Genomic DNA, 56,833 nt, shown 5'->3' on the forward strand with positions numbered 1-56,833 from the left:
TCCCCTGGCGGCGCATCGCCGTCCGCTGAGGCTGGCGGAGTGGCAACATCTGCCGCTGGCTTTGCTGAGTGGCGACTTCGCCACGCGGCAGTTTATCGATCGCTACTGCACACAGTTGGGATTTCGGCCGCAGGTGGCGGTGGAGGCCAATGCGCTGGGCGCCATCGTCGAGATCGTGCGGCGCGGGCAGCTTGCCACGCTGCTGCCAGCCGCCATTGCGCGCGAGAACCGGCAGTTGAAAAAAGTGGCGTTGGCCAACGCCATGCCGGTGCGACAGGCGGTATGGCTGCAGCGCAAAGGCGCTTACCGCAGCGCCGCCGCGCAGGCGTTTATCGCCGTTTTGCAGCAACAGGGCGTTACGCCAACGCACTCCAGCGCTGCGTCATCCCCAGCAGATGCACCAGCCCGAAGCCGAGGCAAATCAGCGAGCTGACGACGATGAAGCGTTGGCTGCGGCCAGTATCACGCAGGGCGAAAGGGCCGGCGACGCCGCGCAGCAGGTAGATAAAGGTGATGATAAACAGCGCGGGCCGCAGCAGCGGCAGCGGCACGATCAGGCCCGCGCCGGACAGCGCGTACAGCGCCCAAATAAACAGAACCAGCGCGATACCGGCGGTGACGACGGCCGGGAACTTTTTACCCGCTTCCGCCGCCTTAATGAAGCGATCGCCGGCGCCGCACAGCCGATAGCCGCGCGGCCCGGCGGCGATCACCCAAATATGCAGCAGGGCGGCGATGGTGCTCAGCGCGGCGCCGATCAGCAGTGCGGTGTTATAGAGGTGTGGCATGGTAAGGCTTCCCTGTCAGAAACGTGATTGGCATGAAGCGTAGACCAGAAAAGACGAATTAACCGAACGCAACAGGGAAGAGGAGCAAGTGATGAGAGTGGCGACAGGCATGCTGAGCGTATTGGCGCTGTGGAGCGGGCTGGCGATGGCGCAATCTGCAGCGCTGACGCTGCCGCGGGAGGATGGTTCGAGTATTCATTACTATCTGGACGCTGCGGTGCCCGGGCAATCGTCGGCGGCGCTGTTGGTGATCCTGCAAGGTTCGGATTGCAACAGCGTGCGGCATATCCGCCTGGTCACGCCGATGCGGCAGGTGTTACCCGCCGCAGATCTGCTGACGGTGGAGAAATACGGCATCGACGACACCTTGCCGTACCGCGAAGAGGTGCCGCGGCAGGATTGCCCGGACGCTTTCGTGCAGCATGATACGCCGCAGCGGCGGGTGAGCGATGTCACCCAGGTACTGCAGGCGGTGAGTGCGCGCAACGGCTATCAAAAGGTCGCGGTGCTGGGGGGCAGCGAAGGGGCGGTGATCGCCAATCTGGTGACGGCCTCCTCGGGCCTGGTTGACGCCACCCTGGCGTTCAGCGGCGGCGGACGCTGGTTTATTGACGATGTGCGCCACAGCGTGGCCGACGCGCCAAAAGAAGAGAAAGCCGGGCTGAACGCATTTTTACAGCAGGTGCTGACGGCGCCGCCGTTCCCCCTGAACGCCAGCGATCATGGCTATGCCTGGTGGCATGGCATGCTGAACATCGATCAGCTTGCCACCCTGCGCAGCATCAAGACGCCGGTGCTGATCGTGCAGGGTGACCAGGATCGCGCCGTTTCGCCGGGGGCGGTAGGGAAAATGATCGCCGAGCTGCGGGCCGACGGCAAAACGAATATCACTTACCTGAATTATCCGGCTTTAGACCATGTGATGCGGCGCGAAAATGGCGAGAGTGAAATGACGCGGGTGGTGGCGGATATGCGCGCGTGGCTGGAGAAGCAGCTGCGCTGAGCGTCGGTATTAGGACAAACTATGTAATAATTGACGCGAGTTTCTTTGGACTGAGTGATCTGCTGCTCAATTGAACACAATGTTATTTAATCAGGGCTTCCGTCGTGTATTTTTTTAACCGCAAACCTGAAAATGAAATACCCTAAGAAAATTCCAGCTATGGAGGTCGCAACCCACAGATACTTAAAACTATCGTCGGAATAAAACATGAACCAGACAATGGCTAACAGCGAGAGGGCCACAACGCCGCACCCAATGCCCTGAATAATTCTGGATAAAGCCGCCAGCATAAAGTTCTTCATACGTTAACCTTTGCAAAAAAGTACTGACAAATTTGGTTGAATTTCTTTCGATCTCTTTCCCAAACCGAGACGGCATCCTCGAATGGTCGGACTTTGTTTTCTAACAGAAAGTACAGCAGATCGAGGTTTCCCAGGCGTCTGAGTTGATCATACATCCGTGAGTTTCTTGCCCTCAAGTCGCGTGATGTATAGACAGAGCGCGATATGCTTGCCCCAGCGGTGAGAATTGAGCCAACGGCAACACCGGAGACAAGCCGTGGGATGATTTGTTTAGAGAATATATATCCCATGTTTGCGGTGGCTAACTGATTAAAGGCGAATTTGCCGATGAGTTTGCCTGATGTTCTTATGGTCATGTCCTTAACATCTTCAAACTTGACCTTACTGGCGAAGTTTTCGATGAAGATATGAGCCACTTTCTCGATGCTTGCTTTATTGGCCAGGCCTGACTTGATGAGTCTGATAAATCGCTCTTTATCTTGCGAGTTTAACCATCTGTTTTCAGTATCAATATAGTCGTAGCCCAGGTAGTAGAAATCGACCGGTACGCTGATAAAACCTTGTGCAAACCCGCGCACTAAATTGCTGTCAATGTTTACGGCATCCGCCATGTCGTTGGCTATCTGCTTTGCGCTTTTCATAGAAATCCTTTTCAATATGAACCGCCGAATCTAGCAGACTTTTTGTACGCAAGCCAATGCCCACCGGCAAACGGCACCAGCCTGACGCTCAAAATGTCACCGAAACTTCCCGCGATCTCTGCACCCCGTTGTGGCATAATGCGCGCCAAATCACATTCCCTATGTATAAAGAGCGAGCGCTGTGTTAAGCACTAACAACATCACCATGCAGTTCGGCAGTAAGCCGTTGTTTGAAAACATCTCTGTTAAATTCGGCGGCGGCAACCGTTACGGCCTGATCGGCGCCAACGGCTGCGGCAAGTCCACCTTTATGAAAATCCTCGGCGGCGATCTGGTGCCGAGCGGCGGCAACGTGTTCCTCGATCCGAACGAGCGCCTGGGTAAACTGCGTCAGGATCAGTTCGCCTTCGAGCAGTACAGCGTGCTGGACACCGTGATCATGGGTCACACCGAACTGTGGGCGGTGAAGGAAGAGCGCGACCGCATCTACGCATTGGCGGAGATGAGCGAAGAAGACGGCTATAAAGTAGCCGACCTGGAAGTGGCCTACGGCGAAATGGACGGTTATACCGCCGAAGCGCGTGCCGGCGAACTGCTGCTTGGCGTGGGCATTCCGGTGGAACAGCACTATGGCCCGATGAGCGAAATCGCGCCGGGCTTCAAGCTGCGCGTGTTGCTGGCGCAGGCGCTGTTCTCCGATCCGGAAATCCTGTTGCTCGACGAACCAACCAACAACCTGGACATCGACACCATTCGTTGGCTGGAGCAGGTGCTGAACGAACGCAATAGCACCATGATCATCATCTCGCACGACCGTCACTTCCTGAACATGGTCTGCACCCACATGGCGGATCTGGACTACGGCGAGCTGCGCGTCTACCCGGGCAACTACGACGAATACATGACCGCCGCCACCCAGGCGCGTGAGCGTCTGATGGCGGACAACGCCAAGAAGAAAGCGCAGATCAGCGAGCTGCAGTCGTTCGTCAGCCGCTTCAGCGCCAACGCCTCCAAATCCAAGCAGGCCACGTCGCGCGCCCGCCAGATTGACAAGATCCAGCTGGAAGAGGTGAAAGCCTCCAGCCGCCAGAACCCGTTCATCCGTTTCGAGCAGGACAAGAAGCTGTTCCGTAACGCATTGGAAGTGGAAGCGCTCACCAAGGGCTTCGACGAAGGCCCGCTGTTCAACAAGCTGAACCTGATGGTGGAAGTGGGCGAGAAGGTCGCGGTGCTGGGCGCCAACGGCATCGGTAAAACCACCCTGCTGAAAACGCTGGTGGGCGACGCGCAGCCGGACAGCGGCACCGTGAAGTGGTCGGAAAATGCCCGTATCGGTTATTACGCGCAGGATCACGAATACGAGTTCGACGACACCCTGACCGTGTTCGACTGGATGAGCCAGTGGAAGCAGGAAAAAGACGACGAGCAGGCGGTGCGCAGCGTGCTGGGCCGTTTGCTGTTTAGCCAGGACGACATCAAGAAGCGCGTGAAGGTGCTGTCCGGTGGCGAGAAGGGCCGCATGCTGTTCGGCAAGCTGATGATGCAGCGCCCGAATATTCTGGTGATGGACGAACCGACCAACCACCTGGATATGGAATCCATCGAATCGCTGAACATGGCGCTGGAGATGTACGAAGGCACGCTGATCTTCGTCTCCCACGACCGTGAGTTCGTCAGCTCGCTGGCGACCCGGATTCTGGAAATCACCCCGAACAAGGTGATCGACTTTACCGGCAACTACGAAGACTATCTGCGCAGCCAGGGCATCGTGTAACCCTCGCGGTAACGCATCAGGGCGGGAATTATCCCGCCCTTTTTTTATCCGTCACGCCCCGCCGCACACTTCGCAGTGCGGATCCTTCGGCAGCTTCATCTCGCGGAACTGCATGCTCATCGCATCGAACATCAACAGCTTGCCGCGCAGCGGCTGACCGTACATTTTTCATAGTAAGCTAAGTGTCTCGGCTTCCTTGGCGCTATACAAAGGGTTTGCGTAAGGCAATGTTTTACAAACTTTGCGCTTTTGCGATAAGACGCTCAGATGTAGCCTGCGCGTTCAAACAGCCGGCTAGATCAGCTCTTCTGAGATCAATATGCAATCGCCATAGCAATTAGAGTTATCGAAGTCCTGTAATCCAAGATAGGTGTTGAAACTTAATCCCTCCCCATTTTCGGCTACCTGTTGCGAGGTAATGCTGCAGGCCAGTGATAATGCCAGCATAGTTTCATTCCAGTATGGCCGCTTCATGCCATGCCGCGAAATATGCGACGCCGAACGAACACGCGACAAACGTTGAGGCCGCAAAATGCATGATTTATGCACTTCAACACTGTCCGAGTCGTCAACCAACAGAATCCGATAAACCTGTGTTTGAGATAACTGTTTGATGATGGCCGATGCAAAATCACTGAGGCCAATGATAATAAACGTATCCCCTTTTTCAGTTCGCCCAGGCAACTCCCGGATGATCTGAACATCGGTCAAGAGAGGGAAGTGATCCATCATCCGGTTGGCATAAGAGTTATTCTGTACCACCGCATAAACATTTCCTTCCTGACAGTTAATAATGCTGTCATCAATGCAATAAGCCATCAAGGCGGCATCATCTTTCTGATACTTAATTACCTCGACTCGATTAATCTTGTTAAATTCACCAAACTCACACGCTGTCGAGGCCGGTAATATCAGGGGTATGGATTGTCGGAGATATAATGGTAATGCCGCCAACGCGGCAAAACTAGAAAAATGACCGACAACCACGTCAGCACCCCATTCAATCAACTCAACAGCGGCGCGCTCCCCTCCTGCCGACGACTTTTCATCATTGACAATTTTCAACGTGTTTTGTTTTAATTCTGGGAAATGCTTGAGGCTATAATTAATAGCCTCAATAAAGGTTCGTGTATGGCTGTTGGCATCTTTCCCTAACGCTATCGCCAGTCCGATCTTTTTCATCGTGTCGTCACAATCACCTGCTGGCTGTAGTTCATCGCTTTCTGTTCTGTCTCCTGGCGACTGTCGCCCTTAACGCCCAGGAAACCGATAATATCGTTCCCCAACGGCGGCCGTTTGATGACGCTGCCGAGCGGTGAAATGATTTTCAGCATGAAGGTGTTCGGATCCTGCGTAATGTGTTCAGGGACGCTGATGGTGTCGATCCGCCCAGGCGAGGAGATCAGGCAAAGCGCAAACGTGTGTTTACCGGTTGGCGAATAACACTGGTAGTCCGGTTTCTGCCCAATCGCCATATCAATGACCGCTTTGATAGGGCAATAGCCGGCGGAGATGCGGGCCATAAAATCGAGGCCGCCGCCGCCAGGCCGGGCGGCAATCTCAACGATGTAGGGTTTACCCTGATGGAACCGGATCTCTGCGTGCATCACACTGCGCGTCAGTCCCTGCGCCACGGCACCGGCATGCACCGCGTCATGCACGCGTTGCAGATCCAGACCATCAAGAACGGTCGGCGTGTGATGGACATCATCATCAAACGAGTTCCCTTCCAGGGTGACACGATCGACGATGGAGCCCAGCACCGTGACGCCGTCCCAGGAATAGGCCTCGATCAGAAATTCACGTCCATCCAGATACGACTCGACCAGCAGCGAGTTGGGGCCCAGTACGTCCGTGATCCCTTCATTTTTGAATTGGCTCATTTCTGATATGCCGATCAGGGCTTTAGGGAAGAACTCTGCCATTTGTTTAGGCGTGTCGACGCGGTAGACGAATTGGCTGGCCGAACCCAGTGTGGGTTTGAGGATCACCGGATAACCGAGAGTCGCCGCCGCCTCAAGCGCTTCAGGCAGCGTCGGTGTCAGCCGAAATTCTGGGTGAGGTGCCTGACCGACACGGTGGGCTTCGCGCATGGCAAGCTTGTTGCGGCTTTTTACCGCCGCCTCAACCGGGATGCTCGGCAGCTGCAGGGCGTCGGCGATCATGGCCGTGGCGATCACGCTGTTCTCCGCGAAGGTGAACACCCCGTCAAAGTGAAAATCCCGATGCAGCTGTATGGCCAGCGTGGTCAAATCGTTGATGTCCATGCTGTCGGAAACAAAGAATCGCCCGGCATGCCAGTGATCGCTGTCAGCCACTCCGGACAAGACATACAGCTCAATACCGTGCTGCTCCACCTGTTGGTAGCGCGAATTGTAGTAATCACCAAATTGCCCGACTTCAATCGCCAATAATTTCATTTTGTTTTTCCTTTAAAGACCAGGGTTGATGCCAAAAGCGCCAGGAAGACCACTGCCAGCGCCAACGCCACATATCCGGCTAGGACAGTGGTGCTATCGACCAGCTCGCCAATGGCGTAGGTCAGTACGACGGCCGACGTCAGCCCAATTGCGTTGCTGAAGCCGAAGAAACGGCCGGTGTAATGGGAAGGAATGGTGTTGAACATCAGCGTGCGGCACGAGATACGCGCCAGGCCAAAACACACGGCACCAAGCGGGAAGAAGACCATCAGCCACGGCAACGTAAATTGCGGCTGCAGGGCAATAAATGCCGCATTCGCCACGTAGCCGAACATGACTATCGTCAGTAAGGAAAAGCGCTTCTGCAGGAATGGTGTCATGGCGGCGGCGATGGCCACCCCTACGCCGGCCAGTGCATCAACCACACCCAGAACGCCGGCGCCGGAGGCAAAATGTTTGGTGACCAACAGCACCAACAGCATATTGCTGACCGTCACGATGATGTTGCCGACTCCATACAGCAGCATCAGCCAGGGTTTTCTCACGGCGGGTAAGGTTGTGGCCGGCACTGGTTCAGAGGCGGTACCGCCTTCGGGCGCTTCATCTGATCCCTGTACACGCGGCGTCAGCATGAAAAACAGCGCCGCACTGGCGATGAAGGTGATGGTGTTCAGCACAAACACGAAATCCACACCAATCAGCTGGATCAGAAACCCACCGATCGCCACCGATGTCAAAGCACCAATTTGCACTGCCATTTCGAGTTTGGCATTGAATGCGGCCATTCTGCCCGACTCTACCGAGTCTTTGATGATGGCGTTATTGGCCGGGAAGAACATAGCCATGGTCATGGACAGCATAAAGCTGCAGACAAAGATGACCATCGAAGGATCGGTGAATGTATTGATGCCGGCCAAAACGCCAATGACGATGGCCGCGTTGACTACGTTGGTAATGATGCAGATCTTCTTTCTGTCGTAGGTATCGGATAACTTGCCGAACAACACCGAGAAAAAGGCTTGCGGTAGTGCGATCAGAATGAACAGCGTGCCCACGGCTTTCGCCGTTCCCATGCTCTGTGAAATGATCAGCGCGTTGGCGATGGTGAGTATTCCGCTCCCCAGAGTGGAAACCAGCGACGCGGCAAGGATTAGATTTTCGTTTCTTTTGCTGATCTGACGGGTTGTGACGTTCAGCAAAATGGTTTCATTACTCATTCGTTAACTCCGTGAATGACATACTGGCTGATCTGCTCGGACAGCGCCGGGGCGATCTTAAAAATAGAGGCATCGCACGCTTCAACGGCGATGCATCCGGTGACATCGTGCCGGCCCCAGTAAGCAGTGCCTTGCCGTTTTTCAGCCGGCAATTCAAAGTAGGGCGACACGACGACATCCACCTGGTCGTATTTAACGCGTAGTCGGTCAAGCAAATACCGCTTACACACCTGCAGGTCGTGACTGTCTGGCGGCATCGAGTAGGAAAATCGACTGGCGCTCACTTTAAGCACCCGACGTTCCGGCGACGGTACACACCATGATCGCTGTTCATCTCCCATCGTCAGCACCGGCTTTAACAAGCACGCACGGGCATCGTTGAGGTGCACGTCAAGGTGTACCTGATATTGCGGCGCCGGAGCGACGCCTGACCGGCCAATGTGTCGGGTGAGAGGACGGCTCGCCGTGCAAATCACCGCCGTGTAGCTTTTACGCTCACCGTTAACACTAAAATGCCTCCCCTCCCGAATGGTGCCGAGATCTACACGCGTATGCGGTTTCAACACGATGCTTCCCGTGTTTGCCAGCGCCTGGCACAAATGTGCATACACCTTTTGTGCATCGAGAAGAATGGCGTCATGGCCGACGAAGAGCCGTCGATTGGCACTGGGCATGCGCAACAGGCTGCTCTGTGTCGACAACACGGGATCCTGGATGTCATAACCTATCGCCAGCGCGTCATACAGCTGCACCAAACGACGACAATCGGCGTCATCCACCACACGAATGGATTGCGTCTGACAACCGGCTGTCTCGCTGCCGGCGTCGATGAGTTGGCGCCAGAAAGCAAGCGAGCGCGCAGCCAGCGGTTGCAACGCGGCATTGTTTTCGTGCGCGTGTTTCCACAAACGGCCATGTGCCCACGACAGATTGGCAGCGTTCGGAATGGCGGCGGCATCATACAGCTCAACGCTTGCGCCCTTACGGGCGCAAGCCAGCGCAGTCATGACGCCGGTAATGCCGGCCCCGATGATGGCGATGTTAGGACGCATATGACCCACTGTTGGTGAATGTGGCGATCGGCGGCAGTTCAGGCAAGGCCCATTGTTCACTGCCGTTCAGCGGATTGGCATTCACGATAGCGTGGTGGAGGTCAATCATGATCAACCCCAGGCCGTCGACGAGGACCCGTAACTGTTGATTAATTGCCTTCAGGCTGATATCGCTTTCTTCCGCAACCAGCTCCTGCAAGCGCCCAATATGGTGCAGGCACCAGTCAGCCAATCGGCTTTGGCTGAACGTCTCGAGACGACAGGGCAGAGCCAGGCGCTGACGCATGGTGTCCACCAGCAGAGGAGTATTGGCCTCATCGTCATTCTGGCGCAATTCCCAGCGTTGCGTGGCGTATGCACGGGCAAGCGCATTCCAGGCGGAAATCAGTCGTTCGTTAAGGATTTGACTGAGGGCATCCCGGCTGAAATTGTTCCGGTTGTGTTCCGGACTGGTCAGGCAAAGATAGAAACGGGCATAGTCGCGAGGCAGGTTTTTTACCAGATCGCTGGCCCAGATCAAATGGCCGCGGCTGGTCGAAAATTTGGCATTTTCCAGCTCGTAAAACTCATTGGGCACGATGGTGTCAGGCAACAGATACTTACCCTCATGCGCCATCAGCAAGGCAAGATGCGTCACTCCCCAAAAATAGGAGTTGTCGAAGCCGAGGAAATACGCCAGGCGATTGCCTGTTTCAGCACGCCAGGTTGCATCCGTCGGCGCCGCGTTGTTTTCGCCACAGGCGTTGCAGTACATCGATGCCGGCATCCCCTCCGCCCAGGCGTTGAGCACTTGCCCCTCCGTGCCGGGAAAATGCGATGGCAATCCCCAGGCAATGGGGTAAGTGATAGGGAAATCGATCAGCTCTCGGCTGAACAGCTCCGTCATTAGCTGAAGAATGTGCGGGCGCCAGCTGCCTTTTTTCGCGGCGTAATAACGCTCCAGCTCGGCCCTGTATGCCTCCACCGGGAACACCAGGATCTCCGTTTCTCTGTACTCCAGTGATTCGTAGGGGGGCAATGTCGCCACCGGGTTTTTTAATCCATCAAAGTTGTTGGGGTGTCCGCAACTTTCACACAATCCACCGCGGGACTGCGCTAGGCAGGTCGGGCATTCACCGGACACGAACGACTCCACCATAAACGTATTGCGGTGTGTCGAGTACGGCAGTTTGACGGTTTTGAGCCGGAACTTGCCCTGCTCATGTAGGGGAGACAAAAAGGCGTAGACCATTTCTTTATAGCCGTCATCGAACGGGGCATAGCCATCCAGCTCGACTCCCCAGTCATTCAGGCTTTGCCTGATGTCGTCGGCAGCCTGACGGCATAAATTTTCCGGGGATGTGCCCAGTTTGTAGGCGCTGGTGACAACATAGGTTTGGCTGTCATCAGTGCCGGTCGCGTAGTTGACGCGCTCTCCGGTCAGGCGCAGGTAGCGAGCGTAAATATCGCCGGCCAAGTAAGGCCCGGCCATGTGGCCAACGTGCAGATCGCCATTGGGCGTGGGCGGTGGGGCAATAACGAGTGTTTTAGACATGGTCTGACACCTGATTTTTTTGTTGATGACGTTGAGCAAAACGTGAGGACATCTCCTCATCCCACCAAATGCTGTACATTTCGAACGGCTCGGGGCTTTCATTGAGCACGCAATGCCGGGTGAATGGCGGGAATTGAACGGTGTCGCCGGCTTTAAAACGCGTTTTTTCACCTTCGCACACAATAAATGCCTCACCTTTAATGGCGACGAATATTTCGTATTCGTGGTGATCATGCGGTGTCGAAGACGTGCCAGGTGCAATAACGCACCATGAACTTTCAAACGGCGCGTTCAGTTCGGGCCACGGCATCAAACGCTGGGCGTGCAGATTGTTCTCGAATCGCATAGAGGTGCGATCAAGTGGTTTAAAAGAATGCATTTTTTTTCCCTAAAATCAGGCCGTGATATCGTCAATAATTTCTTTTGAACGGAAAGCCAGTACACTCAACAACGAATCCGCAATGCCATGCGTGTTTTCGTTAACTCCCTGCAGATGCAGAGAAACGCCGGGGGAATAGGGCAATACAGCACGGTAATTGCGGTCGACACAGATTTTTTCGATATCAAGATGATTTGACAGGCTGTCGAAGAGTGTCGGTGTTTTATTCTTATATCCTGTACCCAGCAACACTACGTCAAAACGCGCAGAGTGTGAGTGGCCTGACTTGTTATCTTTCCAGGTGATCAGTACGCCGCCGTCATCATCTACCGCATGTAAAATATCGCATTGCGTCAGCATTACCGCCCGATTTTCGCCACGCAACTCCTGCAAATAATGGAAACGGTAGAGCCCAGATAAAGTTGATGGCGCCACGCCGGAATAGTTGGTGGTATGCATCGCCGCCAGGGTCTTTTCACGAGTCTCATTGTCACAATTGAAATACGTGTTGATATAGTCATTCTGAAATAACGTATTGGTGAATTGACTGCCTTCATAATTCACCAGCCCGATGGAGCGCATGATCATGGTGATATTGGCCGTGGGGAAATGCTCAAGGCAGGATTGATACATTTCGGCACTGCTTTGCGCGCCGCCAATTACCGCGATACGGTTAACTCTACCGCACTTCATTTGTTCGAGAGCCGTCAGGAAATTGGCACTATGGATCACATTATCCGGTGAGACATGCTCAAACACAGCCGGGATATTGAGGTCGCGGCCAGCCCCAAAAATCAGACGGTGGGCGCGGTAACTGTCGCCATTTTCAACGGTTACGTGCCAGCCAGTAATTTGCCCTTCCGATGCAAGTTCCGGTCTGACTGCCACTACTTTGCTGTTGTAAATAACCTGTGTTTTCTCCAGGCCATCCGCTACCCACTGCAAATAATCCGAAATCTCTTTACGGTAGGGGTTAAACGTCTGCAGGTTGACAAAACTGTCCAGGCGTTTGGTTTTATGCAAAAAATTGAGAAAGCTGAACCGGCTGGTCGGATCACGCTGCGTGACCAGATCTTTCAGAAAGGAAACCTGAGACTGCGCTTCAGGAAATAACATTCCCCTATGCCAACAAACAGAAGTGTCTTTTTCCAGAATGAGAGAAGAGTTGATGTTGTGAACTTCAGCACATTCTTCAAGTGCGACACCTACAGCGAGGTTTGATGGGCCGCAGCCAATCATTAATAGATCGGTGTGTTGCATTAAATTTTTCCTAAATCCATTTTGTGTATAGCAAACTCCGCATTATTGATTGCGAATGATTGCCACCTGTCATTTCCCTGGGATAAAGATTTTGACGCTAATTATATTATTTATAACGACCACACTTTTGGTGCGCGGAAAGAAACTAGCACTCCGTAAAATGACAAACAATACACATAAAGCTACAAACGTTAACTTCAGAGTAACATTTTGGAATGTGCTTTAGCGGCAGGATGATCCGTATGTATGAACAGTATTTCTTAGGGTTGTTTAAAAACTAAGTAGTAGAATTAATTCATGGTGCTATAAATTTAATGAATGTTTACTATTTTTTTATAATTATAACTGATCATGTAGTGAAAGAGGTTTTGCTGTATAGTAATGCCTTAGAAGGAGTAACCCCACCATATCGACAGGCTTGATATACTAATCAGGTCATGATAGAGAAAAGAGATAATGAGGTGGTAAACCGTATGACAACAGTGATAGAAGTGCTCCAATACACGTTAAAACCCGGCACAGGCGCTGCATTTCACGATATTATGAAAGAACAGAGTGTACCTCTGCACCTGAAAATTGGGGTGAAAGTATTACGCTTTGGTAATTCACTCCATGATCCTGATAATTATTATCTGGTGCGGTCATTTCTAAACGAGTCAGAAATGGAAAGTCAGCTTACTCAATTTTATGCTGATGCCCGCTGGCGTGAAGGCCCACGCAGTGTGATCGTTAATATGATCAGCGGCAGCCATCGTGTGGTCATGCCGGCTGAACCGTTGATCAAATACGCACTCGGTGATAATGAGAGCGGCAACCCATTTCCATTCCGGTGAGCTTGTTGCCGAATCTAATATCTTTTCGTCTTATATTGCAATAAGGCTGGGTAGCTTCAATTTCTGCCAGAGGCATTTTACTTTCACAAACGTATTGGAAAATATATTGTGCCACGATTTTCCAACACCGACCTCTCAAGCTACTAATGACGAAGCCGTCACGCCCCGCCGCACACTTCGCAGTGCGGATCCTTCGGCAGCTTCATCTCGCGGAACTGCATGCTCATCGCATCGAACATCAACAGCTTGCCGCGCAGCGGCTGACCATAGTCGGCCAGCAGCTTGATGGCTTCCATCGCCTGCAGAGTGCCGATGGTGCCGACCAGCGGCGCCATCACGCCCGCTTCGACGCAGGTGAGGGCGCTGTCGCCGAACAGCCGGCTCAGGCAGCGGTAGCAGGGCTCGCCCGGCTGATAGGTGAATACGCTGAGCTGGCCTTCCATACGGATCGCCGCGCCGGAAACCAGCGGCTTGCGCTGTGCGTGGCACAGGCGATTCAGGGCGTCGCGCGCCGCCACGTTGTCGGTGCAGTCCAGCACCAGATCGCAGGCGGCGATCTCTGCCGCGATCGCGTCATCTTCCAGACGGCCGTCGATGGCGTCGATGCGAATATGCGGATTGATGGCGCTCAGTTCCTGCCTGGCGGAGGCGACTTTGCTCTGGCCGATGCGATCGTCGCGGTGCAGGATCTGGCGCTGCAGGTTGGAGAGCGAGACGGTGTCGAAATCCACCAGCACCAGATGGCCGACGCCGGCCGCCGCCAGATATGGCGCGGCGGCGCAGCCCAGCCCGCCCAGCCCGGCGATCAGCACGCGGGCGGCCTTCAGCTTCTCCTGGCCGTCGAAGTCAAAGCCGCGCAGCACGATCTGGCGGTTGTAGCGCAGCGCTTCGGCGTCGGTCAATTCCGGCAGCATGTTCAGCTCCTCAGCAGGGCGTTGAACGGCTCGATCTCCACCGTTTCGCCTACCGCCACCGAACCGCGTTCGCGCTCCAGCACGATGAAACAGTTGCCCTGGCTGTAGGAGCTGAAGACGTGCGAGCCCTGGTGGCCGGTAGTGCTGACCTCCAGTTCACCCGCGGCGTTGCTGCTGAACACCCCGCGCTGAAAATCGAGGCGGCCCGGCGATTTCTTCAGCGGGGTTAGCGCCCGTGCGCGCAGGCGCGGCGGCAGGCGCCAGTCACTGTGACCGGCCAGCTTCGCCAGCAGCGGTTGCACCAGTTGGTAGAAGGTCAGGGCGGCGGAAACCGGGTTGCCCGGCAGGCCGCAGAACCAGGCGTGGCCCAGTTTGCCAAAGGCGAACGGTTTGCCGGGTTTGATCGCCAGCTTCCAGAAGCTGACCTGGCCCAGCTCGTCCAGCATCTGTTTGGTGTAGTCGGCCTCGCCGACCGAGACGCCGCCGCTGCTGATCACTACGTCGGCCTGGCTGTCCGCCTGTGTGAAGGCGTCGCGCAGCGCATCGCGATCGTCGCGGATAATGCCGAGATCGAGCACTTCACAGCCCATCTGCTCCAGCATCAGGCGCACCGCGAAGCGGTTGGTATCATAGATTTGGCCCGCCTGCAGCGGCTGGCCGACCGGCTGCAGTTCGTCGCCGGTGGAGAACACCGCGACCTTCAGCTTACGCATTACCTGCACTTCGGCGACGCCGAGCGAAGCCAGCAGCGGCAGCTGCGCGGCGCCCAGCTTCACGCCGGCTGGCAACACGCTCGCGCCTTGGCGAATGTCTTCACCCGCCAAACGGATATTCTGGCCGGCTTCTACCGGGGCGGTAAAACGCACGCCCTGGTCGCTCACTTCGGCCTGTTCCTGCATGACCACCGCGTCCGCCCCGGCCGGGATCGGCGCGCCGGTCATGATGCGTACGCAGCTGTTGGCCGGCCATTGGCCGTCGAACGGCGCGCCGGCGAAGGCTTTCCCGGCGACCGGCAGCGGCGCATTGGCCACCAGATCGGCGAGGCGCACCGCATAGCCATCCATCGCCGAGTTGGCGAACGGCGGCACGTCGAGCGGCGAGACCACCGGCGCGGCGGTGATGCGGCCGGCGGCGGCGGTCAGGGCGACGGATTCGGTCTGCTGCAGCGGGGCGATCTGCCCGAGCATTTTTTCCAGCGCTTGCTCCAGGGAGATGAGATCGGAAGTATGGCAATGATCCATAAGGGGAACTCCGTAATCAGGGTGCGCATTGATAGCGACAAAGTGCGGGTATTATGGCAGAGAACGCCGGGGGGGAGAACGGGTTATGCCCGCCATCTTTCGCACTGCGCCGGAAGCGCGAACGGGTATAAACTGGGTAAAACAGAGGAGGATCATGATGCATAAACAGGTTATCGAGTTCTGGTTCGACGAGATCGAACCGGTGATGTGGTTCAAAAAGGACGACGATTTCGATCGTCTGCTGCACAGCCGTTTCGGCGAAATCTGGCGGGCGGCGGCGGCGGGGGAGCTGGCGCACTGGCGCGACACCATCGAAGGACGCCTGGCGGAGGTGATCGTGCTCGATCAGTTCAGCCGCAACCTGTTCCGCGGCACGCCGCAGTCGTTCGCCTGCGATGGCATGGCGCTGGTCCTGGCGCAGGAGGCGATCCGCAGCGGCGAGTGCGAACGGCTGAGCCGCGAGCAGCGAGGTTTTCTCTATCTACCGTTCATGCATTCGGAATCGCCGCTGATCCACCAGCAGGCGCTGGTGCTGTATACCGAGCTCAATAACGGTGACCAGTTGGAGTTCGAGCTGCGGCATAAGGCGATCATCGATCGTTTCGGCCGCTACCCGCATCGCAATGCGATATTGGGGCGCACCAGCACGCCGGAAGAAGAGGCCTTTTTACGGCAGCCCGGCTCGGGTTTTTAATCGTTGGATTATCTGCGCCCGGCCGGGTAAAAAACAGCAGGCCGGGCGCCGCAATAAGCGTGACTCAGCGCGAACGTTTATTTCATTACGCTCTACCGCTATTTCCTCTCGCGAAATTACCAATAATCCCAGCCGCACTACCAGCGGTTTACTGCTTTTTATAACCTGCTGTTTTTATTCCAATAAGCTATTTCAAGGTGCGAAATGGTCTAAGCGCGCTACGCTAAAAGCGGGACGTGGACGTTATGCTGTACTTCCACTGTAGGACTAAATAGAGTCGAAAAGACTGAATAATAATGATACCGCGCTCAGCTTATTCGCTGCGCAACGGCGGGATTAACACAGGGTGTCAGGCAAATGAGCAAACCAGTGATTGCCATTCATGGCGGCGCGGGCGCAATTACCCGGGCGGCGCTGAGTGCGGAAAAAGAACGGCAGTATATCCAGGCGCTGTCCGAGATCGTGGCCGCCGGGCAGGCGGTATTGGCACAGGGCGGTAGCGCGCTGGATGCGGTGACCGAAGCGGTGCGGCTGCTCGAAGAGTGCCCGCTGTTCAACGCCGGCAAAGGCTCGGTGTTTACCCATCAGGGCACCCACGAACTGGATGCCTGCGTGATGGACGGCCGCACCTGCGACGCCGGCGCTGTCGCCGGCGTCAGCCATATCCGCAACCCGGTGCTGGCGGCGCGCGCGGTGCTGGAAAACAGCGAACACGTGCTGTTTGCCGCCGAAGGCGCCGAGAAGTTTGCCGCCGCCCACGGCCTGGAAATGGTTACTCCCGACTTCTTCTTTACCCAAGAACGCTTTGATCAGCTGCACCGCGCCCAGGCGGAGCAGGGCCGGGTATTGCTCGATCACGACGGCGCGGCACGGGCCGGCGATCCGCTCGATCCCGATCGCAAATTCGGCACCGTCGGCGCGGTGGCGCTGGATGCGCTGGGCAACCTTGCCGCCGCCACCTCCACCGGCGGCATGACCAACAAGCAGGCAGGGCGAGTGGGCGACACGCCGATTATCGGCGCCGGTTGCTATGCCAACAACGCCACCGTGGCGGTCTCCAGCACCGGCACCGGCGAGATCTTCATGCGCGGCGTGGCGGCCTATGACGTCTCCGCCCTGATCGAATACGGCTGCCTCAGCCTGCAGGCGGCCAGCGATCGGGTGGTGATGGAGAAGCTGCCTGCACTGGGTGGCAGCGGCGGCATGATCGCCGTCGATCGCCACGGCAATATCGCGCTGCCGTTTAACTGCGAGGGGATGTATCGCGGTTTTGGTTATGTCGGCGATGCGCCGTCCGTCGGGATTTATCGCTAAGCGTTCACCGGGAGGGTGTATGACCGACGTTTCATTCCGGCCCGCCGGCGACGGGTTGTCATTGCCGCCGCAGCGGGTGCTGACGGTGCGCGATCTGAGCATCCGTTTTCCTCAAGCGGACGGCGCCGTGGAAGCGGTGCGCAACCTGTCGTTCGATCTCGATCGCGGCGAGACGCTGGCGATCGTCGGTGAGTCCGGCTCTGGCAAATCGGTGACTTCACTGGGACTGATGCGGCTGGTGGAGCAGGGCGGTGGGCGCATCGTCAGCGGCGCCATGACGCTGCGCCGGCGCGACGGCGCGTTGCTCGATCTGGCGCATGCCTCGCAGAGCACGCTGCGCACGGTGCGCGGCGCCGACATGGCGATGATCTTCCAGGAGCCGATGACCTCGCTCAACCCGGTATTTCCGGTCGGCGAGCAGATCGCCGAATCGCTGCGCCTGCATCAGGGCATGGACCACCGCAGCGCGCGTCAGGAGGCGCTGCGCATGCTCGATCTGGTGCGCATTCCTGAGGCCAAAGAGGTGCTGGGGCGCTACCCGCATCAGCTTTCCGGCGGCATGCGCCAGCGGGTGATGATCGCTATGGCGCTCTCTTGCAAGCCGGCGTTGCTGATTGCCGATGAACCCACTACCGCCCTCGACGTCACCATTCAGGCGCAGATCCTGCAGCTGATCCGCGTGCTGCAACAGGAGATGCAGATGGGGGTGATCTTCATCACTCACGACATGGGCGTGGTGGCAGAGATAGCCGACCGGGTGCTGGTGATGCGCCGCGGCGAGCAGGTGGAACAGAATCGAGTGCGTGAATTATTCGCCGCGCCGCAACAGGCCTATACCCGGGCGCTGCTGGCGGCGGTGCCGAAGCTGGGGGAGATGGCCGATCGGCCGCTGCCGGCGAAGTTTCCGCTGGCGGATGGCGAGGGGGATACGGCGCCGCAGGATACCGTGCCGCCAGACGCTGCGCCGATCCTGCGGGTGGAGCATCTGGTCACGCGTTTTGATCTGCGCGGCGGGTTGTTCAATCGGGTCACTCGCCGGGTGCACGCGGTAGAAAACGTCAGTTTCGATCTTTACCCTGGCGAGACGCTGGGGCTGGTGGGCGAGTCCGGCTGCGGCAAGTCCACCACCGGGCGCGCTTTGCTGAAGCTGGTGGACAGCCAGAGCGGCACCATCAACTTCGCCGGGCGGCGGATAGACCAATTGAAGGGGCCGGCGCTGCAGCACCTGCGGCGCGATATTCAGTTCATCTTTCAAGATCCTTACGCCTCGCTCGATCCGCGCCTGACGGTCGGTTTCTCCATCATGGAGCCGCTGTTAGTGCACAACGTGATGCGCGGCCGTGAGGCGGAACGGCGGGTGGCCTGGCTGCTGGAACGCGTCGGTCTGCAGCCGGAGCATGCGCGCCGCTATCCGCACGAATTTTCCGGCGGCCAGCGCCAACGCATCTGCATCGCGCGCGCGCTGGCGCTGAACCCGAAAGTGGTGATCGCCGATGAAGCGGTCTCGGCGCTGGACGTGTCGATTCAGGCGCAGATCGTCAATCTGCTGCTCGATCTGCAGCGTGAGTTCGGCATCGCTTTTCTGTTCATTTCACACGACATGGCGGTGGTGGAGCGTATCAGCCACCGGGTGGCGGTGATGTACCTCGGGCAAATTGTCGAGATCGGCCCGCGGCAGGCGGTATTCGACAATCCGCAGCACCCCTATACCCGCAAGTTGATGGCGGCGGTGCCGGTAGCCGATCCCGCTCATGCCCACAAACGGCAGCCGCTGCCGGCCGATGAGATCCCGAGCCCAGTGCGCGCACTGGGCGATGAACCCGTTACCGCACCGCTGGTGCAGGTTGGCGCCGGGCACTTTGTCGCCCGCCACCCGATCGCCGGTGCTTTTTAAAGACCTCAGGAGAGACAAGCGACATGAAGCACACATTCAAACGCAATGCGCTGTTGGCCGCCATACTGCTGGCGGCGGGAACCGGCCCGGTTTGGGCGGCGAAGGACGCGGTGATTGCCGTGGCGTCCAATTTCACCACTCTTGATCCTTACGACGCCAACGACACGCTGTCGCAGGCGGTGGCCAAGTCTTTCTATCAGGGGTTGTTCGGCTTCGACAAGGACATGAAGCTGGTGAACGTGCTGGCGGACAGCTATGAGGTCAGCAAAGACGGCCTGACCTATACCGTCAAACTGCGTCAGGGCATTAAATTCCACGACGGCACCGCGTTCAACGCCGAGGCGGTGAAGGCCAACCTCGATCGCGCCAGTAACCCGGACAGCCACCTCAAGCGCTACAACCTGTTCAAGATGATCGACAAAACCGAGGCGGTGGACGCCAATACGGTGAAGATCGTGCTGAAGGCGCCGTTCTCGGCGTTCGTCAACAATCTGGCGCACCCGGCGGCGGCGATCATCTCCCCGGCGGCGCTGAAGCAATACGGCAAAGAGATCGGTTTCCACCCGGTCGGCACCGGGCCGTATCAGTTCGTGACCTGGAACCAGACCGATTTCGTCAAGGTGAAGAAGTTCGACGGCTACTGGCAGCCGGGGCTGCCGAAGCTCGACAGCATCACCTGGCGCCCGGTGGTGGATAACAACACCCGCGCGGCGATGCTGCAGACCGGCGAGGCGACCTTCGCCTTCCCGATCCCTTACGAGCAGGCCAAGGTGCTGGAGGGCAACGCCAAGCTGGACGTGGTGGCTGCGCCGTCGATCCTGCAGCGTTACATCAGCATGAACGTCACTCAAAAGCCGTTCGACAACCCGAAGGTGCGCCAGGCGCTCAACTACGCGATTAACAAGGACGCGCTGATCAAGGTGGCGTTCGCCGGTTATGCGGTGCCGGCGGAAGGGCCGGTGCCCCCGGCCATCGATTTCGCCGCCCGCTACAAGCCGTGGCCGTACGATCCGGCCAAGGCGCGCGAGCTGTTGAAAGAGGCCGGCTACCCGAACGGCTTCACCACCACGCTGTGGTCGTCCCACAACCACAGCACCGCGCAGAAAGTGCTGCAGTTCACCCAACAGCAGCTGGCGCAGGTGGGGGTGAAAGTGACGGTGACGGCGATGGATGCCGGGCAGCGCGCGGCGCAGGTGGAGAGCGTCGGGGTGAAAGACACCGGCGTGCGGCTGTTCTACACCGGCTGGTCGGCCTCGACCGGGGAAGCGGACTGGGCGCTGTCGCCGCTGTTCTCCACCCAGGCGGCGCCGCCGAAGCAGTTCAACACCGCGTTCTACAGCAACCCGCAGGTGGACAAGGATCTGACCGACGCGCTGGCGACCACCGATCGCGCCGAGAAGCAGAAACTGTATCAGGATGCACAGGATCGCATCTGGGCCGACGCGCCCTGGATCTTCCTGGCAACCGAACGTCTGTTGTCGGCCAACAGCAAACAGCTGAGCGGCTTCTACGTGATGCCGGATACCTCGTTCAACTTTGATAACGCCGATCTGAAATAAGGCGCCCATCCCCGCCTGCGGCCAGACGGCGGCAGGTGGGGGAAGGAATGAGATGCTCAATTATTTTCTGAAACGACTGCTGGGCCTGATCCCGACGCTGCTGATCGTGGCGGTGCTGGTGTTCCTGTTCGTCCACCTGCTGCCGGGTGATCCGGCGCGGCTGGCGGCGGGGCCGGAGGCCGACGAGGCGGTGGTGCAGCTGGTGCGCAAGGATCTGGGGTTGGATAAGCCGCTGCCGCAGCAGTTCGCGCACTTTTTCGTCAACGCGCTGCGGGGCGACTTCGGCATCTCGATGGTGTCCAAGCGCCCGGTGAGCGAAGAGATCGCCTCGCGCTTTATGCCGACCTTCTGGCTGACCGTCGCCAGCATGCTGTGGGCGGTAGCGTTCGGCCTGGCGATCGGCGTGGTGTCGGCGGTGTGGCGTAACCGTTGGCCGGATCGTCTCGGCATGACGCTGGCGGTATCGGGGATCTCGTTCCCGGCCTTTGCGCTCGGCATGCTGCTGATGCAGGTGTTCTCGGTCGAGCTGGGGTGGCTGCCGACGGTGGGCGCCGACAGCTGGCGGCACTACATTCTGCCTTCTATCACCTTGGGGGCGGCGGTGGCGGCGGTGATGGCGCGTTTTACCCGCGCTTCGTTCGTCGAGGTGTTGCAGGAGGACTACATGCGCACCGCGCGCGCCAAGGGCGTGCGGGAAAGCGTGGTGGTGATGAAGCACGGCCTGCGCAACGCGATGATCCCGGTAGTGACCATGATGGGGCTGCAGTTCGGCTTCCTGCTCGGCGGTTCGATCGTGGTGGAGAAGGTGTTCAACTGGCCGGGGCTGGGGCGCTTGCTGGTGGACTCGGTGGAGATGCGCGATTACCCGGTGATCCAGGCCGAGGTGCTGCTGTTCTCGCTGGAGTTCATCCTGATCAACCTGCTGGTGGATATGTTGTACGCGGCGATCAACCCGGCGATTCGTTACCAATGAGGAGGCGGCATGATTAAGCATTGGCGGCGCAACGCCGCACTGAAGGCGATGCCGCTTATCGACCCCAACGCGGTACGCACGCCGTGGGGCGAGTTTTGGCGGCGTTTTCGCCGCCAGCGGGCGGCGCTGGTCGCCGGCCTGTTGGTGCTGCTGCTGATTGCGGCGGCGCTGCTGGCGCCTTATCTGGCGCCGTTCGATGCGGAAAACTATTTCGATTACGACCGGCTGAACGAAGGGCCTTCGCTGATGCACTGGCTGGGGGTGGATTCCCTCGGACGCGATATTTTCAGCCGCATCCTGATGGGCGCGCGCATTTCGCTGGCGGCCGGGGTGTTCTCGGTGCTGGCGGGCGGGGCGATCGGCACCCTGCTGGGGCTGCTTGCCGGTTACTATGAAGGCTGGTGGGATCGCCTCACCATGCGCGTCTGCGACGTGCTGTTCGCGTTTCCCGGCATTTTGCTGGCGATCGGCGTGGTGGCGATCATGGGCAGCGGCATGGCCAACGTGATCGTCGCGGTGGCGATCTTTAGCATTCCGGCCTTCGCCCGCCTGGTGCGCGGCAATACGCTGGTGCTGAAGCACCTGACCTATATCGAGTCGGCGCGCAGCATCGGCGCCTCGGACTGGACCATCATCCTGCGGCACATCCTGCCAGGCACCCTGTCTTCGATCGTGGTCTATTTCACCCTGCGCATCGGCACCTCGATCATCACCGCCGCCAGCCTGTCGTTTTTGGGCCTGGGCGCCCAGCCGCCGACGCCGGAGTGGGGGGCGATGCTCAACGAAGCGCGCGCCGATATGGTGATCGCGCCGCACGTGGCGATCTTCCCCAGCCTGGCGATATTCATCACCGTGCTGGCGTTCAACCTGTTGGGTGACGGATTGCGCGACGCGCTCGATCCCAAATTGAAGGGGTGAGGGCATCGCTGAATTGGCATACCCCTGTTTTACGAGTATAATTGATGAAAATTTGACCCGTGTATATTACAGGGATGAGGTATGGATATGGCAAATAGCAATGTGACGAAAAAGACAGTCAACGTAACCATCGATCGCGATCTTTTCCAGCGCGCAAAATCCCTGGGCGTCAATGTGTCATCCGTATTGACGGACGCATTGAGCGTCCGCGTCAGGGATATTGAGATTCAACAGTGGCGCGAGCAAAATCGCGCGGCCTTAGAAGAACTTAATCGTATCACTGAAGAAAATGGTTTGTTGTCTGATGAATATCGGACATTTTAAATATGCAATTTACCGTATATGACAATACGTATCCGGCATCAGCCTATCCCTACTTACTGGACGTTCAAAGCGATCTTATTGATGTCCTCTCGACCCGGTTAATGATCCCCCTTTATGCTTTGGATAACGTCAGGGTTAAAATTTCTGCACGTTTATGCCCGGAGATTGAGGTCAACGGCGAAAAGTTTCTTGTTATGACGCATGAGATGGCTGCCGTACGTATTTCGCAGATTGGGAAGGCCGTTGGTAATGTCAATGAGCACAGGAATCAAATTAAAGCCGCTATCGATTTTCTGATTGATGGCTTTTGAATAAATCCGGGCGGTTAAACCGCCCGGATTTTTATCAGCGGAACAGGTGCTCGGCGTGGAAGCGCAGGTGATCTTCCACGAAGGTGGCGATGGTGAAGTAGCTGTGATCGTACCCCGGCTGAATGCGCAGCGTCAGCGGCCAGTCGCGCTGGCGCGCCAGTTCGGCCAGCCGCGCCGGCTGCAGCTGATCGGCCAGGAACTGGTCGTCATCGCCCTGATCGATAAGGACCGGCATTTTTTCCGCGCCGCTGGCCAGCAGATGGCAGCTGTCGTACTGCAGCCACTGGCTCTCGTCGCTGCCCAGATAGGCGGTGAACGCCTTGCGGCCCCACGGCACCTGGCACGGGTTGACGATCGGCGCGAACGCCGATACCGAGCGGAAGCGCTGCGGATTGCGAAACGCCATCATCAGCGCGCCGTGGCCGCCCATCGAGTGGCCGAAGATCGACTGACGATCGCTGACGCTGAAGTGCTGTTCGATCAGCGCCGGCAGTTCGGCGCTGATGTAGTCGTACATGCGGAAGTGGCGATCCCACGGCGCCTGGGTGGCGTTCAGGTAGAACCCGGCGCCCTGGCCCAGATCGTAACCTTCGTCGTTCGGCACCTCGTCACCGCGCGGGCTGGTGTCCGGCATCACCAGCACCAGGCCCAGCTCGGCGGCGATGCGCTGCGCGCCGGCTTTCAACGTGAAGTTCTCGTCGTTGCAGGTCAGCCCCGACAGCCAGTACAGCACCGGCGGCGGGTTGTCATCGCGCGGCGGCGGCAGGTAGATGCTGAATGTCATGTTGCAATTCAGGCTCTGCGCCGCGTGGCGATAACGCTGTTGCCAGCCGCCGAACATGCGGTGCTCTTCGAGAAGTTCCAATGACAGCGTCATCTCTGCCTCCTGGCTTATTTGTCGAAGTGGATGACGGAACGGATCGATTTGCCTTCGTGCATCAAATCGAACGCTTCGTTGATCTGCTCCAGCCCCATGGTGTGGGTGATAAAGTCGTTCAGCGCGAATTCGCCGTCCAGATAGCGCTCGACGATGCCCGGCAGCTGCGAACGGCCCTTGACGCCGCCGAATGCCGAGCCGCGCCAGACGCGGCCGGTGACCAGCTGGAACGGCCGGGTCGAGATTTCTTCGCCGGCGCCCGCGACGCCGATGATCACCGATTCACCCCAGCCCTTGTGGCAGCACTCCAACGCGGAACGCATCACGTTGACGTTGCCGATGCACTCGAAGGAGAAGTCGACGCCGCCGTCGGTCAGCTCGACGATCACCTCCTGAATCGGTTTGTCATAGTCTTTCGGGTTGATCAGATCGGTAGCGCCCAGCTTGCGCGCCAGATCGAACTTGCTGGTGTTGATGTCGATGCCGATGATGCGGCCCGCGCCGGCCATCTGCGCGCCGATGATCGCCGACAGGCCGATGCCGCCCAGGCCGAAGATCGCCACGGTGTCGCCCGGCTGCACTTTGGCGGTGTTCATCACCGCGCCCATGCCGGTGGTGACGCCACAGCCCAGCAGGCACACTTCTTCCAGCGGCGCTTCCTTGTTGATTTTCGCCAGTGAAATCTCCGGCACCACGGTGTATTCGGAGAAGGTGGAAGTGCCCATGTAGTGGAAGATCGGCTTGCCGTCCTTGAAGAAGCGGGTGGTGCCGTCCGGCATCAGGCCTTTACCCTGGGTGGCGCGGATCGCCTGGCACAGGTTGGTCTTGCCGGATTTACAGAATTTGCACTCGCCGCACTCCGGGGTGTAGAGCGGGATCACGTGATCGCCGACCGCCACGCTGGTGACGCCTTCACCGACCGCTTCCACCACGCCGCCGCCCTCGTGGCCGAGGATCGCCGGGAACACGCCTTCCGGATCTTTGCCGGACAGGGTGTAGGCGTCGGTGTGACAAACGCCGGTGGCGACGATCCGCACCAGTACTTCGCCTTTTTGCGGTGGCATCAGCTCGACTTCTTCGATCTTCAGCGGCTGGTTCGGGCCCCAGGCAACGGCGGCGCGGGTTTTGATCATCTCCATCATAGTCTCCTCAGTGGTTTTCTTTTTAAATCAGGCAATATCGACAACGTCTGATAAATCGTTGGGGGTGCTTTCATCAACAGCGTCGGTTTCCGTCTGTTCAATAATCAACTCTTTCAGCGCGCGCACGTTCGGCCCGAACGCGTCGCGGCGCCACAGCAGCCAGGTGGCGGTGTCGGCCACGTCCGGCGGCAGGGTGTGAACTCGAACCCGCTCATGGCCCGGCAGCAGGCTGAGCACCGAATGCGGGATCATCGCCAGCCCGGCGCCGCTGGCGACGCAGGCCAGCATGGCGTGATAGGACTGGATCTCCATAATTTGCCCTGGCCGCGCGCCTTCGCGCTTGAACCAGGCCTCCAGCCGCAGGCGGTAGGAGCAGCTGGCGCGAAAGGCGAACAGCGTTTCGCCATTGGCGTCTTTGGCGCTGTGGATCGGCGCGTGATCGAGACAGGAGATCACTACCATATGTTCAGGATAGGCGATGCAGCCGTTCAGCTCGTCATAGGGCACCGGGCCGTCGACCAGCGCCGCCGCCAGCGTGCCGGCGCGCACCCGATCGGCGATTTCGCCGGAGGTGCCGGTGGTCAGCGACAGCGAAACCTGCGAGAAACGCTGGTGGTAAGCCGCCAGCAGCGAGGGCAGGCGGGTGGCGGCGGTGCTTTCCATCGAGCCGAGGGCGAAGTTGCCCGCCGGTTCACCGGCGTGGGTGATGCTCATCGCCTCGTCGCTCAGCGCCAGGATGCGGTTGGCGTAGCACAGAAAGTTATGGCCCATCGGCGACAGGCGCAGGCGCTGTTTTTCGCGGATAAACAGATCGGCGCCCAGCTCCTGCTCAAGCTGGCGCAGCCGGGTGGTCAGGTTCGACGGCACGCGGTGCAGCTGCTCGGCGGCGCGGGCGACCGAGCCGGTTTCCGCTACGCAGCAGAACATGCGAAGCTGGGTCAGATCCATAATATTCTCGTTTCGTGATGAACTTGATTAGTATTATTCAGTTTTTGTGAGTTTAATACTGCGGCATGATACTGGCAACTTTCTTTTAACCTTTTGGATGCCGATATGGCTTTACGTATTGCCTTGAGCGGGTTTGCCGCGCTGATCGTCGCGATGGGCATTGGCCGCTTCGCTTTCACCCCGCAGGTGCCGCTGATGATCGCGGAACATCAGTTCAGCCTCACCGGCGCCGGGCTGGTGGCGGCGATCAACTATTTGGGCTACCTGTGCGGCGCCTACGACGCGATGCGCGCCACGCGCCACGTCGAGCGGCGCCTGTGGCTGGGCGTATGGGGCGCGATGGCGCTGACGCTGCTGTCGGCGCTGGCGCAGGATGAATGGACGCACGGCGCGCTGCGCTTCGTCATCGGCTGGGCCAGCGGCTGGGCGATGGTGCTGGTGGCGGCCTGGACCAACGAGCGGTTGGCGCACTACGGCCGGCCGGCGCTGAGCGCGGCGGTATTCGCCGGGCCGGGCGCCGGCATCTTCCTTAGCGGCATGCTGGCGGTGGGCATCAACGCGCTGGGGCTGACGGCGGCGCAGGCCTGGCTGGTGTATGGCGGGCTGGCGCTGGTGCTGGTCGGGGGGATTAGCGCCTTTCTGCCGCGCAGCGGCGAGCTGCATCGCCCGGACGTGGCCCCGGAGCCGCTGCTGCTGACGCCGGCGCTCAAACGCCTGGTGTGGAGCTACAGCCTGGCCGGCTTCGGCTACATCCTGCCGGCGACCTTTTTGTCGCAGATGGCGGCGGCGCGCTTTCCCGCCAGCCTGTTCGCGCAGTTTGTCTGGCCGGTGTTCGGCGGTGCGGCGGTGCTGGGGATTGTCATCGGCATTCTGACCCGCCATCGGCTAACTACCCAGACCCGGTTGGCGATCACGCTGTGGATACAGGCGTTGGGCGTGCTGAGCGCCGAAGCGGTGCCGGGCGTAGCCGGCCTGGCGCTCGGGGCGGTGCTGACCGGCGGCGGCTTCCTCTGCGTGGTGCAGCTCGCCCTTCAGCACGGCCGTGAACTGGCGCCGCGCCATGCGCGCTACATGGCTGGATTGCTGACCACCGGTTATGCGATCGGCCAACTGGTCGGGCCGATGCTGTCGGCGCTGTCGACCGCCATGACTCATCGGCTGGAGCCGGCGCTGTACGTGGCGGTGGCGGCGCTGTTGGTGGCCGGTGCGCTGGTAGTGAATACCCCGGCGCGGCGATTGGCGCAAAAAACGGCGATGCGCTGATTAAAATCCATACAAAAAAAGCGGGATCCCGCAGCCGGCCTGATTGTGCTAAATGCGAATATTTCACCTGCGGATGAAGCACAATCACTGGATAATCGCCGCGCTCTCATCTACAGTGGGGCAAAATCTTGACCGGGTTCACGTTATCCATCACGAAAACTCTGCCGTCACGAGAGCAAGCAATTCGCCGGCCGCACGCCCTACCAGGCCGCCGGCGGGTTCCGTCCGCAGGAGAACAAATACATGACATCATTAAGTAAAGAAGCCGCGCTGGTGCATGCGGCACTGGAAGAGCGTGGTCTGGAGACACCGCTGCGCGGGGAAGTGCTGGATCGCGAAACGCGCAAGCGTCGCATCAAAGAGCACATGACTGAAATCATGCAGCTGCTGAATCTCGATCTGTCTGACGACAGCCTGGCGGAAACGCCGCATCGCATCGCCAAAATGTATGTCGACGAGATCTTCTCCGGGCTGGACTACGCCAACTTCCCGAAAATCACCGTCATCGAGAACAAGATGAAAGTGGATGAGATGGTGACGGTGCGCGATATCACGCTGACCAGCACCTGCGAGCACCACTTCGTCACCATCGACGGCAAGGCTACCGTGGCCTATATCCCGAAAGACTCGGTGATCGGTCTGTCGAAGATCAACCGCATCGTGCAGTTCTTCTCCCAGCGTCCGCAGGTGCAAGAGCGTCTGACCCAGCAGATCCTGGTCGCGCTGCAGACCCTGCTCGGTACCAATAACGTGGCGGTATCGATCGACGCGGTCCATTATTGTGTCAAGGCGCGCGGCATTCGCGACGCGACCAGCGCCACCACCACCACCTCGTTGGGGGGGCTGTTCAAGTCCAGCCAGAATACCCGCCAGGAGTTCCTGCGCGCGGTGCGTCATCACCAGGGGTGATGGCGTTGCGGGGCGACTCGCAATAGCATAACAGGCGCCTGCGGGCGCCTTTTTCATGAGCGGAAGACAGCGATAAAAAATGAACAGTCATCCTCTGCCGCGTATCGCTACGCTGGACTGCGTGCGCGGCATCGCCATCCTCGGCATCTTATTGCTGAACATCAGCGCCTTCGGCTTGCCGAAGGCCGCCTATCTCAACCCGGCCTATTTGGGGATGCCGTCGTCGCGCGATGCCTGGACCTGGGCGCTGCTGGATCTCTTCGCCCAGGCCAAGTTCCTGGCGATGTTCGCGCTGTTGTTCGGCGCCGGGTTGCACATGCTGCTGCGGCGCGGCAAAAGCTGGATCCGCGCGCGGCTGTCGTGGTTGGTGCTGTTCGGCCTCGCGCACGCCATCTTCCTGTGGGACGGCGATATTCTGCTGGCCTACGGGCTGATCGGCCTGGTGTGCTGGCGCATGATCCGCGAGGCCAAAGAAACTTTCCAGCTGCTGAAAACCGGCGTGGTGCTCTACCTGATCGGCGTGGCGGTGCTGCTGCTGCTCGGTTTTATCTCGCACGGTGAACCGGGCAGCTTCTGGCAGCCGGGCGTGGCGGAGTTGCAGTACGAGAAGTTCTGGAAGCTGCAGGGCGGTTTCGAAGCCTGGCGCAGCCGCGCCGATCTGCTCTCGTCCAGCCTGCTGGCCATCGGCGCGCAGTATGGCTGGGAGCTGGCGGGGCTGATGCTGTTCGGCGCTGGGCTGATGCGCAGCGGCTGGCTGCGCGGCAGCTACTCATCCGGCTATTACCTGAGGCAGGCGGCGTGGCTGCTGCCGCTTTCGGTGCTGATCCAGCTGCCGGCGGTGGCGCTGCAATGGCAGGTGCAGTGGGACTATCGCTGGAGCGGTTTCCTGCTGCAGGTGCCGCGTGAGCTGGGCGCCCCGCTGCAGGCGATGGGCTATCTGGCGCTGTGTTACGGTTTCTGGCCCGCACTGTCGCGCCTGCGCATCGCCCACTGGCTGAGCCAGGTGGGGCGCATGGCGCTGAGCAACTACCTGCTGCAAACGCTGATCTGCACCACGTTGTTTTATCGCTTCGGTCTCTATGAGCAGTTCGACCGGCTGCAGCTGTTGGCGTTCGTGCCGCTGGTCTGGCTGGCCAACCTGGCGTTTTCCGTACTGTGGCTGCGTTATTTCGCTCAGGGGCCGATGGAGTGGCTGTGGCGCAAGCTGACGCAGCTGGCCGCCGGCGAAGCGGAGCCCAAAACGCTGAAATGAGTGCCCATCGGCAGGTTAAAAAAATGTATGTAAACGTTTTCTTTCCTGTGACGTAATTCACGCGAGCAGCGGGCCAATCGGGGTAGGATAGCGCCACCGGCCACTACCCCGATTTCAGGATCCCGCATGCCTCCAGTTCATCCGATCACCATTCGCGACGTGGCGAAACGCGCCGGGGTCTCCGTGGCGACCGTCTCCCGCGTGTTGAACCACAGCGCGCTGACCAGCAAGGAGACGCGCGAGCAGGTGCTGCAGGCGGTGGCGGATCTGGGCTATCGCCCCAACGCCAACGCGCAGGCGCTGGCGACCCAAAGCAGCGATACCCTGGGCGTGGTGGTGATGGACGTCTCCGATCCGTTCTTCGGCGCGCTGGTGAAAGCGGTTGACACGGTGGCGCAGAAACACCACAAATACCTGCTGATCGGCAACAGCTATCATCAGGCGGACAAAGAGCGCCATGCGATCGAAGTGCTGATCCGTCAGCGCTGTAATGCCCTGATTGTTCACGCCAAAGCCCTGAGCGACGCCGAGCTGATCGGCTTTCTGGAGCAGGTGCCGGGCATGGTGCTGATCAATCGGATTATCCCCGGCTATGAGCCACGCTGCGTCGGGCTGGATAACGTCTGCGGCGCGGAAATGGCAATGCGTCTTTTGCTGTCGCAGGGCCATCGGCGCATCGGCTACCTGGGCTCCAATCACCCGATCGAAGACGGGCCGCTACGCCAGCGGGGCTATGCGCAGGCGATGGCCGCCGCCGGGCTGGCCACGCCGGACAACTGGCGCGCGTACGGTTCGCCGGATCTGCAGGGCGGCGAGGCGGCGATGGTGGAACTGCTGGGGCGTAATCTACAGCTGAGCGCGGTGTTCGCTTACAACGACGCCATGGCCGCCGGCGCCATGGCGGTGCTGAAAGAAAACGGTATCACGGTACCGCAGCATTTCTCGCTGATCGGCTTCGACGACATTCCCATCGCGCGTTACACCAGCCCCAAACTCACCACGGTGCGTTACCCGATCGTTTCGATGGCCACGCTGGCCACCGAGCTAGCATTGCAGGGCGCAGCAGGCCTGGCGGAGCCGCAGGCCGCTCATCTGTTCATGCCGACGCTGGTGCGGCGCCATTCTGTCGCCCCCTGGCAAAGTGAGGCGACGGTCACTCTCTGACGATTTAATCCTGTGTAACCGTTTTCAATCTGTGAGAAAATTCACAGAATATTAACATCACGCCGTCTATGCTCTAGGCGTTTTCCGGCGCAAAGGCCCTTGCCGCTGCAACCTTTATCTCGCGCTGACACAGCATTTCTCGGAAATAACAAGATCCACGGACGACAGGTGTTGAGTGGAAATCGCCTGGCCTGGGGTGTGCGCACTGCCGGTGACCATTGGCTCAAAGACGAGTAATACCCTACACAGAACCGGAGACTGACAATGAATAAGAAGGTTTTCACCCTGGCCGCCATGGCCGCAGCCATGATGTTTGGCGCCGCAGCCCATGCTGATACCCGTATTGGCGTCACGATTTACAAATACGACGACAACTTCATGTCGGTGGTGCGCAAGGCGATCGAGAAAGATGCCAAGGCTTCGCCGGACGTCACTCTGCTGATGAATGACTCGCAGAACGACCAGTCCAAACAGAACGATCAGATCGACGTGCTGCTGGCCAAGGGAGTGAAAGCGCTGGCGATCAACCTGGTCGACCCGGCCGCGGCACCGGTGGTTATCGATAAGGCGCGCGCAAACGATATCCCGGTGGTGTTCTACAACAAAGAACCTTCCCGCAAGGCGTTGGACAGCTATGACAAGGCATATTACGTCGGCACCGACTCCAAAGAGTCCGGCGTGATCCAGGGCGAGCTGATCGCCAAACACTGGCAAGCCAACCCGGCCTGGGATCTGAACAAAGACGGCCAGATCCAGTTCGTGCTGCTGAAGGGCGAACCGGGCCACCCGGATGCCGAAGCGCGCACTACCTACGTGGTGAAGACGCTGAACGAAAAAGGCATCAAGACCCAGCAGCTGCAGATGGATACCGCGATGTGGGATACCGCGCAGGCGAAAGACAAGATGGACGCCTGGCTCTCCGGCCCGAATGCCAACAAGATTGAAGTGGTGATCGCCAACAACGACGCCATGGCGATGGGCGCGGTGGAAGCGCTGAAAGCGCACAACAAGACCAGTATCCCGGTGTTCGGCGTCGATGCGCTGCCTGAAGCGCTGGCGCTGGTGAAATCCGGCGCGATGGCGGGCACGGTGCTGAACGACGCCGACAACCAGGCGAAAGCCACCTTCGAGCTGGCGAAAAACCTGGCGGCAGGCAAACCGGCCACCGAAGGCACCCAATATAAAGTCGAAAATAAAGTCGTGCGTATCCCTTACGTCGGCGTAGATAAAGACAACCTGTCTCAGTTCGTTAAATAAGAATTGAGATCCCGCTAAGACCCCGCCTGCGGCGCCAACACCAGGGATACCGCCGGCGGGGATGTTTACGACTGCAAGATCGTTAAGCCAGGTGTATTTATGGCCGATAGCTCACGCGAATTTTTGCTGGAAATGACGGATATCTGTAAGTCATTTCCCGGCGTCAAAGCTTTGGACAATGTCAATTTACGCGTCCGTCCGCACTCGATTCACGCCCTGATGGGGGAGAACGGGGCGGGGAAATCGACGTTGCTGAAATGCCTGTTCGGCATTTATAAAAAAGACAGCGGTAGCATTGTGTTTCAGGGCAGGGAAATCGATTTCAAGAGCTCGAAGGAAGCGTTGGAACACGGCGTTTCGATGGTACATCAGGAGCTGAACCTGGTGCTGCAACGCACCGTGATGGACAACATGTGGCTGGGGCGCTATCCGACCAAAGGCCTGTTCGTCGATCAGGACAAGATGTTCAAAGACACCCAGGCGATCTTTGACGAGCTGGATATCGACATCAACCCGCGCGAAAAGGTGGGCAACCTGTCGGTGTCGCAGATGCAGATGATCGAGATCGCCAAGGCGTTTTCCTACGACGCCAAGATCGTCATCATGGATGAACCGACCTCTTCGCTGACGGAGAAAGAGGTCAATCATCTGTTCACCATCATCCGCAAGCTGAAAGAACGCGGCTGCGGCATCGTCTATATCTCGCACAAGATGGAAGAGATCTTCCAGTTGTGCGACGAGATAACGGTGCTGCGCGACGGCCAGTGGATCGCCACCCAGCCGCTGGAAGGGCTGGATATGGACAAGATCATCGCCATGATGGTCGGCCGCTCGCTGAGCCAGCGCTTCCCGGACAGGCAGAACACGCCGGGTGAGGTGATTCTTGAGGTGAAGAACCTGACATCGCTGCGCCAGCCTTCGATCCGCGATGTTTCCTTCGATCTGCACCAGGGCGAGATCCTCGGCATCGCCGGGCTGGTGGGCGCCAAGCGCACCGACATCGTCGAGACGCTGTTCGGCATTCGTGAAAAGGTGGCGGGCACTATAAAGCTGCACGGCAAGGCGATCGACAACCACAGTGCCAACGAAGCGATCAACCACGGGTTTGCGTTGGTGACCGAAGAGCGCCGATCCACCGGGATTTACGCTTACCTCGATGTGGGTTTCAACTCGTTGATCTCCAATATCCGCAATTATAAAAACAAGCTCGGCCTGCTGGATAACGCGCGGATGAAGAGCGACACCCAGTGGGTGATCGACGCCATGCGGGTGAAAACGCCGGGGCATCACACCCATATCGGCTCGCTGTCCGGCGGCAACCAGCAGAAGGTGATCATCGGCCGCTGGCTGCTGACGCAGCCGGAGATCCTGATGCTGGATGAACCGACGCGCGGCATCGACGTGGGCGCCAAGTTCGAGATTTATCAGCTGATGACCGAACTGGCGAAGAAGGGCAAGGGGATCATTATCGTCTCGTCCGAAATGCCGGAGCTTTTGGGGATCACCGACCGTATTTTGGTGATGAGCAATGGTCAGGTTGCGGGCATCGTTAACACCAAACAGACCTCGCAAAATGAAATCTTACGTCTCGCCTCCCTGCACCTTTAAGGATCGGAATTATGAACGCGCTAAATAAAAAAAACTTATTTACCTATTTCAAGGAAGGCGGCATTTACGTGGTGTTGCTGGTGCTGTTGGCCATCATCATCATTCAGGATCCTACCTTCCTTAGCCTGATGAACCTGAGCAACATCCTGACGCAGTCTTCGGTGCGCATCATCATCGCGCTGGGCGTGGCGGGATTGATCGTGACTCAGGGCACCGACCTGTCCGCCGGGCGGCAGGTGGGGCTGGCGGCGGTGGTGGCGGCCACGCTGCTGCAGTCGATGGATAACGTCAACAAGGTATTCCCGCACATGGAAACCTGGTCGATTCCCCTGGTCATCTTGCTGGTGTGTGCGGTCGGCGCGGTGATCGGCCTGGTTAACGGCCTGATTATCGCCTATCTCAACGTGACGCCGTTCATCACCACCTTGGGCACCATGATCATCGTCTACGGCATCAACTCGCTGTATTACGATTCGGTCGGCGCGTCGCCGGTCGCGGGTTTCGATCCGAAGTTTTCCACCTTTGCCCAGGGCTTCTTGCGCTTCGGCGACTTTAAGCTGTCGTACATTACCTTCTATGCGCTGATCGCCATCATATTCGTCTGGATCCTGTGGACCAAGACCCGCTTCGGCAAGAACATCTTCGCCATCGGCGGCAACCCGGAAGCGGCCAAGGTCTCCGGCGTCAACGTGCCGCTGAACCTGATCATGATCTATGCGCTGTCCGGCGTGTTCTACGCCTTCGGCGGCTTGCTGGAAGCGGGGCGCATCGGCAGCGCCACCAACAACCTTGGCTTTATGTATGAGCTGGACGCCATCGCCGCCTGCGTGGTGGGGGGCGTCTCCTTCGCCGGCGGGGTGGGTACGGTGTGGGGCGTGGTGACCGGGGTGATCATCTTTACCGTCATCAACTACGGCCTGACTTATATCGGTATCAACCCGTACTGGCAGTACATCATCAAGGGCAGCATCATCATCTTCGCCGTGGCGCTGGACTCGTTGAAATACGCCAAGAAGAAGTAGATTTCCCGCAGCACAGACAACAAGGCCGGCCTATTTTGCCGGCCTTTCTTTTTGGGCGTTTTCTGCGTCAGGGCTGTTTGGCTTTCTGTTTCTCTTCTTTCAGCTTGTGCTCCAGCTCCACCAGCTGTTCCGGTGACACGGCGGGATAACCCTGGGCGTCTTCCGGCACGGTGTGCATGGCTGAGATCGGGATCAGCGGGCCAAGGAAGCGCGGCTCGCGCTTGAGGATGTACAGATCGGTCAGCGCGCCCAGACGGGCGAAAATCTCGCGGACCCGCACCGTCATCATGTCTTTCGGCGACGGCACCGCATAGCACTGCGCCTGAATGCCCATGTGCAGGGCGATGAACAGCGCCCGTTCGCAGTGGAAGCGCTGGGTGATGATGATGAAGTCGTTGGTGTCGAACACCTTGCGGGTGCGCACGATGGAATCCAGGGTGCGGAAGCCGGCGTAATCCAGCACGATATCGCTCGGCGCCACGCCGGCGGCGATCAGATCGCGGCGCATGGTCATCGGTTCGTTGTAGCTTTGCTGGGCGTTGTCGCCGCTCAGCAGCAGGTATTTCACCTTGCCGCTGTTATAGGCGTTAATCGCCCCCTGAATGCGGTAACGGTAGTACTGGTTGATCACCCCGGTGCGGTAATACTTGGCCGTGCCGAGCACCACGCCAACCTGGCGGTGCGGCAGCTCCTGCAGTTCGTCGTAGACGTAAGGCGCGGTTTTCCAGCTGATCCAGCGATCGAGCGCAATAGCCGAACCCATCAACACCGCAATGATGATGAACAGGCTGATGATCAGGCGTTTCCACATGTTGTTGCCTTACGCGCGCCGGGCTGAAAAAGATGGATCAAGGCTACTTTACCTGACCGATCGACGCAAGACGCGAACCGCCTGAAGCACGCGCAACGCCGCATTTTTAGGCGGTTTTGCCGCACAAAAAAGCCCGGCGGAGCCGGGCTGGGTCATTTCAGCGCGTCAATCAGAACGAGGTGCGCTTGTAGCTGCGGTACTGCGGTCGCCAGAAGTTGTGCTCGATGGCTTTCGACAGCGCGTCTTCGGAGGTGACGATTGCCACGCCCTGCAGCTGCGCCGCTTTACCCACTTCCATGGCGATGCACTTCGACACGCCCTGAATATCGTCGATATTCGGCAGCAGTGCGCCGTGACCGTCGGTGGCCAGCGGCGAACAGTCCGCCAGCGCGCGGCTGGCGGCCATCAGCATGGCGTCGGTGACGCGGGTGGCGCCGGAGGCCAGCACGCCGAGGCCAATCCCCGGGAAGATGTAGGAGTTGTTGCACTGGGCGATCGGATACAGCTGCTCTTTATAGCTCACCGGTGCGAACGGGCTGCCGGTCGCGACCAGGGCGGCGCCGTCGGTCCAGTTGATGATGTCTTCTGGGCGGGCTTCCACGCGCGAGGTCGGGTTGGACAGCGGCATCACGATAGGGCGTTCGCAGTGTTTGTGCATTTCGCGGATCAGCTCTTCGGTAAACAGCCCCGGCTGGCCGGAAACGCCGATCAGAATGGTCGGCTTGGCGTTGCGCACCACGTCCAGCAGCGAGATGGCGTCGCTGGCGGTTTCCCAACCGGTCAGGTTGTCGCTCTTCTGTACCAGCTTGCTCTGGAAATCGAGCAGGTTCGGCAGTTTGTCGGTCAGCAGGCCGAAGCGGTCGACCATGAATACGCGGGCGCGCGCTTCGTCTTCGCTCAACCCTTCGGACTTCATCTGCGCGATGATCTGCTCGGCGATGCCACAGCCGGCGGAACCGGCACCGAGGAAGGTGACGGTCTGATCGCGCAGCTGGCTGCCGGCGGCGCGGCTGGCGGCGATCAGGCTGCCGAGGGTCACCGCGGCAGTGCCCTGAATGTCATCGTTGAAGCAGCAGATCTCGTCGCGATAGCGGTTCAACAACGGGGTGGCGTTGTTCTGTGCGAAGTCTTCGAACTGCAGCAGCACGTTCGGCCAGCGGCGTTTGACCGCCTGAATAAACTCTTCGACGAAGGCGTGGTACTCCTCGCCGGAGATGCGCGGATGGCGCCAGCCCATGTACAGCGGATCGTTGAGGCGCTGCGGGTTGTTGGTGCCGACGTCCAGCACCACCGGCAGGGTATAGGCCGGGCTGATGCCGCCGCAGGCGGTGTACAGCGACAGCTTGCCGATGGGAATGCCCATGCCGCCGATGCCCTGGTCGCCCAGGCCGAGGATACGCTCGCCGTCGGTGACCACGATCACCTTGACGTTCTGCTTGGTGGCGTTTTGCAGCATGTCATCGATGCGATCGCGGTTCGGGTAGGAGATGAACAGCCCGCGCGCGCGGCGATAGATATCGGAGAAGTGTTCGCAGGCCTCGCCGACGGTCGGGGTGTAAATGATCGGCATCATCTCGCTCAGGTGCGAGTCCAGCAGGCGGTAGAACAGGGTTTCGTTGGTGTCCTGGATGTTGCGCAGGTAGATGTGCTTGTCGTTATCGTTCTTGAAATCCTGATACTGACGGTAGGCGCGTTCCACCTGTTCTTCGATGGTTTCCACCGCCTCCGGCAGCAGGCCGTGCAGGTTGAAGTGGCTACGTTCTTCCTCGGTGAAAGCGCTGCCTTTGTTCAGCAGCGGAAATTCCAGCAGAATCGGGCCGGCGTAAGGGATATAGAGCGGGCGTTTGCTTTCGTATTCTAGTTCCATCAGTTTTACTCTTCACGTATCAGATAACTTTATTGCCGACGATCCTAAGAGATAAAGAGAAGATGTACAGCATTTGTTGCCAGATGATGAACCAGGTTGGCGTAATTATCGACAATCAAATGATTTTTTAACTAAAGAAAGTGTTTCTTGCGGCGTCGGGGCATTGTATTTGGCGGGCGGGGCTGTTAACGGCGGAACCGGATGGCCCCGCCGTGGTGCGCTTAGAAAGTGGCGCGGCTGACGTTCTGGCAGCCTAGCGCCGCCAGGGTGGCGCGGGTGGCGTCCCACTGGCTGAGGATCGCCTCCTGCGGCTCGACCAGTACGGCGCGGCGAATGTTCAGGCAATCGTCGCCGGAGAGGTTCAGCAGGATCAGCGCGGCCTGCAGCGGCGGCAGGCTAGGGTTGAAGGCGGCGTTTTCCGCATAACGGCCGGCATAGATAATGCCGTCTGTCGTTTCCAGCGCCACGCCGCTGTGGGCGTTGCTGTACGGTGCGTGACTCTGATTGGCCGCCGCCAGTGCCGCCTGTGTCAGTGCGTCGTCCAGCGCCAGCTGGTGACCGTGATCGACCTTGTCCATCAGCAGCGAAGCGATATCCAGATCTTTCGGGCCGAAGGCGTCCGGCAGATAGTCCGCCAGCGTAGCCGGCGCGCGGCCCGGCAGACGGATCTGCAGTTCGCCGCCGCTGTTCAGCTCATTCATAAACTGGCGGCAATGACCGCACGGCGTGTAATTGACGGTGACCGAGGCCAGCGCCGATTCACCGCGCAGCCAGGCATGGGTAACCGCGCACTGTTCCGCATGCACGGTTTGCTGCAGCGGTGCGCCGCTGAATTCCATATTGGCGCCGAAATAGAGGTTGCCACTTTGCCCGCGCGCGATGGCGCCGACGTGGAAATGTGATATCGGGGTTAACGAGCAGGCCGCCGCCAGCGGCAGCAGCGCGAATGCCAGCGCATCATCGTCCAGCCCGCAACCTGTGCGGATCGCCGCCGCTTGCTCGGCCGTGAACATCGCCGGAAAGTCAGGCGCGTCCAGATAGGGCCGCAGGGCGGATTGCAGTGTCGCGGGCAGTGCGCTGAAAGCGGTGTGAAAACGCGGATGCATAGAAGGTCTCTCTACGAGTTAACGGGGTAACATTCTAGGCAGGCCAGAGACATTAAAGTGTGATTAATGTCTCTTAATTGGTGAAATTAATGCAATGAAATAAATAAATGCGAGATGTATCGCAAGTTTCGCCGTATTCAGCCGAACAGATGCAGCAGCACCGGGAACAGGAACGGCGCCAGCAGTGAGGTGATGATGCCGCAGATCACCAGCGCCAGCGAGCCGAATGCGCCTTCCTGGTAGTCCATCTCCGCGCAGCGTGCGGTGCCCAGCGCGTGGGATGCGGTGCCCATCGCCAGGCCGCGCGCAGAGTGGGTGGTGATTTTCAACAGGTTGAACAGCGTATGGCCGAACACGGCGCCGAGGATACCGACGAAAATGACGCAGACTGCGCTGATCGCCGGAATACCGCCGAGCGAGTCCGCGACGGCCATGGCGATTGGCGTAGTGACCGATTTCGGCAGGATAGAGGCGGCGATTTCCGGCGTGGCGCCCAGCCACAGGGCGATGGCGCCGCCGCTGATCATGGCGGTCAGGCTGCCGATGAAGCACACCGCGATAATCGACTTCCAGCGCGCGCGGATCTGGTGCAGCTGTTCATACAGCGGGAAGGCCAGCGCGACAACCGCCGGCTGCAGCAGATCGTTGAGGATTTTGCTGCCCTGAAAGTAGCGCTCATAGGGGATGCCGGTGAGCAGCAGCAGCGGGATGATCACCACCATGGACACCAGCAGCGGATTGAGCAGCGGCATGTTCAGCTTGCGCGCCAGCCAGCGCGCGGCGAAATAGACCGCCAGCGTCAGCGGCAGCGACCACCAGATTTCATGGATCATGGGTTGCCCTCCGTATCGTCGGGCTTACCGGCGATGCGGCGCTCGCGGTGAAAATAGTGTGAGGTATAGCCGACCACCACCAGCACCATCAGCGTGCTGATGAGGCAAGAGATGACCAGCGGGCCCAGATGCGCGACGATCTGGTCATAGTATTTCATCACCCCGACGCCGATCGGCACGAACAGCAGCACCATGTAGCGGATCAGCAAATGGCAGCCGGGTTTAACCCATTTGGCCGGCAGGATCTGGGTAGAGAGCAGGGCGAACAGCAGCAGCATGCCGAGGATGCTGCCGGGAATGGCGAACGGCAGCAGCGCCGCCACTGCATTGCCGACGAACAGACACAGGTAGATGAGGAGCAGGGCTCTCAGGTATTTCCAGCACAGTGTGAGCACGTTGGCCATTGTCTTTCCCCGTTTAATTGCTGCATTCATCATACAATTAAACTGTGAGCCATGCCACAGATCGCACCATGAATTATCGCTATGGGTGCCATACCCGATCGGCGGGTTGACAGCCTGCAATGGCTACCACGCGCGGGTTCAGCGCGTGTCTTCGGCCGCTGCCGCCGCGTGTTCTGCCAGCCGGTGGCCGAGGAAGAAAAACAGCAGGCTGAGCAGCGCGGCGACGATCAGCATCACGAACATCAGCGGCGGCGCGGCATAGCTGAGCAGCACCCCGCACAGTACCGGGTTGATGGCGCCGCCCAGCGCGCTGAGATTCTGTACTCCATAGTAGCTGCCTTTCAGGTGCGGGGGCGCGATAAAGTCGATGAACATGTATTCCACCGGGATCACGATGATTTCGCCGAGGGTAAACACCGCCATCGCCGCCAGCCACAGCCAGACCGCCTGGCCGGCCGCCATGAAACCGAGCAGCCCGACGATGAAAAACAGCGTGCCCAGCACCAGCCAGCGCAGCATGTTTTCCTGGCGCATACCGCGGCTGAGCAGGTATTGCAGGGCGATAACGATGCTGGCGTTGACGATCATCACCAGCCCGATGATTTTGTAGGCGAACTCGGCGCTGGAGACGGTGATCAGATACTGCGACAGATAGCCGGTGAACTGACCGAACACGACGGCGCCCAGGGTGCTGCCGAGGGTGAAGTAGATAAGCCGCCGATCGCTCCGCAGGATTGTCAGCGTCTGGCGGAAGTGGGGGAGCGCGGCCGGTGCGGCGGCTGGCGTTGCGCGCTGTTGCCGACCGCGCAAGCGCAGGCTTAGCGCCGCCACCGTCGCCAGCGCCAACCCGCCCGACAGGTAAAACGGCAGCAGCGGGCTAAGCCCGGCCACCAGAACGCCGAGCGCAGAACCGATCGCCCAGCCGACGTTGACCAGCGTGTAGTTGATTGAGAAAGCCTTGATGCGCTGCTCGACCGGCAACCCGTCGGCGAAGCAGGCCTTAATGGTGATGCTCAGCACCGAATAACAGGTATGCAAGATGGCCAGCACCACGATCACGCCGCCGGGGCGCGGGATCCAGGGAATGGCGAAGAAGCTCAGCGCAAACAATACAATCGACAACAGGATCAGGCGGTTCTTGCTGAATTTGTCCACTAGATAGCCGCCGTACAGGCTGGCAAGGATGCCGAGGGTCAGGCTGACGCCCAGGATCACGCCCACGCTCTTCGGCAGCAGATGGAAATGCTCGGTGAGGTAGATGGTAATGAACGGCAGCGTCACGCCGCGGCCGATGGTCAACACCAGCGAACTGGCCAGCAGCATGTTAATCAGCGAGGGGAATCCCTTCATTCGAAGCCTGTTTATGCATACAGTTATTGGGCGATGCAGATAACATAGCGTATTTTGGCGAGGACGGAAGGGGGAAGCCGAAAATTAGTTTAAAAACAGAGGCTGCGTCGGCAGCCTCGTCAAAAACAGCATTATTTACCGTGTTCGGCCTGCAGCGTGGCGAACCACGGTTGCACGAAGTCGCTGCTGCTGCCCCAGCCGGGGATGATCTTCGCCAGCCCGGCGACGTTGACCGGCCCCGGCTGCGCCAGCAGCAGCGCCTGCGGAATGACCGTCGCTTTGAACTGATAGCTGTCCGGCGTGCTTTCCCCGGCGATCTTGTTGGCCACCAGGCGCACGTTGACTGCGCCGATAAGCTTCGGATCCACCGCCACGCTGACCTGCCACGGGCTGCCGGCTTCGCGCATCAGCTGCAAGTCCTGGTTGGAGATATCGATGCTGTACAGCTTGATCTCGGTGCGGCCGTTCTCTTTCAACGCTTTGTAAGCGCCCTGAGTGAAGGCGTCCCAGGTGCCCCAGATGGCGTCGATCTTGCCTTTCGGGTATTTCGCCAGCACCGCGCCCACCTTGTTGGCGGTATCGCCCTGCACGTCGGATGAAACCGCGCCAATCGATTCCAGCTCGTGAATGCCCGGATGCTGTTTCAGCAGCTGCTGATAGGCGGCCTGGCGGCGTTCCATCGGTGGGAAGCCGGCTACCCAGAGTTTGATGATGTTGGCCTGGCCGTTGAAATCCTTCACTAACTGGCCGAAGGAGGCGTTGGCCAGCGAAGCGTCGTCCTGCTGCGAGACGGTGACGCCGGGAACGCTGCCACTGACGTCGGTATCGAACGCCGCGACGGCGATGCCGGCTGCCGCGATGCGTTTGACCAGCTCGGTGGAATAGGGGGCTCGCCCCTGTGAGAGAATGATGCCGTCATATTTCTGGCTGATAGCCTGGTTGACGAAGTCCTGGAAGCGCGCGTCGTCGCCGTTGCTGAGGAAGGTGTCCACCTTGAAGCCCAGCTTGCGTCCTTCCTGGATGGCACCCGCCAAAAATTGCGTGGTGTTGTCGTCGGAACCGAGGTTGCGGATCACCGCGATGCGCACCGGCCCCTGATGCTGAGCGATGGCAGCTGGCACGGCGGCGTTTTCCGCTGCCTGCAACGGCAGGGCAGCCAGCAGGCTGAGGGCGAGCAGCGAAGTCTTGACGTTTTTCATTATTATAGGCTCCAAAAAGCAGGGAAACGATCCCGGTGAAGGTCTGTTATAGCAGTCTTTCTGTCTGGACGTCTATTTGTTGTTGCGGAGCATCATAGCGAGATGCGGCAGGCGAGGGAATCAGAGCGGTTATGACTTTTTCTTACTGCTTATAACGTCGGGTTTGAGACATTAAAAAAGGGCCGAGCAAGCTCGACCCTCGATGTGACACGCCGGCGCAGTTATTTGACCTGCATACCAGGCTGCGCGCCGCTGTCCGGGCTCAGCAGGAAGATCTCTTTCCCGCCAGGGCCCGCCGCCATCACCATGCCTTCCGAAACGCCGAAACGCATTTTGCGCGGCGCCAGGTTGGCGACCATGATGGTCAGACGGCCTTCCAGCGCTTTCGGATCCGGGTAAGCGGAGCGAATGCCGGAGAAGATCTGGCGCAGTTCGCCGCCCAGATCCAGCTGTAGTTTCAGCAGCTTGTCGGAGCCTTCGACAAAGTCGGCGCTCTTGATCAGAGCGATGCGCATGTCTACCTTGGCAAAGTCGTCGAAGGTGATGGTTTCCTGAATAGGATCATCGGCCAATGGACCGGTCACCGGTTTGGCGGCGGCCATGTCTTCCTTCGAGGCGTTGACCATCTCGCTGACCTTATCCAGATCGATACGGTTGAACAGCGCTTTGAATGCGTTCACCTGGTGGCCCAGCAGCGGTTGCGGGATTGCGTCCCAGCTCAGCTCGGCGTTGAGGAACGCTTCGGCGCGTTCGGTCAGCGAAGGCAGCACCGGCTTCAGGTAAGTCATCAGCACGCGGAACAGGTTGATGCCCATCGAGCAGATGGCCTGCAGATCGGCATCGCGGCCTTCTTCCTTCGCCACCACCCAAGGTGCCTGCTCATCCACGTAACGGTTGGCCAGATCGGCCAGCGCCATGATTTCGCGGATCGCGCGGCTGAACTCGCGGCTGGCGTAAGCTTCGGCGATGCTCTGCGCCGCGTCGACGAAGGTCTGGTACAGCGCCGGATCGGCGAGGCTGTCGGCCAGCTTGCCGCCGAAGCGCTTGTTGATAAAGCCGGCGTTGCGCGAAGCGAGGTTCACCACCTTGTTGACAATGTCGGCGTTCACGCGCTGCACGAAGTCTTCCAGATTGAGATCGATGTCATCAATGCGTGAAGAGAGCTTGGCGGCGTAGTAATAGCGCAGGCAGTCGGCATCCAGATGCTGCAGGTAGGTGCCGGCCTTGATGAAGGTGCCGCGCGACTTGGACATCTTGGCGCCGTTCACCGTCACGTAACCGTGCACGAACAGGTTGGTCGGTTTGCGGAAGTTGCTGCCTTCCAGCATCGCCGGCCAGAACAGGCTGTGGAAGTAGACGATGTCCTTGCCGATGAAGTGATATAGCTCGGTGGTGGCGCCTTTGCGCCAGAACTCGTCGAAGTCCAGATCGCCGCGTTTGTCGCACAGGTTCTTGAAGGAACCCATGTAGCCGATCGGTGCGTCCAGCCAGACGTAGAAGTATTTGCCCGGCGCATCCGGGATTTCGAAGCCGAAGTAAGGCGCATCGCGGGAGATGTCCCACTGCTGCAGGCCGGATTCGAACCACTCCTGCATCTTGTTCGCCACTTGCTCTTGCAGCGCGCCGGAGCGCGTCCACGCCTGCAGCATTTCGCTGAAGGCCGGCAGATCGAAGAAGAAGTGCTCGGAGTCGCGCATTACCGGCGTCGCGCCGGAAACCACGGACTTCGGATCGATCAGTTCCGTCGGGCTGTAGGTGGCGCCACACACTTCGCAGTTGTCGCCGTATTGGTCCGGCGATTTGCATTTCGGGCAGGTGCCCTTCACGAAACGGTCCGGCAGGAACATGCCTTTCTCCGGATCGTACAGCTGAGAAATGGTGCGGTTCTTGATAAAACCGTTTTCTTTCAGGCGGCTGTAAATCAGGGTGGACAGCTCACGGTTTTCATCGCTATGGGTCGAGTGATAGTTGTCATAGCTGATGCCAAAGCCGGCGAAATCCTGTTGGTGCTCCTGGCTCATCTGCGCGATCATTTCTTCCGGTTTTACGCCCAGCTGCTGCGCTTTCAGCATGATCGGCGTGCCGTGCGCGTCGTCCGCGCAAATGAAATGCACTTCGTGGCCGCGCATTCGTTGGTAACGCACCCAGATATCCGCCTGGATGTGCTCGAGCATGTGGCCGAGATGGATGGAACCATTTGCGTACGGTAGCGCGCACGTCACCAATAATTTTTTCGCGACTTGAGCCATAGTGAGAACTTGCTTTCTGTAATGAATAAAAGGGCCTTCGATGTTAACCGATCGCGCTCTTCGCTGCTAGGGCGGTTTCTTGCAGGTTATACGCGCCAGCCGCCGGGCAGTTCTGATATGCTTAGCCGGAAGCTACCCATTCAAAATCAAGGAGCCGGGATGAACGCAAAATCCCCTGAGCAGACCAACCCCGAAGTTCTGCGCGCCCTGGTGACCGGTGTACTGGCCGCCTTTGAACACCCGACGTTGAAAAACAACCTGACCGCATTGAAGGCTATCCATCACTGCGCGTTGCTGGACGATGTGCTGCATATCGAACTGACGATGCCGTTTGCCTGGCTGAGCGGCTTTGAAGCGCTGCAGGCAAGCGTTGGCCCCGAGCTGCTGCGCGTGACCGGCGCCAGCGCCATCGATTGGAAGCTGAAACACGATATCACGACGCTGAAGCGTGCCAACGGCCAGGCCGGTATCAAAGGCGTGCGCAATATCATCGCCGTCAGCTCCGGTAAAGGCGGGGTGGGGAAATCCACCACCGCCGTCAACCTGGCGCTGGCGCTGGTCGCCGAAGGGGCCAAGGTCGGCATTCTGGACGCCGACATATACGGCCCGTCGATCCCCAATATGCTGGGCACCGAACACGAGCGGCCGACTTCGCCGGACGGTCAACATATGGCACCAATCATGGCGCACGGCCTGGCGACCAACTCTATTGGCTATCTGGTGACCGACGACAATGCTATGGTGTGGCGCGGACCGATGGCCAGTAAGGCGCTGATGCAGCTGTTGCAGGATACGCTGTGGCCGGATCTGGATTATCTGGTGCTGGACATGCCGCCGGGTACCGGCGACATTCAGCTGACGCTGTCGCAGAACATTCCGGTGACCGGCGCACTGGTGGTTACCACCCCGCAGGATATCGCTTTGCTGGATGCCGCCAAGGGCATCGTGATGTTCGAGAAAGTGCATGTGCCGGTGCTGGGCATCGTGGAGAACATGAGCGTGCATATCTGCAGCAACTGCGGTCACCATGAGCCGATTTTTGGCACCGGTGGCGCCGAGAAGCTGGTGCAGAAATACAACAGTCGTCTGCTGGGGCAGATGCCGTTGCATATTTCGCTGCGCGAAGATCTGGATCGCGGTACGCCGACGGTGATCAGCCGACCGGACAGCGAATTCGCCGACATGTATCGTCAATTGGCCGGCCGTGTGGCTGCGCAGATGTATTGGCAGGGCGAGGCGATCCCGACAGAGATTGCGTTCCGCGCGCTGTAATCAGCCTATCGCAATGCAAGAACCCGGCTTAAACGCCGGGTTTTTTTATAGGATGCGGGCAGGGTTGTGCAAATCTGCCCGGGTATAAGGACGTTCGATCTGTGCCAGCGTTTTGGCGATATGCTCCAGCAATCCCTGGGTGGGAGCCGGCTGCCGCTGTCCCATCAGCGCCAATGGCAAGGCCAGCGCGATGGCGAAGTGCGGCCAAGAGAGATGCGGGCGCGTTTTGCTCCGCTGCAACCACAGGAACAGTGCGCTGGCCAGGTAGCCTAAAATCAGCCCGCTGATCACCTCAGATACCGAGTGCACGCGAATTTCCAGCCGCGAAACGCCGATGGCGAAAGGTAATATCCACCCGGTCAGTAAAGCGATGCTACGTATGGGGTGGGAAAAGCGACCGGTCAACGTCCAAAGCAATGGCGGCCAGATGCTTGCCGCGAGGGCTGAATGGCCGCTGAATCCGGTGAAGTCATAACTTGCGCTACCAATGCCCCAGCCCATAAAGGCCAGTTTGGACAGGCAGACCAGCCCGCCGGTGAAACCGAAGATCAGCGCCCATTGCCAGCCTGCCGCGCGAGTGGCGGGAGACGCGATCAGCAACAAAAACAGAATCAGCGCGCAGGGCAGCAGCAGCATGCTGTCGCCGAAAAAAGTCAGAAAATACCAATCCAGCACATCAATCTCCGATGAAAGGGGACGGGGAGCAAAAGTCAGCGCCGTGGAGTGTAACCCGTTACGGCGCGTTGCCCTAGGCGTGAGATTCTTAAAATGCCGCTTGCCCGTGGCGTGACAGCCCGAATTCGCCCGCCGTTGCGCAATATACAGTGGCGCAAACCCCGGCGACTCCCTATAATTGTCGCGTTTTAGTTCCCCCCTTCACACTATGAAATCAGGTCTTTAATTTTATGACTGACAATCCGCATCAGTGCGTCATTATTGGTATAGCTGGCGCATCTGCCTCCGGAAAAAGCCTTATCGCCAGCACGTTGTACCGCGAACTCCGCGAGCAGGTCGGCGATGAGCACATCGGCGTTATTCCAGAAGACAGTTACTATAAAGACCAGACTCACCTGACCATGGAAGAACGGGTCAAAACCAACTACGACCACCCGAGCGCCATGGATCACAACCTGCTGTTCCAGCATCTGCAGATGCTGAAGGCCGGTAAGGCGATCGAGCTGCCGCTGTACAGCTACACCGAACACACGCGCAAGAAAGAAACTGTCCACCTGGAACCTAAAAAAGTCATTATTCTGGAAGGGATCTTGCTGCTGACGGATATCCGCCTGCGCCAGGAAATGAACTTCTCGATCTTTGTCGACACGCCATTGGATATCTGCCTGATGCGCCGCATGAAGCGCGACGTCAACGAGCGCGGCCGCTCGATGGATTCGGTGATGGCGCAATACCAGAAGACCGTGCGCCCGATGTTCCTGCAATTTATCGAACCTTCCAAACAATACGCCGATATCATCGTCCCGCGCGGTGGCAAAAACCGCATCGCGATCGATATTCTGAAAGCCAAAATCAGCCAATTCTTTGAATAATGCCCCTTAATGGCCGGAAATGTGCATTTCCGGCCGGCGGCCAACTATTTGCACCCCGGCGTAGACCTTTCGCCCGTTGTGTGGCAATTTTTGTTTAGTTATGCGTTTTGATGGAGAAGAGAGACATGAGACTGTGTGACCGCGATATAGAAGCCTGGCTGGATAGCGAGAAACTGGTGATTTCCCCGCGCCCGCCGCTCGAACGCATCAACGGGGCCACAGTAGATGTCCGCTTGGGCAATCAGTTCCGCGTGTTCAGTGGCCATACCGCGCCTTTTATCGATCTTAGCGGACCGAAAGACGAAGTCAGCGCCGCGTTGGATCGCGTGATGAGCGACGAGATTGTCCTGCCGGAAGGCGAGGCGTTCTTCCTTCATCCCGGCGAGCTGGCCCTGGCGGTGACGTTCGAATCCGTGACGTTGCCGGACGATCTCGTGGGGTGGCTCGACGGCCGTTCTTCTCTGGCGCGCCTGGGGCTGATGGTACACGTCACTGCGCACCGTATCGATCCGGGCTGGCATGGGCGCATCGTGCTGGAGTTTTACAACTCCGGCAAGCTGCCGCTGGCGCTGCGGCCGGGGATGCTGATTGGCGCCTTGAGCTTTGAGCCGTTGTCCGGCCCGGCGGCCCGGCCTTATAACAGCCGGCAGGACGCAAAATATCGCGATCAGCAGGGCGCAGTAGCCAGTCGAATCGACAAGGACTAACGGCGCGGGATGCACCGTCGGTGTGGCGCTGACAAGAGGGTGGCATGAGAAGATTACTGACGACATTGGCGATTTTATTGGTGGTCGTGGTGGCGGGGATGTCCGCGCTGGTACTGCTGGTCAATCCGAATGATTTTCGCGGTTACATGGTCAAAAAGGTCGAACAGAAGAGCGGCTACCAACTGACGCTCGAAGGCGACCTACGTTGGCATATCTGGCCACAGCTCAGCATTCTGGCCGGGCGCATGACGCTGACCGCGCCGGGTGCCAAGGCGCCGGTAGTGAGCGCGGAAAACATGCGCCTCGATGTCAAACTATTGCCTCTATTGTCGCATCAGCTGTTTGTTAAACAGGTGATGCTGAAAAATGCCGTCATTCGCCTCACGCCCGACAGTGAAGAGCACTCTCAGGTGGACGCCCCGATCGCACCCGCCGGTAGCGGTACTGACGCGGCAGACGCGGCCTGGAAGTTCGATATCGACAACCTACGGGTCGTGGACAGCCTGCTGGTTTGGCAGCGCGCCGACAACGAGCAAATCAATGTCCGGGATATCAATCTCACTCTGCAACAAACGGAGAAACGGCAGGCGCAGCTGGAACTTTCCAGTCGGGTTAACCGCGATCAGCGTGACCTGACCTTCAGCATGGCGGCCGATGTCGATCTACAGCAGTTCCCACGCCAGATCGGCGCCAAAGTGACTCAGTTCAATTACCAACTGGTGGGCGCGGATATTCTTAATGGCGGTATTCAGGGAGAGGGCAATGCACAGGTGGTCTATCAGCAGACGCCAGCGCAGATTGCCATCAGCCAACTGAACGTCAGTGCCAATAACAGCCAATTGGCCGGCGATATCAGCGCCAGCCTCGGGACGGTGCCTGGCTATGTGGTGAATCTGAATTCGGCTAATCTCGATCTCGACGCGCTTTCCGGTTGGAAATCTAGCACTAATACCGCCGAGCAGTCCGCCGTGACCGCCGCGCCGGTGATCGCCAGCCAGGTTGACGATCGGCAGCAGAACCTGGAAGCGCTGCGCAATTTCAATGCACAGTTGAATCTGCAGGCGGCGCAGTTGACCTACCGCGGTATGAACGTTACCCAGTTAGCCGTCGCGGCGGATAATCAACGCGGCCTACTGACGCTGCATAAACTTGTCGGGCAATTGGCCGGCGGTGATTTCTCCTTGCCGGGCTCGCTGGACGCGCGCGGTAATAAACCGGTGATCAGCGTGCAGCCGACGTTGAACCAGGTTGAACTCGGCACGGTGCTCAAAGCCTTCGACATGCCGCAGATGCTGACCGGCAAATTCAGCATGAAAGGGGATCTGACCGGCGATCGTCTTTCTTCACAGTCATTTGAGCACCGCTGGCGCGGTACGGCGCAGCTGGCGATGCAGGATGCGCAGTTGCACGGCCTGAACATTCAGCAACTGATCCAACAGGCGGTGGCGCGCAACGATAACAGCGTGCGCGGGCAAGACAGCTATCAGCGCTATACCGAGGTCAAAAGCGTCTCTGCGCAGGCCAGCCTGAATCAAGGCACGGTCAAGCTCAGCGGTCTGACGGCGGATTCTCCTTTGCTGGCGCTGACCGGCGCCGGCAGCATCGATATGCCGGGCAAGCAGTGCGATATGGCGCTTAACGTGCGCGTCACCGGCGGATGGCAAGGGCGCGGCGAGCTGATCGAACAACTGCAAAAAACGCCGATTCCGCTGCGGGTTTACGGGCCTTGGCAACAGCTGAATTATCAACTGCAAGTCGATAAAGTGCTGCGAAAAACGCTGCAGGATCGGGCCAAGGATGCGTTGAACAAGTGGGCTGAAAAGAACAAGGATTCGCGCGAAGGCCAGGATCTGAAGAAGCTGCTCGACAAACTGTAATCCCTACGACGCGGGCCACATTGTGGCCCGCGTCAATATCGAGATTCCCGCGGTAATTTCTCTCCGTTACCTTGATGAAGGTCATGAAGGCTCGCGCGCAGTTTGTGCAGAGTAAGGGCTGTTCTGCTATGACTATGCGCCTGAGCGCGAAAACATGACGAGTTGAGGAAACATGATAGAGCTTCTTATTGGCGCCGCAGTCGCGGCGGGCGTGGGCCGTTACATCATCAAGGGATATTCCGCTACCGGCGTTTTGTTGGTGGGGGGGCTGCTGCTGCTCGGCATCAGTGCCCTGATGGGGAAAACGCTGTTGCCGTCCGGCGCCACCTCAACCGGCTGGCGCGCGACCGACATGATCGAATACGTCAAGATTTTGCTGATGAGCCGTGGCGGCGATCTGGGCATGATGATCATGATGCTGTGCGGCTTTGCCGCGTACATGACGCATATCGGCGCTAACGACGTGGTGGTCAAGCTGGCCTCGCGCCCGTTGCAGATGATCAACTCGCCTTATCTGCTGATGGTGGCGGCCTATTTTGTCGCTTGCCTGATGTCATTGGCGGTCTCTTCCGCCACCGGCCTCGGCGTATTGCTGATGGCGACGCTGTTCCCATTGATGGTGAACGTCGGCATTAGCCGCGGGGCGGCGGCGGCCATTTGTGCTTCGCCGGCGGCGATTATTCTGGCACCGACCTCCGGTGACGTGGTGCTGGCAGCCAAGGCGGCGGAGATGCCGCTGGTGGACTTTGCATTCAAAACCACGCTGCCTATCTCGATTGCCGCCATCGTCTGTATGGCCGTGGCGCACTTTTTCTGGCAGCGCTACCTCGACAAAAAGAACAATGAACAGCATCACATCATGGACGTCAGCGAAATCAAAACGCATGCGCCGGGGTTCTACGCGATATTGCCGTTTACGCCGATCCTTGGCGTGCTGATCTTCGACGGAAAATGGGGGCCGGAGCTGCACATCATTACCGTGCTGGTAGGGTGCATGCTGCTGGCGGCCGTGATCGAGTTTGCGCGCAGCTTCAGCGCCAAACAAGTGTTCAGCGGCCTGGAGGTAGCCTATCGCGGCATGGCGGATGCTTTTGCCAGCGTGGTGATGTTGCTGGTGGCCGCGGGTGTCTTCGCGCAGGGGCTGAGCACCGTCGGCTTTATCAGCGGGCTGATTGGCCTTGCGCAGTCGTTTGGCACCGGCGGTTTGATCATGATGCTGGTGCTGGTGGTGATCACCATGCTGGCGGCCATGACCACCGGTTCCGGCAATGCGCCGTTCTATGCGTTTGTCGAACTGATCCCGAAACTGGCGGCGCAGATGGGCGTGAATCCGGCCTATCTGGTGATCCCGATGCTGCAGGCGTCTAACCTCGGCCGCACGCTGTCACCGGTCTCCGGTGTGGTGGTAGCGGTTTCCGGCATGGCGAAAATCTCGCCGTTCGACGTGGTAAAACGCACGTCGGTGCCAGTGATTGTCGGGCTGGTGGTGGTGATCGTGGCGACGGAGCTGCTGGTTCCCCAGTAAAAGAAAGGCCGGGGGATGCCCGGCCTCAATGTTAAACCTCGTAGTCCTCCGGTGGAGGCGGCGGGGTGATCTTCACCTTCAGGATACGGTGGCTGTTGACCTCCAACGGTTCGAACAGGTAGTCACCGATTCTGATTTGCTCGCCTTCTTGCGGCACACGCTGGCTGTGCTCCATCAGCAGCCCCGCCAGCGTGTGGTATTCGCGCTTTTCTTCCAGCGGCATCGGCAGGTACAGCACCAGATCTTCCAGCGGCATATAGCCGTTGGCGATCCAGCTGCCGTCCTCGTTTTGCTGAATGTCGTGGCGTGCGTCCACCTCTTCGCCGGCCTCCGGCAGGTTACCGGCGATGGTTTCCATCACGTCCGTCAGGGTGACGATGCCTTCGACGGAGCCGAACTCATCAACCACAAAGGCAAAGTGCGTCTGCGCCTGACGGAATTGTTCCAGGGCGCTTAACAGCGTGAGCTGCTCCGGGAAGATCAGCGGTTGGCGTATCAGCGCGCGCAGATCCAGCGGCGCCTGCGCCAATTGCTGTTTGAGGACGTCGATAGTATGGATAACGCCCAGCGGTTCGTCGCTGGCGCTGCTTTCCACCACCACGATGCGCGTATGCTGATTACGTTCCAGCAACTGCGTCAGCTTCTCCTGCGGATCGTTCAGTTCAAGGTATTCGACGTCGTGACGCGAAGTCATAATGCTGCTGACCGTGCGCTGCGCCATGCCGAGTACGCGTTCGATCATGCGCCGTTCCTGCTGATTGAAGATCTCGCCGCTTTCGCTGTCGCTATCGGCCAGCAGGTTGGCGGAGTGGCTGTCGACCTCTGCTTCTTCATGTTTGCCGCTCAGCATACGCAACACCGCCTCGGCGGTGCGTTCGCGCAGTGGCCGCACCTTTGACAGGAAGCGACGGCGGTTGAACTGCGCCAGCTGGTTCAGCGCCTCGATCATTACCGAGAAGCCGATCGCTGCGTAGAGGTAGCCTTTCGGAATATGATAGCCGAAGCCCTCCGCCACCAGGCTAAAGCCAATCATCAGCAGGAAGCTCAGGCACAGGATAACGATAGTCGGGTGAGCGTTGACGAAGCGCGTCAACGGCTTGCTGGCCAGCAGCATCAGGCCGATGGCGATGCAGACCGCGATCATCATCACCGCCAGATGATCGACCATGCCGACCGCGGTGATCACCGAGTCGAGCGAGAAGACGGCGTCCAGCACCACGATCTGCGCCACGACCGGCCAGAAACGTGCGCCTTTGCGCGCGCCATGCTGCTCTTCATCCTTGCCTTCCAGCCGCTCATTGAGCTCCATGGTGGCCTTGAACAGCAGGAATATCCCGCCGACCAGCATGATCAGATCGCGGCCGCTGAAGGGGTGCTCCGCGACGATGAACATCGGTTTGGTCAGCGTCGCCAGCCACGAGATGGAGGCGAGCAGAGCCAGACGCATGACCAGCGCCAGCAACAGACCGACGACACGGGCCTTATCTCGTTGTTGTTTCGGTAGTTTGTCCGCCAGAATGGCGATGAAGACAAGGTTGTCTATACCCAGCACGATTTCCAGCACGACCAAAGTGGCCAGGCCGGCCCAAATTGTTGGATCAGCGATCCATTCCATACGCCCAATTTCACCTGTAAGTTCTACGGCTTATGCCGCACGGGAATGATGGGCGCTGAGGCGGCAAAATTCAACTTTAATCGGGAGGACGTGGATCAGCACAGGCGTATTACCGTAAACATCGATCGGCACCGAGTGGCCCAAGGAATCAAGGGCCGAGGGAGCAAATATCTGCCGGGATGCCATGCGCTCAGAAAAGAAACGTCTTATTAAATATATTTAAATCAAAATATTAAAACAATTTTCTTCAACTATGATTCTTATCGGTATGTGGCATGAGTAGTCTTATTCTGAAAACGGCTGACTGGGGGGATCTAAGGCTTGTATCACTTAGGCATTAGTATAAGAATCTTAGTCATATAACGGCAGTAACTAGCATCGTTTGGTTATAAAGGCACCGATTTTTTTATTTTTTTGTGAACAGCATGACAGTTCAAACGAAGAATGAGTGCCGTTTTGCATAAAAATTACTGGCTCATACAATGACGTGGTTGGATGCGTCAATACAGTACTTTGGTAGCTGCAAGCCAAGGGCGGTAGCGTGCCTGATTGAATCCCCTTGTTCACGCTGCACAGGTGAGTGCAGCGCTACGATGAATTGGAATGAAAATGCAAACAAGACTTAAGGCAGTGATCCCCGTTGCGGGCTTGGGAACCCGTATGTTGCCAGCGACCAAGGCTATTCCTAAAGAAATGTTGCCCGTGGTCGATAAGCCCTTAATCCAGTACATTGTTGCTGAATGCGTCGCGGCGGGGATTAAAGATATCGTATTGGTCACGCATTCATCGAAAAACGCGATTGAAAACCATTTTGACACTTCTTTTGAGCTGGAGGCCATGCTCGAAGCGCGCGTAAAGCGTCAGCTCCTGAGTGAAGTGCAAAGTATTTGTCCGCCGGATGTTACCGTGATGCAGGTGCGTCAGGGACAGGCGAAAGGGTTGGGGCATGCGGTGCTTTGCGCCAAACCAATGGTGGGTGATTCTCCTTTCGTTGTGCTGTTACCCGATGTTTTATTGGATGATTCTACGGCGGATTTGCGTAAAGAAAATCTGGCTAAAATGATTCAACGTTTTGATGATACGGGTTATAGCCAAATCATGGTTGAACCGGTGCCGGAACAAGATGTGTCCAAATATGGTGTGGTAGATTGCGCAGGCGCGACGATAGCTGCTGGAGAAAGCGCACCGATGACGGCGGTGGTTGAGAAGCCGGCCCGTGAGGATGCACCTTCCAATTTAGCGGTTGTCGGCCGGTATGTACTTTCAGCAGAAATTTGGCCGCTGCTTGAAAAGACCGCTCCTGGCGCAGGCGACGAGATTCAACTGACCGACGCGATCGCGATGTTGATGAAAGAGCAAACGGTGGAAGCGTTCCATATGAGCGGTAAATCCCATGATTGCGGTGACAAGCTTGGTTATATGAAGGCGTTTGTGCAATATGGTCTGCGTCACGGTTCGGAAGGTGAGAATTTCAGCCACTGGTTGAAGCAGACGTTGGGAAAGTAACAGGTTGTCGCCACCGCGGCTGAGAGCGAACACGAGAATGAATGAGGTTTACCATGACGAAGTTGAAAGCGGTTATTCCCGTTGCCGGATTGGGCATGCGCATGCTGCCGGCGACCAAAGCGATTCCGAAAGAGATGTTGCCAATCGTTGATAAACCGTTGATTCAATACATTGTCAACGAATGCGTCGCGGCAGGGATCAAAGAGATCATCCTGGTGACGCATTCTTCCAAGAATGCCATCGAAAACCATTTCGATACCTCATTCGAGCTGGAGGCGATGCTGGAGGCCCGTGTGAAGCGGCAGCTGTTGGATGAAGTGCAGTCGATAACGCCAAAAGGCGTGACGCTGATGCACATTCGCCAGGGGCAACCAAAAGGACTGGGACATGCCGTTCTCTGCGCTAAACCGTTGGTCGGTGATTCGCCGTTTGTTGTTCTGTTGCCGGACATCTTACTGGATGACGCGAAAGCGGATTTGAAGACAGACAATCTGCCGCACATGATTGCGCGCTTTGAGCAGACTGGATTGAGTCAGGTTTTGGTGCAAAAGGCAGACGAACACGTACTGCATGATTATTCCGTGGTTGAGTGTGAGGCCAGCAACCTGAAACCAGGCGCAAGTGCTCGTATCACATCGATTGTTGAAAAACCGGCGCCGGAAACCAAGTTGGAATCCAACTATTCTGCTGTAGGGCGCTATGTCTTGTCCGGCGATATTTGGCCGTTGCTGGAAACCACGGAACCGGGAGCCTGGGGACGTATTCAACTGACCGATGCGATTGCAGAATTGTTGAAACGCAAACCGGTAGAGGCGACAGAACTGGTGGGGGAGTCGTTCAACTGCGGTGAAAAAATGGATTACCTTCGCGCTTTTGTCACTTATGGGTTGCGTCATCCGACCCAAGGCAAAGCTTTCCGGGAATGGGCTGAACAATTGACTCTTTAAAAATCTTATCGTGTATGTATACCGCTGATAGCTGCCTAAGTGGTACCTGTTGAATCTTGGGTAATATCGTTATTCCCGTTTTTAGATTACTATACATGCGATAACAAGTTATTCTACCTACGATGCGTGTAAGCCCATTTTTTGACTGGTAGATCTTGTGCAGCATTAGAACGTGAGGTGGTTTACTCATGACTTTTCATTCTGCCTGCGAGGTATGGGACACAGAGCAACTGCTTTGTCTCATTATAATATCTATGCAAGAGTCAATGGCATGTAAACGATATAAGCATAGCAACAGGTACCTTACCGTTATGTGGTAGGAATGCAGTATACCGACGTATTTTGGCAAGGTTAAAGATATGCAGCCACTGTTGCTTGGCATAGTAGCTCTGTAGCTACATTTACTTCGAAAGTGATGATAATTTGATGGCAAAACGACAATTGAAAATGATATCGCTGTTGATATCAATCAGCGTAATCAGCGGATGTACCGTGTTTCCGGGAACTCATCTATCAACTAGCGGTAAAGATGTTGTAAAACAAGATGATGCAGATTACGATATCGATAAATTGGTTAATGTCTATCCTATGACTCCAAAGTTGTTGGATTCACTACGACCAGAGAAAATAGTCGCGCAACCTAACAGTCAATTGGACGGGATGTTGCGTACTTACGAATATCGGATTGGTGTGGGTGATGTACTAAACGTTACTGTATGGGATCACCCTGAATTAACTACTCCGGCCGGCCAGTATCGTAGTGCAAGTGATACGGGGAACTGGGTGCACTCTGATGGGAGCATTTTTTATCCCTACATCGGTAAGGTAAATGTAGTTGGTAAAACAGTAACCCAGATCCGTGATCAGATTTCCAATCGTTTGGCGCAATACATTGAAAGTCCTCAAGTAGATGTCAGTATCGCAGCTTTCCGCTCGCAAAAGGCATATGTAACCGGCGAGGTAGCCAAATCGGGACAGCAAGCGATTACTAACGTTCCGCTGACTGTTATGGATGCGATCAACGCGGCTGGAGGGTTAACTGAGCAGGCTGACTGGCGCAATATCGTACTCACTCATAACGGTAAAGAGCAGCTAATTTCGTTGCAGAAATTGATGCAAAACGGTGACTTGACGCAAAATCGTCTACTCTACCCTGGCGATATCCTCTATATTCCACGCAATGATGAATTGAAAGTCTTTGTGATGGGGGAAGTAAAAGCGCCTGCTACAT

At 58.2% G+C, this 56,833-nt stretch carries 52 protein-coding genes and 1 pseudogene (2 of these 53 only partly in view); 27 read left to right on the forward strand and 26 right to left on the reverse strand.

All coding sequences use genetic code 11. From position 1 onward, the window contains the following. On the forward strand, positions 1-433 hold the final stretch of the coding sequence (cynR, locus tag FOT55_RS01440; RefSeq protein WP_043143408.1) for a transcriptional regulator CynR. Its footprint begins 518 nt before the window's first position; the window shows 433 of its 951 coding nt (coding positions 519-951); its start codon lies beyond the left edge, outside the window; the stop codon is at positions 431-433. Here the strand turns inward: cynR and FOT55_RS01445 are convergent. Further along, entirely contained in the window at positions 357-788 is a 432-nt protein-coding gene (locus FOT55_RS01445; protein WP_147822982.1) for a hypothetical protein, read from the reverse strand. The genes cynR and FOT55_RS01445 overlap by 77 nt on opposite strands. A gap of 91 nt (positions 789-879) precedes the next feature. On the opposite strand from FOT55_RS01445, the gene FOT55_RS01450 reads away from it, so the two are divergent. Beyond that, positions 880-1,791: an alpha/beta hydrolase family protein gene (locus FOT55_RS01450; protein ID WP_072269809.1), complete on the forward strand. Its 912-nt coding sequence runs from the start codon at positions 880-882 to the stop codon at positions 1,789-1,791. An 86-nt stretch (positions 1,792-1,877) separates the two neighbouring features. On the opposite strand, the gene FOT55_RS01455 is transcribed toward FOT55_RS01450, so the two are convergent. Both FOT55_RS01455 and FOT55_RS01460 read right to left on the reverse strand, forming a co-directional pair. After that, the gene (locus tag FOT55_RS01455; protein WP_025302132.1) at positions 1,878-2,093 is read right to left on the reverse strand and encodes a hypothetical protein; all 216 of its coding nucleotides are present in this window, start codon (positions 2,091-2,093) and stop codon (positions 1,878-1,880) included. After that, the gene (locus tag FOT55_RS01460) at positions 2,090-2,734 is read right to left on the reverse strand and encodes a hypothetical protein (RefSeq protein WP_065424615.1); all 645 of its coding nucleotides are present in this window, start codon (positions 2,732-2,734) and stop codon (positions 2,090-2,092) included. Before FOT55_RS01460 ends, FOT55_RS01455 begins: the two co-directional genes overlap by 4 nt. 181 nt (positions 2,735-2,915) lie before the next feature. On the opposite strand from FOT55_RS01460, the gene FOT55_RS01465 reads away from it, so the two are divergent. Then, the gene (locus tag FOT55_RS01465; RefSeq protein ID WP_025302134.1) at positions 2,916-4,508 is read left to right on the forward strand and encodes an ABC-F family ATPase; all 1,593 of its coding nucleotides are present in this window, start codon (positions 2,916-2,918) and stop codon (positions 4,506-4,508) included. 51 nt (positions 4,509-4,559) lie between these two features. Here the strand turns inward: FOT55_RS01465 and FOT55_RS01470 are convergent. The 8 genes and pseudogenes from FOT55_RS01470 to FOT55_RS01505 form a co-directional block, all read right to left on the reverse strand. Next, positions 4,560-4,670, reverse strand: a pseudogene (locus FOT55_RS01470) (molybdopterin-synthase adenylyltransferase MoeB); the annotation flags it as partial. Positions 4,671-4,802: 132 nt separating this feature from the next. After that, positions 4,803-5,690, reverse strand: a complete 888-nt coding sequence (locus FOT55_RS01475) for a hypothetical protein (RefSeq protein WP_147822983.1) — start codon at positions 5,688-5,690, stop codon at positions 4,803-4,805. Beyond that, entirely contained in the window at positions 5,687-6,928 is a 1,242-nt protein-coding gene (locus FOT55_RS01480) for an ATP-grasp domain-containing protein (protein ID WP_147822984.1), read from the reverse strand. Before FOT55_RS01480 ends, FOT55_RS01475 begins: the two co-directional genes overlap by 4 nt. Beyond that, complete coding sequence (locus tag FOT55_RS01485; protein WP_147822985.1) at positions 6,925-8,145, reverse strand: MFS transporter; 1,221 nt, start codon at positions 8,143-8,145, stop codon at positions 6,925-6,927. Before FOT55_RS01485 ends, FOT55_RS01480 begins: the two co-directional genes overlap by 4 nt. Continuing rightward, a complete protein-coding gene (locus FOT55_RS01490) occupies positions 8,142-9,197 on the reverse strand; it encodes an NAD(P)/FAD-dependent oxidoreductase (protein WP_147822986.1) in 1,056 nt (351 codons plus the stop codon). Before FOT55_RS01490 ends, FOT55_RS01485 begins: the two co-directional genes overlap by 4 nt. Continuing rightward, a complete protein-coding gene (locus FOT55_RS01495; protein ID WP_147822987.1) occupies positions 9,187-10,731 on the reverse strand; it encodes a class I tRNA ligase family protein in 1,545 nt (514 codons plus the stop codon). The genes FOT55_RS01490 and FOT55_RS01495 overlap by 11 nt, the downstream gene beginning before the upstream one ends. Beyond that, positions 10,724-11,110 carry a cupin domain-containing protein gene (locus tag FOT55_RS01500; protein ID WP_082996920.1) on the reverse strand — a complete coding sequence of 129 codons (387 nt, stop codon included), beginning with the start codon at positions 11,108-11,110 and terminating at the stop codon, positions 10,724-10,726. Before FOT55_RS01500 ends, FOT55_RS01495 begins: the two co-directional genes overlap by 8 nt. A gap of 15 nt (positions 11,111-11,125) precedes the next feature. Beyond that, the gene (locus FOT55_RS01505; RefSeq protein ID WP_147822988.1) at positions 11,126-12,370 is read right to left on the reverse strand and encodes a SidA/IucD/PvdA family monooxygenase; all 1,245 of its coding nucleotides are present in this window, start codon (positions 12,368-12,370) and stop codon (positions 11,126-11,128) included. A gap of 473 nt (positions 12,371-12,843) precedes the next feature. On the opposite strand from FOT55_RS01505, the gene FOT55_RS01510 reads away from it, so the two are divergent. Then, positions 12,844-13,203, forward strand: a complete 360-nt coding sequence (locus tag FOT55_RS01510; protein ID WP_197790524.1) for an NIPSNAP family protein — start codon at positions 12,844-12,846, stop codon at positions 13,201-13,203. A gap of 158 nt (positions 13,204-13,361) precedes the next feature. Here the strand turns inward: FOT55_RS01510 and moeB are convergent, their stop codons facing one another. Continuing rightward, a complete protein-coding gene (gene moeB, locus FOT55_RS01515) occupies positions 13,362-14,117 on the reverse strand; it encodes a molybdopterin-synthase adenylyltransferase MoeB (RefSeq protein ID WP_049295269.1) in 756 nt (251 codons plus the stop codon). Positions 14,118-14,119: 2 nt separating this feature from the next. Further along, positions 14,120-15,358 (reverse strand): molybdopterin molybdotransferase MoeA, encoded by a 1,239-nt coding sequence (gene moeA, locus FOT55_RS01520; protein WP_147822989.1) that lies wholly within the window; start codon positions 15,356-15,358, stop codon positions 14,120-14,122. A gap of 157 nt (positions 15,359-15,515) precedes the next feature. On the opposite strand from moeA, the gene FOT55_RS01525 reads away from it, so the two are divergent. From FOT55_RS01525 to FOT55_RS01560, 8 genes are all read left to right on the forward strand, one after another. Continuing rightward, the gene (locus FOT55_RS01525; protein ID WP_049295271.1) at positions 15,516-16,052 is read left to right on the forward strand and encodes a DUF924 family protein; all 537 of its coding nucleotides are present in this window, start codon (positions 15,516-15,518) and stop codon (positions 16,050-16,052) included. 357 nt (positions 16,053-16,409) lie between these two features. Further along, entirely contained in the window at positions 16,410-17,366 is a 957-nt protein-coding gene (locus FOT55_RS01530) for an isoaspartyl peptidase/L-asparaginase family protein (RefSeq protein ID WP_060432731.1), read from the forward strand. A gap of 19 nt (positions 17,367-17,385) precedes the next feature. Then, entirely contained in the window at positions 17,386-19,260 is a 1,875-nt protein-coding gene (locus tag FOT55_RS01535) for a dipeptide ABC transporter ATP-binding protein (RefSeq protein WP_147822990.1), read from the forward strand. 23 nt (positions 19,261-19,283) lie between these two features. Beyond that, positions 19,284-20,819, forward strand: a complete 1,536-nt coding sequence (gene gsiB, locus FOT55_RS01540) for a glutathione ABC transporter substrate-binding protein GsiB (RefSeq protein ID WP_025302140.1) — start codon at positions 19,284-19,286, stop codon at positions 20,817-20,819. 52 nt (positions 20,820-20,871) lie between these two features. Then, positions 20,872-21,792 (forward strand): glutathione ABC transporter permease GsiC, encoded by a 921-nt coding sequence (gene gsiC / locus FOT55_RS01545; protein WP_025302141.1) that lies wholly within the window; start codon positions 20,872-20,874, stop codon positions 21,790-21,792. Positions 21,793-21,801: 9 nt separating this feature from the next. Then, a complete protein-coding gene (gene gsiD, locus FOT55_RS01550) occupies positions 21,802-22,710 on the forward strand; it encodes a glutathione ABC transporter permease GsiD (protein WP_169540348.1) in 909 nt (302 codons plus the stop codon). Between the two features lie 81 nt (positions 22,711-22,791). After that, a complete protein-coding gene (locus FOT55_RS01555; protein ID WP_079449478.1) occupies positions 22,792-23,034 on the forward strand; it encodes a type II toxin-antitoxin system CcdA family antitoxin in 243 nt (80 codons plus the stop codon). A 2-nt stretch (positions 23,035-23,036) separates the two neighbouring features. Then, positions 23,037-23,345 (forward strand): CcdB family protein, encoded by a 309-nt coding sequence (locus FOT55_RS01560; protein ID WP_025302144.1) that lies wholly within the window; start codon positions 23,037-23,039, stop codon positions 23,343-23,345. A gap of 34 nt (positions 23,346-23,379) precedes the next feature. Here FOT55_RS01560 and fghA read toward each other — a convergent pair whose 3' ends face one another. The 3 genes from fghA to ptrR are packed head-to-tail and all read right to left on the reverse strand — an operon-like array spanning position 23,380 to position 26,312. Next, positions 23,380-24,222: an S-formylglutathione hydrolase gene (gene fghA, locus FOT55_RS01565; protein ID WP_015377214.1), complete on the reverse strand. Its 843-nt coding sequence runs from the start codon at positions 24,220-24,222 to the stop codon at positions 23,380-23,382. Positions 24,223-24,236: 14 nt separating this feature from the next. Then, positions 24,237-25,361, reverse strand: coding sequence for an S-(hydroxymethyl)glutathione dehydrogenase/class III alcohol dehydrogenase (locus FOT55_RS01570; RefSeq protein ID WP_016928454.1), 1,125 nt, complete (start codon positions 25,359-25,361; stop codon positions 24,237-24,239). A gap of 30 nt (positions 25,362-25,391) precedes the next feature. Then, on the reverse strand, positions 25,392-26,312 hold the full coding sequence (gene ptrR / locus FOT55_RS01575; protein ID WP_147822991.1) for a putrescine utilization regulator PtrR: 921 nt from the start codon (positions 26,310-26,312) through the stop codon (positions 25,392-25,394). Between the two features lie 105 nt (positions 26,313-26,417). Between ptrR and FOT55_RS01580 the strand changes: the two genes are divergently transcribed. The 7 genes from FOT55_RS01580 to mglC all read left to right on the forward strand — a co-directional run bounded on the left by FOT55_RS01580 (position 26,418) and on the right by mglC (position 34,787). Further along, positions 26,418-27,575, forward strand: a complete 1,158-nt coding sequence (locus tag FOT55_RS01580) for a YbfB/YjiJ family MFS transporter (RefSeq protein ID WP_147822992.1) — start codon at positions 26,418-26,420, stop codon at positions 27,573-27,575. Positions 27,576-27,818: 243 nt separating this feature from the next. Next, a complete protein-coding gene (gene folE / locus FOT55_RS01585) occupies positions 27,819-28,484 on the forward strand; it encodes a GTP cyclohydrolase I FolE (RefSeq protein WP_004938969.1) in 666 nt (221 codons plus the stop codon). 79 nt (positions 28,485-28,563) lie between these two features. After that, positions 28,564-29,736: a DUF418 domain-containing protein YeiB gene (yeiB, locus tag FOT55_RS01590; protein WP_060432735.1), complete on the forward strand. Its 1,173-nt coding sequence runs from the start codon at positions 28,564-28,566 to the stop codon at positions 29,734-29,736. Positions 29,737-29,862: 126 nt separating this feature from the next. After that, a complete protein-coding gene (galS, locus tag FOT55_RS01595; protein WP_025302148.1) occupies positions 29,863-30,900 on the forward strand; it encodes an HTH-type transcriptional regulator GalS in 1,038 nt (345 codons plus the stop codon). A gap of 264 nt (positions 30,901-31,164) precedes the next feature. Further along, positions 31,165-32,157: a galactose/glucose ABC transporter substrate-binding protein MglB gene (gene mglB / locus FOT55_RS01600; RefSeq protein WP_025302149.1), complete on the forward strand. Its 993-nt coding sequence runs from the start codon at positions 31,165-31,167 to the stop codon at positions 32,155-32,157. Positions 32,158-32,256: 99 nt separating this feature from the next. Continuing rightward, a complete protein-coding gene (gene mglA / locus FOT55_RS01605) occupies positions 32,257-33,765 on the forward strand; it encodes a galactose/methyl galactoside ABC transporter ATP-binding protein MglA (protein ID WP_004938959.1) in 1,509 nt (502 codons plus the stop codon). Positions 33,766-33,776: 11 nt separating this feature from the next. Beyond that, the gene (gene mglC / locus FOT55_RS01610; RefSeq protein ID WP_147822993.1) at positions 33,777-34,787 is read left to right on the forward strand and encodes a galactose/methyl galactoside ABC transporter permease MglC; all 1,011 of its coding nucleotides are present in this window, start codon (positions 33,777-33,779) and stop codon (positions 34,785-34,787) included. Positions 34,788-34,854: 67 nt separating this feature from the next. Here the strand turns inward: mglC and sanA are convergent, their stop codons facing one another. The 8 genes from sanA to metG form a co-directional block, all read right to left on the reverse strand. Next, the gene (gene sanA, locus FOT55_RS01615) at positions 34,855-35,598 is read right to left on the reverse strand and encodes an outer membrane permeability protein SanA (protein ID WP_060432736.1); all 744 of its coding nucleotides are present in this window, start codon (positions 35,596-35,598) and stop codon (positions 34,855-34,857) included. 169 nt (positions 35,599-35,767) lie between these two features. Continuing rightward, positions 35,768-37,465 carry an NAD-dependent malic enzyme gene (locus tag FOT55_RS01620; protein WP_025302151.1) on the reverse strand — a complete coding sequence of 566 codons (1,698 nt, stop codon included), beginning with the start codon at positions 37,463-37,465 and terminating at the stop codon, positions 35,768-35,770. A 221-nt stretch (positions 37,466-37,686) separates the two neighbouring features. Continuing rightward, on the reverse strand, positions 37,687-38,571 hold the full coding sequence (gene cdd, locus FOT55_RS01625; RefSeq protein ID WP_089195688.1) for a cytidine deaminase: 885 nt from the start codon (positions 38,569-38,571) through the stop codon (positions 37,687-37,689). A gap of 137 nt (positions 38,572-38,708) precedes the next feature. After that, positions 38,709-39,404: a CidB/LrgB family autolysis modulator gene (locus FOT55_RS01630; protein WP_147822994.1), complete on the reverse strand. Its 696-nt coding sequence runs from the start codon at positions 39,402-39,404 to the stop codon at positions 38,709-38,711. Then, the gene (locus FOT55_RS01635; protein WP_060421408.1) at positions 39,401-39,808 is read right to left on the reverse strand and encodes a CidA/LrgA family protein; all 408 of its coding nucleotides are present in this window, start codon (positions 39,806-39,808) and stop codon (positions 39,401-39,403) included. The genes FOT55_RS01630 and FOT55_RS01635 overlap by 4 nt, the downstream gene beginning before the upstream one ends. A gap of 138 nt (positions 39,809-39,946) precedes the next feature. Continuing rightward, positions 39,947-41,158 carry an MFS transporter gene (locus FOT55_RS01640; RefSeq protein ID WP_147822995.1) on the reverse strand — a complete coding sequence of 404 codons (1,212 nt, stop codon included), beginning with the start codon at positions 41,156-41,158 and terminating at the stop codon, positions 39,947-39,949. Positions 41,159-41,289: 131 nt separating this feature from the next. Continuing rightward, positions 41,290-42,357 (reverse strand): sugar ABC transporter substrate-binding protein, encoded by a 1,068-nt coding sequence (locus tag FOT55_RS01645; RefSeq protein WP_049205821.1) that lies wholly within the window; start codon positions 42,355-42,357, stop codon positions 41,290-41,292. A 221-nt stretch (positions 42,358-42,578) separates the two neighbouring features. Then, complete coding sequence (gene metG, locus FOT55_RS01650) at positions 42,579-44,606, reverse strand: methionine--tRNA ligase (protein ID WP_147822996.1); 2,028 nt, start codon at positions 44,604-44,606, stop codon at positions 42,579-42,581. A 159-nt stretch (positions 44,607-44,765) separates the two neighbouring features. Between metG and apbC the strand changes: the two genes are divergently transcribed. Further along, on the forward strand, positions 44,766-45,878 hold the full coding sequence (gene apbC, locus FOT55_RS01655; protein ID WP_043142439.1) for an iron-sulfur cluster carrier protein ApbC: 1,113 nt from the start codon (positions 44,766-44,768) through the stop codon (positions 45,876-45,878). Between the two features lie 45 nt (positions 45,879-45,923). Here apbC and FOT55_RS01660 read toward each other — a convergent pair whose 3' ends face one another. Next, on the reverse strand, positions 45,924-46,553 hold the full coding sequence (locus tag FOT55_RS01660) for a phosphatase PAP2 family protein (protein ID WP_025302159.1): 630 nt from the start codon (positions 46,551-46,553) through the stop codon (positions 45,924-45,926). Positions 46,554-46,783: 230 nt separating this feature from the next. Between FOT55_RS01660 and udk the strand changes: the two genes are divergently transcribed. The 4 genes from udk to dcuC all read left to right on the forward strand — a co-directional run bounded on the left by udk (position 46,784) and on the right by dcuC (position 51,534). Continuing rightward, positions 46,784-47,425 (forward strand): uridine kinase, encoded by a 642-nt coding sequence (gene udk, locus FOT55_RS01665; protein WP_004938922.1) that lies wholly within the window; start codon positions 46,784-46,786, stop codon positions 47,423-47,425. A gap of 125 nt (positions 47,426-47,550) precedes the next feature. Beyond that, the gene (gene dcd, locus FOT55_RS01670; protein ID WP_019454407.1) at positions 47,551-48,132 is read left to right on the forward strand and encodes a dCTP deaminase; all 582 of its coding nucleotides are present in this window, start codon (positions 47,551-47,553) and stop codon (positions 48,130-48,132) included. Positions 48,133-48,176: 44 nt separating this feature from the next. After that, positions 48,177-50,009, forward strand: coding sequence for an outer membrane assembly protein AsmA (asmA, locus tag FOT55_RS01675; protein WP_060432740.1), 1,833 nt, complete (start codon positions 48,177-48,179; stop codon positions 50,007-50,009). A gap of 172 nt (positions 50,010-50,181) precedes the next feature. Further along, positions 50,182-51,534: an anaerobic C4-dicarboxylate transporter DcuC gene (dcuC, locus tag FOT55_RS01680; RefSeq protein ID WP_099817592.1), complete on the forward strand. Its 1,353-nt coding sequence runs from the start codon at positions 50,182-50,184 to the stop codon at positions 51,532-51,534. Between the two features lie 31 nt (positions 51,535-51,565). Here dcuC and FOT55_RS01685 read toward each other — a convergent pair whose 3' ends face one another. Next, a complete protein-coding gene (locus FOT55_RS01685) occupies positions 51,566-53,149 on the reverse strand; it encodes a TerC family protein (RefSeq protein ID WP_025302162.1) in 1,584 nt (527 codons plus the stop codon). A 609-nt stretch (positions 53,150-53,758) separates the two neighbouring features. On the opposite strand from FOT55_RS01685, the gene galU reads away from it, so the two are divergent. From galU to FOT55_RS01700, 3 genes are all read left to right on the forward strand, one after another. Continuing rightward, positions 53,759-54,655, forward strand: a complete 897-nt coding sequence (gene galU / locus FOT55_RS01690) for a UTP--glucose-1-phosphate uridylyltransferase GalU (RefSeq protein ID WP_049205978.1) — start codon at positions 53,759-53,761, stop codon at positions 54,653-54,655. A gap of 53 nt (positions 54,656-54,708) precedes the next feature. Further along, positions 54,709-55,602 (forward strand): UTP--glucose-1-phosphate uridylyltransferase, encoded by an 894-nt coding sequence (locus FOT55_RS01695; RefSeq protein ID WP_147822997.1) that lies wholly within the window; start codon positions 54,709-54,711, stop codon positions 55,600-55,602. Positions 55,603-56,028: 426 nt separating this feature from the next. Then, positions 56,029-56,833 carry the 5' portion of a polysaccharide export protein gene (locus tag FOT55_RS01700; protein WP_147822998.1) on the forward strand. The gene runs 332 nt beyond the window's last position, so the window shows 805 of its 1,137 coding nt (coding positions 1-805); it begins with the start codon at positions 56,029-56,031; the stop codon falls past the right edge of the window.

The organism is Serratia bockelmannii (genome assembly GCF_008011855.1).
Taxonomy (GTDB): domain Bacteria; phylum Pseudomonadota; class Gammaproteobacteria; order Enterobacterales; family Enterobacteriaceae; genus Serratia; species Serratia bockelmannii.

Excerpts from the sequence above, each read along its gene's own strand:
- FOT55_RS01445 (WP_147822982.1), bottom strand. The coding sequence starts at position 788 with ATGCCACACCTCTATAACACCGCACTGCTGATCGGCGCCGCGCTGAGC.
- FOT55_RS01450 (WP_072269809.1), top strand. The coding sequence starts at position 880 with ATGAGAGTGGCGACAGGCATGCTGAGCGTATTGGCGCTGTGGAGCGGG.
- FOT55_RS01455 (WP_025302132.1), bottom strand. The coding sequence starts at position 2,093 with ATGAAGAACTTTATGCTGGCGGCTTTATCCAGAATTATTCAGGGCATT.
- FOT55_RS01460 (WP_065424615.1), bottom strand. The coding sequence starts at position 2,734 with ATGAAAAGCGCAAAGCAGATAGCCAACGACATGGCGGATGCCGTAAAC.
- FOT55_RS01475 (WP_147822983.1), bottom strand. The coding sequence starts at position 5,690 with ATGAAAAAGATCGGACTGGCGATAGCGTTAGGGAAAGATGCCAACAGC.
- FOT55_RS01480 (WP_147822984.1), bottom strand. The coding sequence starts at position 6,928 with ATGAAATTATTGGCGATTGAAGTCGGGCAATTTGGTGATTACTACAAT.
- FOT55_RS01485 (WP_147822985.1), bottom strand. The coding sequence starts at position 8,145 with ATGAGTAATGAAACCATTTTGCTGAACGTCACAACCCGTCAGATCAGC.
- FOT55_RS01490 (WP_147822986.1), bottom strand. The coding sequence starts at position 9,197 with ATGCGTCCTAACATCGCCATCATCGGGGCCGGCATTACCGGCGTCATG.
- FOT55_RS01495 (WP_147822987.1), bottom strand. The coding sequence starts at position 10,731 with ATGTCTAAAACACTCGTTATTGCCCCACCGCCCACGCCCAATGGCGAT.
- FOT55_RS01500 (WP_082996920.1), bottom strand. The coding sequence starts at position 11,110 with ATGCATTCTTTTAAACCACTTGATCGCACCTCTATGCGATTCGAGAAC.
- FOT55_RS01505 (WP_147822988.1), bottom strand. The coding sequence starts at position 12,370 with ATGCAACACACCGATCTATTAATGATTGGCTGCGGCCCATCAAACCTC.
- FOT55_RS01510 (WP_197790524.1), top strand. The coding sequence starts at position 12,844 with ATGACAACAGTGATAGAAGTGCTCCAATACACGTTAAAACCCGGCACA.
- moeB (WP_049295269.1), bottom strand. The coding sequence starts at position 14,117 with ATGCTGCCGGAATTGACCGACGCCGAAGCGCTGCGCTACAACCGCCAG.
- moeA (WP_147822989.1), bottom strand. The coding sequence starts at position 15,358 with ATGGATCATTGCCATACTTCCGATCTCATCTCCCTGGAGCAAGCGCTG.
- FOT55_RS01525 (WP_049295271.1), top strand. The coding sequence starts at position 15,516 with ATGCATAAACAGGTTATCGAGTTCTGGTTCGACGAGATCGAACCGGTG.
- FOT55_RS01530 (WP_060432731.1), top strand. The coding sequence starts at position 16,410 with ATGAGCAAACCAGTGATTGCCATTCATGGCGGCGCGGGCGCAATTACC.
- FOT55_RS01535 (WP_147822990.1), top strand. The coding sequence starts at position 17,386 with ATGACCGACGTTTCATTCCGGCCCGCCGGCGACGGGTTGTCATTGCCG.
- gsiB (WP_025302140.1), top strand. The coding sequence starts at position 19,284 with ATGAAGCACACATTCAAACGCAATGCGCTGTTGGCCGCCATACTGCTG.
- gsiC (WP_025302141.1), top strand. The coding sequence starts at position 20,872 with ATGCTCAATTATTTTCTGAAACGACTGCTGGGCCTGATCCCGACGCTG.
- gsiD (WP_169540348.1), top strand. The coding sequence starts at position 21,802 with ATGATTAAGCATTGGCGGCGCAACGCCGCACTGAAGGCGATGCCGCTT.
- FOT55_RS01555 (WP_079449478.1), top strand. The coding sequence starts at position 22,792 with ATGGATATGGCAAATAGCAATGTGACGAAAAAGACAGTCAACGTAACC.
- FOT55_RS01560 (WP_025302144.1), top strand. The coding sequence starts at position 23,037 with ATGCAATTTACCGTATATGACAATACGTATCCGGCATCAGCCTATCCC.
- fghA (WP_015377214.1), bottom strand. The coding sequence starts at position 24,222 with ATGACGCTGTCATTGGAACTTCTCGAAGAGCACCGCATGTTCGGCGGC.
- FOT55_RS01570 (WP_016928454.1), bottom strand. The coding sequence starts at position 25,361 with ATGGAGATGATCAAAACCCGCGCCGCCGTTGCCTGGGGCCCGAACCAG.
- ptrR (WP_147822991.1), bottom strand. The coding sequence starts at position 26,312 with ATGGATCTGACCCAGCTTCGCATGTTCTGCTGCGTAGCGGAAACCGGC.
- FOT55_RS01580 (WP_147822992.1), top strand. The coding sequence starts at position 26,418 with ATGGCTTTACGTATTGCCTTGAGCGGGTTTGCCGCGCTGATCGTCGCG.
- folE (WP_004938969.1), top strand. The coding sequence starts at position 27,819 with ATGACATCATTAAGTAAAGAAGCCGCGCTGGTGCATGCGGCACTGGAA.
- yeiB (WP_060432735.1), top strand. The coding sequence starts at position 28,564 with ATGAACAGTCATCCTCTGCCGCGTATCGCTACGCTGGACTGCGTGCGC.
- galS (WP_025302148.1), top strand. The coding sequence starts at position 29,863 with ATGCCTCCAGTTCATCCGATCACCATTCGCGACGTGGCGAAACGCGCC.
- mglB (WP_025302149.1), top strand. The coding sequence starts at position 31,165 with ATGAATAAGAAGGTTTTCACCCTGGCCGCCATGGCCGCAGCCATGATG.
- mglA (WP_004938959.1), top strand. The coding sequence starts at position 32,257 with ATGGCCGATAGCTCACGCGAATTTTTGCTGGAAATGACGGATATCTGT.
- mglC (WP_147822993.1), top strand. The coding sequence starts at position 33,777 with ATGAACGCGCTAAATAAAAAAAACTTATTTACCTATTTCAAGGAAGGC.
- sanA (WP_060432736.1), bottom strand. The coding sequence starts at position 35,598 with ATGTGGAAACGCCTGATCATCAGCCTGTTCATCATCATTGCGGTGTTG.
- FOT55_RS01620 (WP_025302151.1), bottom strand. The coding sequence starts at position 37,465 with ATGGAACTAGAATACGAAAGCAAACGCCCGCTCTATATCCCTTACGCC.
- cdd (WP_089195688.1), bottom strand. The coding sequence starts at position 38,571 with ATGCATCCGCGTTTTCACACCGCTTTCAGCGCACTGCCCGCGACACTG.
- FOT55_RS01630 (WP_147822994.1), bottom strand. The coding sequence starts at position 39,404 with ATGATCCATGAAATCTGGTGGTCGCTGCCGCTGACGCTGGCGGTCTAT.
- FOT55_RS01635 (WP_060421408.1), bottom strand. The coding sequence starts at position 39,808 with ATGGCCAACGTGCTCACACTGTGCTGGAAATACCTGAGAGCCCTGCTC.
- FOT55_RS01640 (WP_147822995.1), bottom strand. The coding sequence starts at position 41,158 with ATGAAGGGATTCCCCTCGCTGATTAACATGCTGCTGGCCAGTTCGCTG.
- FOT55_RS01645 (WP_049205821.1), bottom strand. The coding sequence starts at position 42,357 with ATGAAAAACGTCAAGACTTCGCTGCTCGCCCTCAGCCTGCTGGCTGCC.
- metG (WP_147822996.1), bottom strand. The coding sequence starts at position 44,606 with ATGGCTCAAGTCGCGAAAAAATTATTGGTGACGTGCGCGCTACCGTAC.
- apbC (WP_043142439.1), top strand. The coding sequence starts at position 44,766 with ATGAACGCAAAATCCCCTGAGCAGACCAACCCCGAAGTTCTGCGCGCC.
- udk (WP_004938922.1), top strand. The coding sequence starts at position 46,784 with ATGACTGACAATCCGCATCAGTGCGTCATTATTGGTATAGCTGGCGCA.
- dcd (WP_019454407.1), top strand. The coding sequence starts at position 47,551 with ATGAGACTGTGTGACCGCGATATAGAAGCCTGGCTGGATAGCGAGAAA.
- asmA (WP_060432740.1), top strand. The coding sequence starts at position 48,177 with ATGAGAAGATTACTGACGACATTGGCGATTTTATTGGTGGTCGTGGTG.
- dcuC (WP_099817592.1), top strand. The coding sequence starts at position 50,182 with ATGATAGAGCTTCTTATTGGCGCCGCAGTCGCGGCGGGCGTGGGCCGT.
- FOT55_RS01685 (WP_025302162.1), bottom strand. The coding sequence starts at position 53,149 with ATGGAATGGATCGCTGATCCAACAATTTGGGCCGGCCTGGCCACTTTG.
- galU (WP_049205978.1), top strand. The coding sequence starts at position 53,759 with ATGCAAACAAGACTTAAGGCAGTGATCCCCGTTGCGGGCTTGGGAACC.
- FOT55_RS01695 (WP_147822997.1), top strand. The coding sequence starts at position 54,709 with ATGACGAAGTTGAAAGCGGTTATTCCCGTTGCCGGATTGGGCATGCGC.